At 45.1% G+C, this 57,671-nt stretch carries 50 protein-coding genes and 1 other RNA gene (1 of these 51 running past the window's edge); 34 read left to right on the top strand and 17 right to left on the bottom strand.

All coding sequences use genetic code 11. The features are described from left to right. The 13 genes from secA to ACFI6J_RS08875 all read left to right on the top strand — a co-directional run. Nucleotides 1–68: the final stretch of a preprotein translocase subunit SecA gene (gene secA / locus ACFI6J_RS08935; protein ID WP_462556154.1), read on the top strand. It extends 2,641 nt beyond the left edge of the window; the window shows 68 of its 2,709 coding nt (coding positions 2,642–2,709); its start codon lies beyond the left edge, outside the window; the stop codon is at nucleotides 66–68. After that, nucleotides 68–448: an 8-oxo-dGTP diphosphatase MutT gene (gene mutT / locus ACFI6J_RS08930; protein WP_101565594.1), complete on the top strand. Its 381-nt coding sequence runs from the start codon at nucleotides 68–70 to the stop codon at nucleotides 446–448. Before secA ends, mutT begins: the two co-directional genes overlap by 1 nt. A gap of 374 nt (nucleotides 449–822) precedes the next feature. Then, entirely contained in the window at nucleotides 823–2,730 is a 1,908-nt protein-coding gene (locus tag ACFI6J_RS08925) for a methyl-accepting chemotaxis protein (RefSeq protein ID WP_039227964.1), read from the top strand. A 36-nt stretch (nucleotides 2,731–2,766) separates the two neighbouring features. Further along, nucleotides 2,767–4,314, top strand: a complete 1,548-nt coding sequence (locus ACFI6J_RS08920; protein WP_462556149.1) for a chemotaxis protein CheW — start codon at nucleotides 2,767–2,769, stop codon at nucleotides 4,312–4,314. Between the two features lie 19 nt (nucleotides 4,315–4,333). Next, a complete protein-coding gene (cheB, locus tag ACFI6J_RS08915) occupies nucleotides 4,334–5,371 on the top strand; it encodes a chemotaxis protein CheB (protein WP_075176903.1) in 1,038 nt (345 codons plus the stop codon). A 14-nt stretch (nucleotides 5,372–5,385) separates the two neighbouring features. Continuing rightward, nucleotides 5,386–6,027, top strand: a complete 642-nt coding sequence (locus ACFI6J_RS08910; RefSeq protein WP_014950416.1) for a HEAT repeat domain-containing protein — start codon at nucleotides 5,386–5,388, stop codon at nucleotides 6,025–6,027. Beyond that, complete coding sequence (locus tag ACFI6J_RS08905; protein WP_462556145.1) at nucleotides 6,020–6,874, top strand: CheR family methyltransferase; 855 nt, start codon at nucleotides 6,020–6,022, stop codon at nucleotides 6,872–6,874. Before ACFI6J_RS08910 ends, ACFI6J_RS08905 begins: the two co-directional genes overlap by 8 nt. A 1-nt stretch (nucleotide 6,875) precedes the next feature. Beyond that, entirely contained in the window at nucleotides 6,876–7,250 is a 375-nt protein-coding gene (locus tag ACFI6J_RS08900) for a response regulator (RefSeq protein WP_110288242.1), read from the top strand. Beyond that, nucleotides 7,247–9,877, top strand: a complete 2,631-nt coding sequence (locus tag ACFI6J_RS08895) for a chemotaxis protein CheA (RefSeq protein WP_462556141.1) — start codon at nucleotides 7,247–7,249, stop codon at nucleotides 9,875–9,877. Before ACFI6J_RS08900 ends, ACFI6J_RS08895 begins: the two co-directional genes overlap by 4 nt. Further along, nucleotides 9,868–10,125 (top strand): hypothetical protein, encoded by a 258-nt coding sequence (locus tag ACFI6J_RS08890; RefSeq protein WP_101565584.1) that lies wholly within the window; start codon nucleotides 9,868–9,870, stop codon nucleotides 10,123–10,125. The genes ACFI6J_RS08895 and ACFI6J_RS08890 overlap by 10 nt, the downstream gene beginning before the upstream one ends. After that, nucleotides 10,122–10,856, top strand: a complete 735-nt coding sequence (locus ACFI6J_RS08885) for a ParA family protein (protein WP_462556137.1) — start codon at nucleotides 10,122–10,124, stop codon at nucleotides 10,854–10,856. The genes ACFI6J_RS08890 and ACFI6J_RS08885 overlap by 4 nt, the downstream gene beginning before the upstream one ends. Before the next feature lie 16 nt (nucleotides 10,857–10,872). Next, a complete protein-coding gene (locus ACFI6J_RS08880) occupies nucleotides 10,873–11,241 on the top strand; it encodes a response regulator (RefSeq protein ID WP_014950410.1) in 369 nt (122 codons plus the stop codon). Between the two features lie 9 nt (nucleotides 11,242–11,250). After that, complete coding sequence (locus ACFI6J_RS08875) at nucleotides 11,251–12,540, top strand: methyl-accepting chemotaxis protein (RefSeq protein WP_239300627.1); 1,290 nt, start codon at nucleotides 11,251–11,253, stop codon at nucleotides 12,538–12,540. Nucleotides 12,541–12,627: 87 nt separating this feature from the next. Here ACFI6J_RS08875 and ACFI6J_RS08870 read toward each other — a convergent pair whose 3' ends face one another. From ACFI6J_RS08870 to ACFI6J_RS08830, 9 genes are all read right to left on the bottom strand, one after another. Next, entirely contained in the window at nucleotides 12,628–13,500 is an 873-nt protein-coding gene (locus ACFI6J_RS08870) for an aspartoacylase (protein ID WP_283627300.1), read from the bottom strand. A 219-nt stretch (nucleotides 13,501–13,719) separates the two neighbouring features. Beyond that, nucleotides 13,720–13,947 (bottom strand): DNA gyrase inhibitor YacG, encoded by a 228-nt coding sequence (gene yacG, locus ACFI6J_RS08865; protein WP_014980027.1) that lies wholly within the window; start codon nucleotides 13,945–13,947, stop codon nucleotides 13,720–13,722. Nucleotides 13,948–14,080: 133 nt separating this feature from the next. Then, nucleotides 14,081–14,833: a cell division protein ZapD gene (gene zapD / locus ACFI6J_RS08860; RefSeq protein ID WP_039227984.1), complete on the bottom strand. Its 753-nt coding sequence runs from the start codon at nucleotides 14,831–14,833 to the stop codon at nucleotides 14,081–14,083. 243 nt (nucleotides 14,834–15,076) lie between these two features. After that, nucleotides 15,077–15,688, bottom strand: coding sequence for a dephospho-CoA kinase (coaE, locus tag ACFI6J_RS08855; protein ID WP_101565574.1), 612 nt, complete (start codon nucleotides 15,686–15,688; stop codon nucleotides 15,077–15,079). Nucleotides 15,689–15,706: 18 nt separating this feature from the next. Further along, nucleotides 15,707–16,600 carry a prepilin peptidase gene (locus tag ACFI6J_RS08850; protein WP_462556126.1) on the bottom strand — a complete coding sequence of 298 codons (894 nt, stop codon included), beginning with the start codon at nucleotides 16,598–16,600 and terminating at the stop codon, nucleotides 15,707–15,709. Nucleotides 16,601–16,652: 52 nt separating this feature from the next. Further along, nucleotides 16,653–17,861, bottom strand: coding sequence for a type II secretion system F family protein (locus ACFI6J_RS08845; protein ID WP_101565572.1), 1,209 nt, complete (start codon nucleotides 17,859–17,861; stop codon nucleotides 16,653–16,655). A gap of 68 nt (nucleotides 17,862–17,929) precedes the next feature. After that, nucleotides 17,930–18,361 (bottom strand): pilin, encoded by a 432-nt coding sequence (locus tag ACFI6J_RS08840; RefSeq protein ID WP_377948032.1) that lies wholly within the window; start codon nucleotides 18,359–18,361, stop codon nucleotides 17,930–17,932. A 569-nt stretch (nucleotides 18,362–18,930) separates the two neighbouring features. Continuing rightward, complete coding sequence (gene nadC, locus ACFI6J_RS08835) at nucleotides 18,931–19,785, bottom strand: carboxylating nicotinate-nucleotide diphosphorylase (protein ID WP_131138172.1); 855 nt, start codon at nucleotides 19,783–19,785, stop codon at nucleotides 18,931–18,933. A gap of 32 nt (nucleotides 19,786–19,817) precedes the next feature. Beyond that, nucleotides 19,818–20,336, bottom strand: coding sequence for a retropepsin-like aspartic protease family protein (locus ACFI6J_RS08830; RefSeq protein ID WP_014950400.1), 519 nt, complete (start codon nucleotides 20,334–20,336; stop codon nucleotides 19,818–19,820). A 183-nt stretch (nucleotides 20,337–20,519) separates the two neighbouring features. Between ACFI6J_RS08830 and ampD the strand changes: the two genes are divergently transcribed. The 6 genes from ampD (at nucleotide 20,520) to lpdA (ending at nucleotide 29,603) form a co-directional block, all read left to right on the top strand. After that, nucleotides 20,520–21,059: a 1,6-anhydro-N-acetylmuramyl-L-alanine amidase AmpD gene (gene ampD, locus ACFI6J_RS08825; protein ID WP_069944747.1), complete on the top strand. Its 540-nt coding sequence runs from the start codon at nucleotides 20,520–20,522 to the stop codon at nucleotides 21,057–21,059. Between the two features lie 42 nt (nucleotides 21,060–21,101). Then, nucleotides 21,102–22,004, top strand: a complete 903-nt coding sequence (gene ampE, locus ACFI6J_RS08820; RefSeq protein WP_462556120.1) for a beta-lactamase regulator AmpE — start codon at nucleotides 21,102–21,104, stop codon at nucleotides 22,002–22,004. A gap of 365 nt (nucleotides 22,005–22,369) precedes the next feature. Continuing rightward, nucleotides 22,370–23,116 carry a pyruvate dehydrogenase complex transcriptional repressor PdhR gene (pdhR, locus tag ACFI6J_RS08815; protein WP_014950397.1) on the top strand — a complete coding sequence of 249 codons (747 nt, stop codon included), beginning with the start codon at nucleotides 22,370–22,372 and terminating at the stop codon, nucleotides 23,114–23,116. Between the two features lie 211 nt (nucleotides 23,117–23,327). Next, nucleotides 23,328–26,003, top strand: coding sequence for a pyruvate dehydrogenase (acetyl-transferring), homodimeric type (gene aceE, locus ACFI6J_RS08810; protein WP_377948030.1), 2,676 nt, complete (start codon nucleotides 23,328–23,330; stop codon nucleotides 26,001–26,003). 21 nt (nucleotides 26,004–26,024) lie between these two features. Next, nucleotides 26,025–28,049: a pyruvate dehydrogenase complex dihydrolipoyllysine-residue acetyltransferase gene (gene aceF / locus ACFI6J_RS08805; RefSeq protein WP_462556115.1), complete on the top strand. Its 2,025-nt coding sequence runs from the start codon at nucleotides 26,025–26,027 to the stop codon at nucleotides 28,047–28,049. A gap of 132 nt (nucleotides 28,050–28,181) precedes the next feature. Beyond that, on the top strand, nucleotides 28,182–29,603 hold the full coding sequence (lpdA, locus tag ACFI6J_RS08800) for a dihydrolipoyl dehydrogenase (RefSeq protein WP_014950394.1): 1,422 nt from the start codon (nucleotides 28,182–28,184) through the stop codon (nucleotides 29,601–29,603). Between the two features lie 156 nt (nucleotides 29,604–29,759). Here the strand turns inward: lpdA and ACFI6J_RS08795 are convergent, their stop codons facing one another. Beyond that, nucleotides 29,760–30,842 (bottom strand): LysR family transcriptional regulator, encoded by a 1,083-nt coding sequence (locus ACFI6J_RS08795; protein WP_338852054.1) that lies wholly within the window; start codon nucleotides 30,840–30,842, stop codon nucleotides 29,760–29,762. Nucleotides 30,843–31,246: 404 nt separating this feature from the next. On the opposite strand from ACFI6J_RS08795, the gene ACFI6J_RS08790 reads away from it, so the two are divergent. The 7 genes from ACFI6J_RS08790 (at nucleotide 31,247) to ACFI6J_RS08760 (ending at nucleotide 39,856) form a co-directional block, all read left to right on the top strand. Next, nucleotides 31,247–32,524, top strand: a complete 1,278-nt coding sequence (locus tag ACFI6J_RS08790) for an efflux RND transporter periplasmic adaptor subunit (RefSeq protein ID WP_462556110.1) — start codon at nucleotides 31,247–31,249, stop codon at nucleotides 32,522–32,524. Continuing rightward, a complete protein-coding gene (locus tag ACFI6J_RS08785) occupies nucleotides 32,524–35,646 on the top strand; it encodes an efflux RND transporter permease subunit (RefSeq protein ID WP_014977213.1) in 3,123 nt (1,040 codons plus the stop codon). Before ACFI6J_RS08790 ends, ACFI6J_RS08785 begins: the two co-directional genes overlap by 1 nt. Before the next feature lie 163 nt (nucleotides 35,647–35,809). Next, nucleotides 35,810–36,520, top strand: a complete 711-nt coding sequence (locus tag ACFI6J_RS08780) for an SIMPL domain-containing protein (RefSeq protein WP_110288252.1) — start codon at nucleotides 35,810–35,812, stop codon at nucleotides 36,518–36,520. A 271-nt stretch (nucleotides 36,521–36,791) separates the two neighbouring features. Then, complete coding sequence (locus ACFI6J_RS08775) at nucleotides 36,792–37,082, top strand: DUF1289 domain-containing protein (protein ID WP_039228189.1); 291 nt, start codon at nucleotides 36,792–36,794, stop codon at nucleotides 37,080–37,082. Nucleotides 37,083–37,122: 40 nt separating this feature from the next. Next, complete coding sequence (locus ACFI6J_RS08770; RefSeq protein ID WP_462556105.1) at nucleotides 37,123–37,947, top strand: HDOD domain-containing protein; 825 nt, start codon at nucleotides 37,123–37,125, stop codon at nucleotides 37,945–37,947. A gap of 133 nt (nucleotides 37,948–38,080) precedes the next feature. Then, nucleotides 38,081–38,884: a DUF481 domain-containing protein gene (locus tag ACFI6J_RS08765; RefSeq protein ID WP_014950388.1), complete on the top strand. Its 804-nt coding sequence runs from the start codon at nucleotides 38,081–38,083 to the stop codon at nucleotides 38,882–38,884. Between the two features lie 213 nt (nucleotides 38,885–39,097). Continuing rightward, nucleotides 39,098–39,856, top strand: a complete 759-nt coding sequence (locus tag ACFI6J_RS08760) for a DUF481 domain-containing protein (RefSeq protein WP_014950387.1) — start codon at nucleotides 39,098–39,100, stop codon at nucleotides 39,854–39,856. Nucleotides 39,857–39,983: 127 nt separating this feature from the next. Here the strand turns inward: ACFI6J_RS08760 and serA are convergent, their stop codons facing one another. From serA to ssrS, 7 genes are all read right to left on the bottom strand, one after another. Further along, the gene (gene serA, locus ACFI6J_RS08755; protein ID WP_014980012.1) at nucleotides 39,984–41,213 is read right to left on the bottom strand and encodes a phosphoglycerate dehydrogenase; all 1,230 of its coding nucleotides are present in this window, start codon (nucleotides 41,211–41,213) and stop codon (nucleotides 39,984–39,986) included. A 348-nt stretch (nucleotides 41,214–41,561) separates the two neighbouring features. Beyond that, complete coding sequence (gene rpiA, locus ACFI6J_RS08750; RefSeq protein ID WP_014950385.1) at nucleotides 41,562–42,218, bottom strand: ribose-5-phosphate isomerase RpiA; 657 nt, start codon at nucleotides 42,216–42,218, stop codon at nucleotides 41,562–41,564. A 90-nt stretch (nucleotides 42,219–42,308) separates the two neighbouring features. Beyond that, on the bottom strand, nucleotides 42,309–42,989 hold the full coding sequence (locus ACFI6J_RS08745; protein ID WP_462556211.1) for a 5-formyltetrahydrofolate cyclo-ligase: 681 nt from the start codon (nucleotides 42,987–42,989) through the stop codon (nucleotides 42,309–42,311). Nucleotides 42,990–43,244: 255 nt separating this feature from the next. Next, nucleotides 43,245–44,873: a hybrid sensor histidine kinase/response regulator gene (locus ACFI6J_RS08740; RefSeq protein ID WP_462556098.1), complete on the bottom strand. Its 1,629-nt coding sequence runs from the start codon at nucleotides 44,871–44,873 to the stop codon at nucleotides 43,245–43,247. Nucleotides 44,874–44,939: 66 nt separating this feature from the next. Next, nucleotides 44,940–45,881: a nucleoside hydrolase gene (locus ACFI6J_RS08735; protein WP_014977204.1), complete on the bottom strand. Its 942-nt coding sequence runs from the start codon at nucleotides 45,879–45,881 to the stop codon at nucleotides 44,940–44,942. 22 nt (nucleotides 45,882–45,903) lie between these two features. Further along, complete coding sequence (locus ACFI6J_RS08730) at nucleotides 45,904–46,800, bottom strand: ribokinase (protein WP_462556094.1); 897 nt, start codon at nucleotides 46,798–46,800, stop codon at nucleotides 45,904–45,906. 21 nt (nucleotides 46,801–46,821) lie between these two features. After that, nucleotides 46,822–47,004, bottom strand: a non-coding RNA gene (ssrS, locus tag ACFI6J_RS08725) — 6S RNA. A gap of 594 nt (nucleotides 47,005–47,598) precedes the next feature. Here ssrS and ACFI6J_RS08720 point away from each other — a divergent pair. The 8 genes from ACFI6J_RS08720 to ACFI6J_RS08685 all read left to right on the top strand — a co-directional run bounded on the left by ACFI6J_RS08720 (nucleotide 47,599) and on the right by ACFI6J_RS08685 (nucleotide 57,638). Beyond that, on the top strand, nucleotides 47,599–48,165 hold the full coding sequence (locus ACFI6J_RS08720; protein ID WP_039228193.1) for a UPF0149 family protein: 567 nt from the start codon (nucleotides 47,599–47,601) through the stop codon (nucleotides 48,163–48,165). A gap of 76 nt (nucleotides 48,166–48,241) precedes the next feature. After that, nucleotides 48,242–49,561 (top strand): Xaa-Pro aminopeptidase, encoded by a 1,320-nt coding sequence (pepP, locus tag ACFI6J_RS08715; protein WP_462556090.1) that lies wholly within the window; start codon nucleotides 48,242–48,244, stop codon nucleotides 49,559–49,561. Between the two features lie 206 nt (nucleotides 49,562–49,767). Then, nucleotides 49,768–51,114: an FAD-dependent monooxygenase gene (locus ACFI6J_RS08710; RefSeq protein WP_462556087.1), complete on the top strand. Its 1,347-nt coding sequence runs from the start codon at nucleotides 49,768–49,770 to the stop codon at nucleotides 51,112–51,114. Continuing rightward, nucleotides 51,101–52,273 (top strand): FAD-dependent monooxygenase, encoded by a 1,173-nt coding sequence (locus ACFI6J_RS08705; protein ID WP_462556084.1) that lies wholly within the window; start codon nucleotides 51,101–51,103, stop codon nucleotides 52,271–52,273. The genes ACFI6J_RS08710 and ACFI6J_RS08705 overlap by 14 nt, the downstream gene beginning before the upstream one ends. Before the next feature lie 480 nt (nucleotides 52,274–52,753). Beyond that, on the top strand, nucleotides 52,754–54,298 hold the full coding sequence (locus ACFI6J_RS08700; protein ID WP_462556208.1) for a M28 family metallopeptidase: 1,545 nt from the start codon (nucleotides 52,754–52,756) through the stop codon (nucleotides 54,296–54,298). A 47-nt stretch (nucleotides 54,299–54,345) separates the two neighbouring features. Beyond that, on the top strand, nucleotides 54,346–55,221 hold the full coding sequence (locus ACFI6J_RS08695) for an EamA family transporter (protein WP_462556081.1): 876 nt from the start codon (nucleotides 54,346–54,348) through the stop codon (nucleotides 55,219–55,221). Nucleotides 55,222–55,331: 110 nt separating this feature from the next. Further along, nucleotides 55,332–56,633: a M24 family metallopeptidase gene (locus ACFI6J_RS08690; RefSeq protein ID WP_462556078.1), complete on the top strand. Its 1,302-nt coding sequence runs from the start codon at nucleotides 55,332–55,334 to the stop codon at nucleotides 56,631–56,633. A 72-nt stretch (nucleotides 56,634–56,705) separates the two neighbouring features. Further along, nucleotides 56,706–57,638, top strand: a complete 933-nt coding sequence (locus ACFI6J_RS08685; RefSeq protein WP_462556075.1) for a DHH family phosphoesterase — start codon at nucleotides 56,706–56,708, stop codon at nucleotides 57,636–57,638. The last annotated feature ends 33 nt before the right edge of the window (nucleotides 57,639–57,671 follow it).

The raw sequence follows: 57,671 nt of genomic DNA, 5'->3' as shown, positions 1-57,671 counted from the left end.
GCCGTAATGACCCATGTCCTTGTGGCTCTGGTAAAAAGTATAAGCAGTGTCACGGCAAGCTTAAGTAATGAAAGTAGTACATGTTGCTGTGGGCGTTATCGCCCGCGGCGATGAAATATTCATTACTCTTCGCCCTGACAATGTTCATCAGGGCGGAAAATGGGAATTTCCCGGCGGCAAAGTAGAAGACGGTGAGACCGTTCTACAGGCGCTGAAGCGAGAGCTTGCTGAAGAAGTTGGGATTATTGTGAACCGCAGCGAGCCTGTGATTGTGATCACCCATGATTACGGCGACAAGCAAGTTAAACTAGATGTTCATCGCGTGTGTGATTTTACCGGCGAGCCGCACGGCAAAGAAGGCCAACAGTCGCGGTGGGTCAAGGTAACGTCACTAAACGCCTCTGACTTTCCTGAAGCAAACGTTCCCATAATTAACGCTTTACAATAGTTCTGCGTTATCCACCGTACAAAGTGAAGCGGCGTTCAGCCGCTTTTTTCTTATACCTAAGTATAAGTTGCTAATTCCTCGGTAATTTTTTTAAAAATTAATCTCAATCCCCAAAAGCGCATTAGACTATTGTACTTTGACAAAGTCGCTAGCATCATCTTTCTAGAACACACGTATATAAGTTTTTGATTTTATATTGATATGTAAAAAAGTGTCATTTACGACATTTGCGCCATTTTGCCGTTGAATTATGTTTCTACGGAAACAACGTACCCCTCTCCATACAAACGTATTTCGTTTAATACATTAATGCGCCCGGTTCTCAACGATATTTGAATAGTGTTTTTACAGCCATTCACAAATCGAGGTTACTTATGGCGCTCAAAAAATCTACCGAACAAACAGTCGCACCAGCAGTGCGAGTTGATGCAAAGATGCGTAAAGAAGCGGAAGAGGAGCGCCGCAAAGCAAGAACACTCGCGAGGCAGCAGCAAGCTGCAGAGCGCGTTGCTTCCGCCACGACTGAATTAGCAAGTGGTATAAATCAGGCCTCAAGCGCAACCGATCAGTTATCCACTGCAGTTAACGAAATTGCAGCAGGCGCCGAGGAATCGAGCAGTGCAAGCCAAGAAAGCTTAGCGGCTATCACACAGATTTCAGGTGGTCTTGTTGCACAGCTTGAATTGGCAGGCTCGACAATGGACAAAACCAACGAGCTTCAAACCTATCTTGAACGCGTTGTCGGTGATTTAAGCACCATGATGACCAGCGTTAAAACCGCATCTGAGCATCAATCACGCTCTGTAGTAATGATGAGCGAGTTAGAGCAACAAGCATCAAACATCGGCGAAGCTGTCAAACAAGTGACCCGCATTGCCGATCAGACGAACTTGCTAGCGCTTAACGCTGCTATTGAAGCGGGACGGGCTGGTAAGCACGGAAAGGGATTTGCTGTAGTCGCCGATACAGTTCGCGCGCTCGCAGAAGTGTCAGACAAAAGTGCTGCAGATATAGCTAAGCAGATAGAGCGTATTCAACAGCAATCTAACAGTGTCTCTGATGCCGTTAAATCATCATCGCAAGCGGCGCTTGAGGAAGTGACCAAAGGCCAAGCGGTTACCGAGCAACTTATCACCATAAAATCAGACATGCAGAGCATTGCTGACGGTGCGGGTGAACTACAGGCACAAGTCAAATCGATGGATGCAGCGGCTAAAGAAATTCAAACTGGTTCAGAAGCAATATCGTGTGCTGCCGACGAGCAGTCAACCGCTGCCCAGGAAGTGTCATCTAATGTCTCTGAGCAGAGTGTTGCTTTGTCTCAAGCTGAACAGGCTGCACAGTCACTAGAAATAATTACCGAAGAGCTTAAAAACAGCACAGACATTAACAAGAGCGCAGAAGAGGTGGCATCGTCAGCTGAAGAGCTGTCAGCAACCCTCGAAGAAATCAATCGCTCATCAAGTGAAATAATGACGGCGTTGACTCAAGTGAATAACGGTTCGCAGCAGGCAGCAAGCTCTGTCGACCAAGCCGTCGGAAATATCGACCTGTTAAGAGAAGGTGTTGATAAAGCCTCTGCGCAGTGTGATGTAGCGTTAGAGAAAGGCAATGCTATTACTGGATTACTTAAAGAAAACCGTGCGCTGATTGAGGGAATGGTTAGCGGCATAAATCTGGCCCTTGAAACTAGCAAAGAAAATGTGAGTGCTATCAGTGAGATGGAAGTTATGACGCGCCAAATAGACAAGGTTATCGACACTATTACCACCGTATCAGTGAAAACCAGCATGTTGGCAGTAAACGGCGCAGTAGAAGCGGCGCGAGCAGGTGAGTATGGCAAAGGTTTTGCGGTCGTGTCTGCAGATATTCAAAGCCTAGCAGATGAAGCTGCTGAAAATGTAGAGCAGATAAAAGACCTCATCAAAGCCATTCAAGACCAGACAATGAGCGTAAAAACAGACTTAACTAATGTTGCTGAAAGTGCATCTAGAGAGGTCATGAAAGCGAAGCAAACTACGCAAGATGTCGAGCAAATTGCGACCGATATCGACGAAGTTGTGCAATATAACCAGGCAATGAAAGAGCGGGGTGAAGAAATTGCCGCGGGTGTTACACAGGCCCAGCGGGGACTAGAGCAAATTGCGACGGCAAATGAGCAAGCGAGCAGTAACTGTCAGCAGGCACTTAACGCAGCAGACCAGCAAAGTAAAGGCATGGAAGTGTTGGCCAAGTCCATTGAAGAAATTGCTTCAGTGGCTGACGAAATGCAAAACGGCTAATCGATAGCGCTTGTGTCTAATAGAGGAGCTTGCCTCATGAGTAACGAAAATACGAATAACGAGACCGCAAACGAAACTGAGCCAATGTCAGGTGGTGAACAACAGTTCGTGTCCTTCATGGTCAACGAGGAGCGTTTTACTTTTCCTATGCTTGCGGTGGGCGAAATCATTCGCGTACCGACTATGGTGTCTGTCCCCCTTGGTCCCGCACAAATGATTGGCTTAGCAAACTTACGTGGGAACGTATTGCCCGTGTATGACTTAAGCACAATCTTACTTGGAGCGAAGTCACAAGAGAGTGACGTTACCCGCGTAGTTGTAGTGGAGTCTGAGCTTGGTAGCGTAGGATTTCTGGTAGACAGAGTACTGCGCGTCTACAGTGTTAGCAGCGATGCTGTTATCGATAAAACCTCAATGACGGATTCTATCGCCTACGACTATATGCAGGGCATCATTAAACAAAGCGACCAGCCTGTAGAGCAAATCCTTGATGTTTCTGCGCTTGCAAAAGCACAGGCAGTCGTCAAGCAAGATGGCAATACTATGCAGCTGTCGGGAATGCAGCATATTGATAACGATGCGCCTGAAGATTCTCAAGAGGACGAGAATTTACAGCAGTTAGTGTGCTTTTCACTAGAGGAACAAGAGTTCGCATTTCACCTTCAAGACGTAGAAGAAATTGTGCGTGTTCCCGCAGAGATATCGCAACTTCCGGACAGTGCACCTTCTGTTTTGGGGCTGGTCAATCTGCGCGGCCGTATCATTCCCATTGTCGACTTGTCGAACTCCATTGGCATGATGCGCACTGAAATTAACGAAGCATCGCGCATTGTAGTAACGCAAAACAGTGAGTTTGGTAGCGTTGGCTTTGTGGTAGCCAAAGTCAGTAATGTGGTGTCTATTTCTGAAGCTGAACTGGAATCTGTTCCTTCGGTATGTAATGACGGCGCGGAATCGGGGCTGCTTGAAGCGGTCTACCGCAGCGATGGCGGCAAACGCCTGGTGTCTATTATCAACCTTTCTAACATCTACAGCCGTGTGCTGATGAGCGCTTTAACCAGTCTTGATGCCGATATTCAGCAGGAGTCTCAAATGAATGATGGCAACGATTTAGCAATTGATGAAGATGACTGCGAGCAATACGTTATCTTTTGGATTAATGGGCAAGAATACGGCGTAAGCATTGACGATACCCAAGAGATTACGCGAGTACCAGAGAAGCTTGAAAGTGTGCCGAGTACGCCAGATTACCTGAAAGGCATTGTTAACCTTCGCGGTACGGTGTTGCCGGTTATCGACTTGCGCAGCCGCTTAGGTATGCCGTGCAGCGAAACGTCAGAACGTCAGCGCATCGTTGTTCTTACTAAAGATAAACAGCGTACCGGGTTCATCGTTGATGGTGTTGCCGAAGTGAAGACCGTCGTTAGACAGACTATTGAAGAAGCGCCTTCTCTTTCTGAGATGCAATCTGAGTTCTTAAACCGCCTGATTAAGCTGAATGATGAAAAACGCATTATTCAAATTATCGAGCCTAAAGTCTTGCTCGATGACAATGCGGTATCTAAAGCTCAAGAGCAATGCTAGCTAATATTCGAGGTTATTTATGACAGTAAAAGTACTTATCGTCGACGATTCCGCGTTAATGCGAAAGCTGTTCACGCAACTCTTCGAGAAAGAGGGCTTTATTGTTCAAGTAGCACGTAACGGCGAAGAAGCGCTAACTAAAGCTGTAGAGTTCGAGCCAGACTGTATAACACTGGACATTAATATGCCGGTAATGGATGGCATGACGTGTCTGGCGATGCTCAAGAAACTTTATCCTTGTCCTATTATCATGGTGTCTTCGCTTACGCAAAAGGGAGCCACCATTACCCTAGAGGCACTCGCGCTTGGCGCAAGTGACTTTGTGTTAAAAACAGGGGGCACTGTTTCGCGGGATATTTCAGATTTAGAGGCGCCTTTAATAAACAAAATTCACGCCCTAGCCAAAACTGGCAAACCACAGCGTCCTACAATTAAACCGCCCCCAGTCGTGACACAAAAAGTTGTTCGCCACAAAACGAGCGTACCCTTTGAAGTCGTTCTGGTAGGCGTTTCCACTGGTGGTCCCAAAAAGCTTGAACACCTGGTAGCTAACTTAAGCCCCGCATTTCCGATTCCTATCGTTATTTCACAGCACATGCCAGCCTCTTTCACCAGTGCGCTGGCTAAGCGCTTGGACGGAATCAGTCCGCTCAACGTGGTTGAGGTGAATGCGAAGATGCCCATAAAGGCTGGCAATGTTTATCTTGCAAAGGGGGATGCTGATCTTGCCTTCTCAAAAACCGGCGGTGAAGTCTCAGCGCGCCCTGTGCCATCAAGCCCAAGTTTTCTGTGGCATCCAAGTGTGGATCGTATGGTAGACAGCGCACTTAACTGCTACAAGCCACTTTCAATGCTGTGCGTACAGCTGACCGGAATGGGGTGTGATGGTGTTGCCGCTATGAGCAAAGCGTTTAAAGAAGGTGCGACAACGATCGCAGAGAGTGAGGCGACCTCAGTTGTCTTCGGTATGCCAAAAGAGCTTATTGAAGCGGGTTGCGCCAGCTTCGTACTAGATAGTCCCAAAGTCGCATCTAAATTGAACGCGCTTTGTCGTTAAGAGGAGAAGTAATTATGGGTCTCAAGAAGAAAGTAGAACCTATTGCCGATGTTTCCGATGACTTTGAGGAAAAGCGCGAACACCCTCGAACGAAAGAGCAACTCATTAGCGACCTAAACTCGAGCGACAGTGATGTGCGCCGGTGGGCAGTAAGAGATTTGAGTGGCCAAAAAGATGCGCACGACGCCTTTATATATCGATTGCCACAAGAAGATGACCCAACAGTGATCGAGGCTTTATTTAGTGCGCTCGAGCATGATATGACTCAAAGTCATGCCTCGCAGGTTATTACCATGCTTAAAAGCGAACACGTGCAATTGCGAAATGGGGCTATTGAGCTTATGCAGCAAAACCCTGATATTTTTGCTGCGAATGTCAATTTACTCATGCACGACGAGGACCCTGACACCCGTATTTTCTGCGTAGACATTATAGGTGCGGTTGCTCACATAGATGCAGTGAACTGGCTGCACCAATTCGCTCTAAATGACGACAATGAAAACGTTGTGGGTACTGCACTGGACAAACTGGCTGAAATTGCTGATGTGTCTACTTTGGATATTTTGCAAACTGTTGAAAGCCGATTTCCGAATCATAACTACATTCAGTTTGTTATTTCACTAATTCGTAATCAAGTGAGAAACGCCGATGAATAGTGTAGCACTAGAAAAAATAGGTGCTGCCGATTTCGAACGGTTTCGCTCTATGTTTTACCGAAAAACCGGGATCCACTTCGAAGACTCGAAGCGCTATTTTGTAGACAAACGTCTCCATGAACGCATGAAGGCTACAGGTCATACGAGCTTTAAAGGTTACTTCACTTACATGCGATTCCAAGCGTCAGGTGAAGAATTTCAAAACCTCGTGAATTCAATGACTGTCAACGAAACGTATTTCTTTCGCGAAGAATATCAATTTGAAGCGATGACAAGAGAAATAATGGATGAGTTAGACGGTTATCGTCCTGCCGGAGAAGATTTACGCATTTGGTCAGTACCCTCGAGTACGGGCGAAGAGCCTTACTCAATAGCGATATATCTTATCGAGTATTGGAAAGGGTTGGCGCACCGAGATGTAGAGCTCATCTCTTCTGATATTGACAGCAACGTGCTGGCATCAGCAAAAAAGGGGCTTTATTCCAAGCGCTCTGTTCAGAACATTCCGCTCCCGCTGGTGAAGAAGTATTTCAAAGAAATCAATGGGCAATTCCAGCTTAGTGATGACATACGTGAGTCCGTATCCTTTACGCTCTCGAATATTTTATCCGCAAATAATATGAAGCAGTTTAGGCATTTTGACCTCATTTTTTGCCGAAACTTGCTCATTTATTTTGATGATGAATCGCGTAAGAAGGCGGCGCAGGTACTCTTTGATGCGATGAAACCAGGTGGATACATTTTTTTAGGGCACAGCGAATCTATGAGCCGTATTTCGTCTATGTTTAAAGTACGCAAATTCGGTGATGTGATTGCTTACCAGAAGCCACTTACAGGAGGGGCATAACATGAAAACAGTAATGATTGTTGATGATGCCTCTACGGTAAGAATGTTCCACAAAATGCTGGTGACTTCGCCAGACAGAATTATCGAAGAGGCGGAGAATGGTGTAGAAGCGCTTGAGAAAGCTATAGGTACAAATGTGGACTTGTTCCTTGTTGATGTGAACATGCCAAAGATGGACGGTTATAGGCTATGTAAGGAAATACGGCTCAATGAGGCACTACGTGCGGTCCCCATTATCATGATAAGTACCGAGTCGGCTAATCAAGATGCCGAGCGAGCCTATCAATGTGGGGCAAACTATTACATGACGAAGCCTGTGGATGCAGACACGTTGAAGTCAGTAGTAAGTGCAGTGATTGGGGGGGGAAGCCAATGAGTGAATTACTTGATGTGTTTATTGGCGAGTCCCGCGAGAATTTAGAGTCGGCGAGCCAAGAGCTTTTAGAAATTCAATCGTCGGGCCCAGCTTCTGAGCGTGTGGACAAAATTTTTCGCGACCTGCACACCATTAAAGGTTCTTCTGATTTATTTGATATTAAACCTTTGACTCGCTTGGCTCACGCAGCAGAAGATTTGCTTGATAGTGTAAGGTCTAACGAGGTCACCTACAGCGATGATATAGGCGATTTGTTGCTTGAAGCCTTAGACCAAATTTCAATATGGTTCGACGAGCTCGAAGTAGGTTCCCAGAACGTTGAGCAATGGAAACCAATATCGACACAGCTTAGTGCTCAATTAAAACACTTTATCGACCCGACAGCATCGAGTGAAGTCGATGAAAGCAGCGCCACCGTTAACAACGAAAGCCCAATAGCTGACCCGCAAACGCTAAGCGAAGAGCACATAGCACTGATCGCCAATTTTGGTAGAAACGCTGACTTAGACCTACTTTGTAAAGCGACTGGCCCAGACTGCTATTTTATTCAGTACACGCCCGACGAAGGCTGCTTCTTTCGCGGAGAAGACCCAATAAATGTCACCGTAGCCTTACCAGGAATAAAGGCGTTTAATATTGAAATGCCCGAATTAGGCGAAGATGCAGATATCTATAACTGTTTCACTTCAATCAAAGCGCTTGGCGTTGCCGGCGAAGATGAAATTAAACAGCATATGGCGTATTACGAGGGGCAGTACTCTTGCGTTAGTTTTACCACTCAAGCCTTAAAAGCTGCATGCACCGGTAAAATTCAAAAGTGCCTCGAGACTATCGACGACGAAACCTTGAACAGTGCCCTGAATGACACAGACATAGACCAAGTGCATGCTAGCGCTGGACTACTGCTTGCCTCACTGAACTTTGACGACAGCGAAGATGGCAGCGCTAATAGAGCTGTGCTGAGCCTGCTATCTTCAATCGACGATTTGAGTTTTCTTGATAACGAAATCCGAGAGGATGGATGTTCAGGTAAAGACACTAATATGAATACGTCTCCTGAAGTCGGTAATAGTTCGACAAACGAAGCAAGAGACTCGAGAAGAGAAGCGTCTAAGCCAAAAACCTTAGCGTTGCATGAACGAGCAATGCTGACACAACAGCTCACATTACTAAATTCGGATAACTATAAATCTGAGTTCATGTTTCCTTCTATCGCAGGGCTGGTGGGTAATATTCTGGGCGCTGAGTTTGAAAATGAGGACGCGCTGGCGGTTGCCATTAGTAATGCGTTAGATGAGGAAACAATTCAAGCGCAAGCAAATGACGAGCAAGCACAACAAACGTCGAATGACGCGACAGCTGAGGCTACACAGCCAGCTAATACACAGCAAGCTAACGCACAAGAAACGACAGAAGACACAGCTGCTCCTGTAAAAGCTGAACGCCAAGCGGTGAAAATGCTCAAGGTCGATCAGTCAAAAATAGATTACTTAATGGACATTGTTGGCGAGCTAACCGTTGCCAAAAATTCTCTGCCTTATCTTGCAAAGCAGGCAGAAGAAGAGGGAGGCAGTAGAAAGCTCAGTAAGCAAATCAAAGCCCATTTTTCCATTGTTAACCGATTAACAGAATCGCTCCAAAGTGCAGTGCTTCAGATTCGTATGGTACCTGTTTCCCACGTATTTCAACGCTACCCTCGCTTAGTGCGGGATTTAGCCAGAAAGCTCGATAAAAAAATCGAGTTGTGTATGCAGGGGGAAGATACCGAGTTTGACAAAAATTTAATTGAGTCCTTATCTGAACCGCTTATTCACTTGCTAAGAAATAGCATAGATCACGGCATAGAGTCTCCTGCAGAGCGGCTTGCAGCAGGAAAACCTGAAGTAGGTCGCATCGACCTCATCGCAACGCCGCTTGATGATAGCGTAATCATAGAGATTCGCGATGATGGTAAAGGCATTGACCCTCAAAAAATAAAGCTTTTGGCATTTCAAAAAGGGGTTATCAGCGAAACGCAGCTTGAAAACTTGGATGATAATGAAGCGCTACAGTTAATCTTTGCCGCTGGTTTTTCAACGTCTGAGCAAGTGTCAGATTTATCTGGGCGCGGCGTTGGAATGGATGCGGTAATAACAATGGTTAGCCAGGCTGGCGGCACGATCGAAATGCAAAGCGAAGTGGGAGTAGGAAGTACTTTCAAACTCTTGCTGCCCCAAACCATGTCAGTGAACCGAGTAATGATGTTCGAAGTGAACGACCAAATGTTTGGCGTTGGAATGGATGCCGTCGTTGAGACTGTCAAAGTGCCCACTGCCGATATCCAGCGTATTCGCAACGAACACGTACTGGTTATCCGCGAAAAGCTCATACCTCTTTGTGACTTGCGTGAAGCATTAGGTTTCGAAGCAGCCGAAGAAAGGGAAGAGCATTCAATTCTTGTGGTATCAACGCCTCAGGGAGAGTTTGGACTAATCATTGATAAGTTTCACGAAGGGATTGACGTTATTCAAAAACCGCTCGAAGGCGTGTTGGCCGGATACGCTCACTTCTCGGGAACGGCGCTGCTTGGCGACGGGCGTGTGTTATTGATTATCAACGTTCAAGAGGTATTAGCAAAATGCCTATAGCTTACAAAAAGAAAGTCGCGGTCATGACCGGGCACTGTGAAATAGAAGAAGCTGAAACGCTCTTTGCTTGGTTGAATGAAGAGACTGCCCGACAAGTTAATTTAAAAGCCTTAGGTAGCGCACATACTGCTGTGTATCAGGTATTGCTAGCTAAGAAGCCAAAAGTGAGCGTGTGGCCTGAAGCCGATGCACTATATTGGCTGACTGAAATGATGCAAAACAAGCAGAGTAAAGTGTGGTTCGAATGAGAGTGATCACGGTAGCTAATCGCAAAGGCGGTACGGCGAAAACCACCACGGTGGTAAATCTTGCTTATGGCTTCGCACAAGCGAATAAACGGGTCATTGTGTTGGATCTTGATAATCAAGGCCATGTTATGCATGGCTTAAAAGCACTAGGATGCGTTCAACAAAGCGATATAACTGAACTGCCTCTCAACACCTTCTTTACCTCTATTGTGAAGTGCGCTGACAACATATATGCCACCGATGTTGATACTTGTAATGCGAATACAAATGAAGAAATCACGCTAGATGTATTGCGTAACTGGTGCGACTCGGAAGCGGTAACGAAATATTTCGATATTGTTCTTATTGATACACCGCCGACATTGAGCCCGCAGCTTATGGCTGCGCTATCGGCAGCGACCGACATTATTATTCCAGCAACGCCCCTTCCACTTGCAAGTGACGGTGTTCAGAAACTGCTCAATGCGTGCAGAAATGCAATGGCAGAGCGAAAGTTTAGAGCAACTAAACTCACTATTTTACCTGTCATGGTAGAACAAAATTTAAAGCTGCACAGACAGGAGTTAAGTAACTGGTACGGGCGCTATGGACGAAGCAAAGTGCTAAGCCCCATTAGAAAGAGCATCAAACTCGCCGAGGCATTTGCAGAGAATAAGCCTGTATTTGCCTATGCTCCTAACAGTCGTGGCGCACATGACTATACTGAATTATGTAAACAATTAATTGGCTAACACGAGAGGTAATGCAATGAGCGCAATACACTTAGTAGATGACTCGGCCACCATGTTAATGAGCATGGAAATGTTATTAAAACGAGCGGGCTATACGGTCACAAAATCAGAGAGTGCGGAAGCGGCTATGACAGCCCTTGAATCAATCAGTCCTAAACTAATTATCACAGACTTAAACATGCCAGGTATGAACGGCATAGAGCTTATTAAAACGTTGAAACAGCAGTCTAAGTTCAGGTTCACCCCTATGTTGATGTTAACCACTGAATCTCAACAGAGTCGTCGCGAAGAAGCGAAAGCGGCGGGCGCGACAGGTTGGCTTGTTAAGCCTGTTGAGCCAGAGCAGTTATTAGGTGTAGTAAAGCAGTTGGTGCCAACTGCATAAGGTTAGATTATGAAAGTACTTGAAAAAACAAAGCAGTATTATGAGTTGGTACTCGCTGAGAAGTTTAAAGTGCTTAAGGATAAGACGAATAAAGTTCAGGACTCACTTTTACTCTGGAGCGGTTTGGTTGGTGTGTCTATATTGAGCATGGCAATTTCGTTGAATATATCGCCACAGCTATTAAATGGGCAAGCAGGTACCGTTGCCACAATACTGGGTTTCTTGAGTTTTATTACATGGTATTCGCATAGGCAAACAAGCGTATTCAAAGCCAGTCTTAATAAACAGGAGAGTTACTTACAAGAAACCTCTGATCAACTCAACGAAACACATGCTCAAGTCAGTGAATATGTAGCCATCCTCAAAGGCCAAATGGACGGCATAAGCGCCATCACAGAAGATGCATCGATGGAATTGATGAAGGCGCTGTACGAAATTGAAAGTAGCATTCAAGACAGTATAGATAACGTTGAGTTAGGGCAAAAGAACGCGCTTAGCTGCAAAGAAAAAAGCGCCGATGAGTTTGAGCTGGCTGCAAAGCGCTTATCGAGTATTAAAGCCATGATAAGCACCCAGCGGGAACAGCAAATCGCAGATACAGAAGCGATTCAAGGGGTAATGCGTGAAGTTGAGAACCTTAAAGAGCTCACGGAACTGGTTAAAAATATTGCTTCACAAACCAACTTGTTAGCGCTAAATGCGGCTATCGAAGCAGCTAGAGCCGGAGAATACGGAAGGGGATTTGCGGTAGTAGCAGAACAGGTACGTATATTGTCTTCCCAGTCTTCAGAAGCGGCTGAAAAAATAGAATCCGGTATAAAGTCCGCTCTTGATGCCGCGCATCATCAGGGAGAGAAAATGCTTAATTCAACGCGTGCTAACGATACGTGTGAACTATTAACGGGGTTTTCTGAATCGTTAGAAAACATTACGAGCCACTATCGGGTATTAGAAGAACTCAATCCCAAAATGCTGGCATGCTTTTCACAAAGCGCGACAGAAGTGGCGTCTAAAGTGAGTGGTGCAATAGCCAAGATTCAATTCCAAGATATTATTCGCCAGCGCACCGAACACGTGAAGTTAGAGCAAGATGCCATTGTTAGCCTGTTCGGACAATTCTCGTCTTACATCAATAATCGCGAACATTTTGACGAGTCTTTTAATTTAAGCACGAAAGAAATGTTTGAAAAATACGTTATGGAAGATCAGCGTAAAATCCACTTTGACATCAATGAATCTTCACCAGAAGAGAAAAATGAGTTTGAAGAGGCGCGAGAGCCAAAAATAGAACTCTTTTAGCTGAGGGCCCATCAGGGCCCAATAGCCTTTCTGACTGTGCTTTTGTTATTCTTTTGCTGGTAATTCAAATAACAAGATAACTTACGCTTAAAGCATTATTCGTTCAGCGGTGGCAAATGCCACATCCAGTTTGAAATAAGCGGCTTCATTAATAAAGTGCGGGTAGGTTTCAGTTTCGTTTTCCCACACGATATCTTTGCCGTCAAACGTCCGAAATACAGGTGCCCCAGGTATGAGAGGTTTGAAATCGTTATCTTGCAGTGAATGATGGATCATGGCAGTACGTTTTCCATTAGCATCTAACGGAAAAGACACATTATCGCCTAAACGAAAAGCTTCACAGGCAGGCAAAGCGTCAGTACTGATTTGCCCTTTATTATACGCGGCACAAAAATCCAATATTGCTTCAGCCATGGTTTGTGTTAGAAGGTAAACATCTTCTCTTAATACGCTCTGTGGCTGCCCACCCACTTCTATCATTACGCCTTTCTTACCAGTGGTGCACAAGTAACCATGTTCAAGGTAGGGCTTTTCGTCTTCTACCAAAATGTTGGCTTCTGGCATTTGTTGCTTTACGTATCGCGCTAGCTGAATATGAAATTCATCCGCTTCCAAAATGATAAGCGTAGCACCCATTTCGCTGGTGGTGTTGTGAATATCAATCACAAAATCTGTGTTCGAATCACCCTTAGGCCCTAACTGTTGGTTAAGAGCCTTAGCAAGCTCAGCTTCTTTCGCAGAATTGTTATTCGATAAACGTTCAAAGGTAAACTGACGGTTTAAGTCTTCGTCTACGAAACGAACGTTTGCCGCAATGGCCGCTTCATTGGCGATGCTTAACGAAACATTTAGCTCATTAAATCGCGAAGGTAGCCCAAACTGTTGCCAGTTTCGAATAAGCTGAATACCACTGGTTTCATTTCCATGAGTACCACCAACAAGCGCGATAGAATTAAACATTCATGTTCCTTTTTGTATAGGTTGAGGATGAGGAAGGCTGCGCAGCGAGCTATTGAGTAATATTGTGATGAATTAATACGTTCGCTGTCTGCGCATCTACCCACGACTTGGAAATCAAGTAAACCGATACTACACCACTGCGCTTTGTACGAGAATACGTCTTAGTGGAATTTACCTAAATACTGGTGTTTGCCAAATTGTGGGGAAAGACAGCGCGTATTAGTGCTTAAAGAAGTCATCTGTTTGCTGTGCTAGCATCGCCTCTATCTCTTCAACATCGATATGCTTGGGCGTTGCGTCTTCTGCAGGCTTGCCGGCTATTTTTCTGTCTTCAGCGGCCCATTCACCTAAATCGATAAGTTGGCATTTTTTACTGCAAAAAGGGCGATATTCGCTTGTTGGTGCCCAAACAACCTGCTTGGCACAAATAGGACATTTCACTTCCATTATTTACTCCAGTGAAATACGTCTAAACGGCGAAGTTTGCGATTTGCTTATACTACCGCAGACGGGAAACAATAAATTAAAGACTCTGGCCTGCTGATCTTTGCGGTACATCACACGTCAGCAGGTCTTAAGTTTAACAGGCAGCTAAACGAAACTGAATACTGCTTTCCACTGCGCCAGATTGGCCCTCTTGAGGAGAAAATAGCATGAAGCGGAGTGCGTAACGGTATTTGTTGCCGCTAAGCGTAGGGTAATACCCTTCATCAACGCTACATTTAACGCGAATTAACTCGTTTTTATCTTCTGCAGCGCCTTGATAAAAACCGTTGTCAGCAACCACATTGACAAATTGACCTCGTTCGCGAATGAACGACAGGCTAACAGCAATAGCATCATCGAGTAAGGCTAACGTTTCAAGCCATTGCGCTATTTCAGCGAGGCGTTGTTCAAGGGGTTGTTGTAACCAAAAATGAAGATTGGGCAAATCGAAGCTACACGCGCCACCTGGAATGGCAAAGCGCTGCCTGATTGCGCTTAGCAGTTTATCTTCTTTCAAAGCACTACCAAAACGGCGGTCTGTTTTTAGCTTTTGTTTTAGGGTAAGCACGGTTTTTAGCGCTTGTTCTAAGGCGGTGCTGTCAATTTTCGGGTGCTTAGACCAATAAACCAAGTTCTTTTCATGGGCTTCGAGGTCTTTGGTAAGATCGGAGCGAAGATCCAGTCTTTCAATGAGATCAAGTAATTCGAAAAGCTGTTCAAAGAACACCAGCTGCAGATGAGTATGTTCTGATTTAGCCGTAATTTTAAGTTGTCCAAGCAGCTGCTCAACACGTAAATAGTTACGTACTTTTTCCTTTAGTGGAAATTCGAAAACAGCGTGACCCATGGAACCCCTTAAAACACATAGACTTAGAGAAATGTCGCTAAAAATTTAGCTGAACAGTGAAAGGCAACAAGCCTAAAGCATCAAAGCGTTTAAGCCAAGTATACTTGTCCGCCAAATCTTTACTTTGACGTTAATTGGTCAAAAAAGTTTCAAAAATCAATCCGTAAGGCTGTAACGCCCTGCTTTTAGGTGGTGAATTTAGTTATTAGGGATGTGTTTTTGCGTTAACTTCGTCTATCAACTTCACGCTTTAGATAGCAAAAGTAAGTGTTCATGCAAGGCCGAAACTTGCGAAGAGAGGGCGTTTAGGCTGGTGCTATTGTCTAGTACATGGTCTGCAGCGCTCAGCCGTTCTTTACGGCTAGCTTGTGACGCCATAATACTTTTTATCGTTGCTTCAGAGCTACCATCTCGCTTTAAGGCGCGTTCAAGCTGAAGCGCTTCAGGACAGTCAACCACTACTACGTAGTTACACATTTCAGTAAGCTTGTTTTCAACCAATAGTGGAACAGATAAGATGCAATAGGGGGAAGTCGATTCTATGATTAGCTGTTGCATGCGAGAACGAATAAGCGGGTGGAGAAGGCCGTTCAGCCAGGTTTTTTCATCTGGGTTAGCAAAAACCTTCTCTCGAAGTGCGGCGCGATCAAGGCTACCGTCTTCAAGCAAAATATGCTCGCCAAAATGCTCAGCTATTTGAAGTAACCCTTGTGAGCCCACGGCAACCACATCCCTTGCGACCTCATCGGCATCCACGATGTCTATGCCTAACGACGCAAAAATATCAGTGGCAGCAGATTTACCGCTACCTATCCCGCCAGTAAGGCCTACTACAAAGGGAGTCTGCTTATTCATAATGCCGGCACCTTCTAACTAAAGTACGTAATCAAGATAGGTGGTAATAATGGCATCTTTAAAAAGCAGTGTCAGCCAACCCGCCACAGCAAGGTAGGGGCCAAAAGGAATTGCCAGCGACTTACCTTTGTTTTGAATCACCATTATGAGTATGCCTGCAATTGCGCCAACAAACGAAGAGAGCAAAATAATAATGGGCAGACCTTGCCAGCCCGTATAAGCGCCAAGTGCGGCGAGCAGCTTGAAATCGCCATAGCCCATACCTTCTTTGCCAGTGGCAAGTTTAAATAGCCAATAAACAGACCACAAACTTAAATAACCCGCCGCTGCGCCAATAATAGCGTCGGTGGTGTCTACAAAAATGTGTTGCGTGCTCAACAGTAACCCCAACCACAGTAGAGGCAGTGTCAACTGGTCAGGTAATAGCATCTTATCTAAGTCAATAAACAGCAGAGCAACGAGTATGTAAGTAAACAATACGGCCCATAGTGCTTGCGATGTGACACCAAATTGATAGGCCGCAAAAGTACAGGCTAAAGCAGTAAACAATTCAACCAGCGGGTATCGAACTGATATTCCAACTTTGCATTTAGCGCATTTACCTTTAAGGAACAGGTAGCTAATAACAGGAACATTTTCCCATGCGCGAATCTTGTGGCCGCAGCTAGGGCATGTGCTGTCTGGTTTTACAAGGTTAAATACTTCTTCTTTCGCTGATGAGTTTTTATCATTAGGTGTCGGCTCACCCTCGCTAAAATAGCTTTGGTACTCTTGCTGCCAGCTGCGTTCCATCATAATAGGCAAGCGGTAAATCACCACGTTCAAGAAACTGCCAACCATTAAACTTACAAAAAAGACTAGGGAATAGAATACAGCAGGGTAAAGCTGACTAAGCGTAATTATCGCGTCCATGGTATGTGGTTCTTATAATTGTTGATTTTCGTTCTCTTAATGCTGAGCCACGTTATACCACGTTACCCATTTCGAATATAGGGAGGTACATAGCCACAATCAAGCCGCCGATTACCACGCCAAGTACGGCCATGATCATAGGTTCTAATAGGCTGGTTAAACCGTCTACCATATCATCGACTTCAGCTTCATATATGGTGGCAATTTTACTAAGCATTTCGTCAACCGCGCCCGACTCCTCACCAATGGCAATCATCTGCGTCACCATGTCAGGGAATACTTGTGTAGCGCGCATTGCAACGTGCATAGGCATACCGCCTGCCACTTCTTTACGCATGTATAAAATGGCATCGCGGTATACCGCGTTGCCCGAAGCTCCGGCGGCGGATTCTAGTGCGCCAATAAGCGGCACACCTGCTGCAAAAGTTGTGGCTAGGGTTCGGGTAAAGCGCGCAATACTGGCTTTTTTTAGAATTTCTCCAACCACCGGTGTTTTTAAAATATTGCGGTCAATATTGTCGCGCAGTTTTTGACTTTTTTTGTAAGCTCTAGCAAAAAGGTATCCACCAATTCCAATACCGATCGCTATGAAAACACCATAGTCTTGAACAAATCGTGAAATTGCGAGTACGAACTGTGTAAAGGCGGGAAGCTCTGCGCCAAAACTGCTAAAAATCTCTTCAAATTGTGGTACAACAAATATAAGTAAGATAGTCGTAACTATGAATGCAACAACGACGACGGCGACTGGGTAAAACATCGCTTTTTTAATTTTTGACTTAAGTGCTTCAGCCTTTTCTTTATAGGTAGCAATACGATCGTAAATGGTCTCGAGTGCGCCTGACTGTTCGCCGGTATAAACTAAATCACAATACAGATCATCGAAATATTCGGGATGCTTTCTCAGCGCACTGGATAAAGGGTTTCCAGACTTTACTTCATCCGTGACTTCCCCAAGAAGCTTTCTCATCTTTGCCTTATCATGGCCTTGAGAGATCATATCTAAAGACTGAATTAAAGTTACACCTGCTGCTAGCATCGTTGCTATTTGCCTTGATATTACAGAAATATCAGCAGCTGTAATTTTTTTGTCACCTCCAAAAAGAGGTGTTGAAAGTTTTTTTACTTTATTAGCGGAAATTCCTTGGCGACGAAGGATATTTTTAGCTTCCGAAAGAGAAGATGCAGAAACTTCTCCTTTACGGCTTTGTCCATGGCGATCCTTTCCTTGCCATGTAAATGTAGATGCTGCTTTCGCCATTGAGTTTTCTCTCTTTAAACAACAAAGCCCAGTATATAACTGGGCTTTCGGAATCTAATTTTTCGAGATTAACAAAGAGTGGCTGGTGTGCACACTGCTGTCCACGTTACTCGACCACCGTTAAGGGCTGGAGTCAAAACGTATGTTCCAGGCGCCGGTACATCCATATCGCCATGTGCAGTTGCAGTGATTACGCCGTTAGCACCAGTTGTAACGCCTACAATATCAGGGTCAGCATTTGCCGCAGATGCTGCAACTGTAGCTGGAATGCCGTTCGTATTCTGTACACAGTTAGCAAGATCGTTAGTGGTTTGAGCACAAACTTCGACTGCTGATTTTACAGCTGCTGTTGCATTGGTAACTTCAGTAAAACGCGCTTTTTGCGTGTAGTTTTGGTAAGCAGGAAGTGCGATTGCTGCAAGGATACCGATGATTGCAACAACAATCATTAGTTCGATTAGGGTGAAACCTTTTTGGTTTTTAGTATTCATGTTCATCATGGTTTTTCTCCGGGACGTGTATAACACGTAAAGTTTAAATCTAATTCAAATTGACGTTTATACCCGAGTCGTCCATTTAACGCCCCTGGTACTTGATACTCAGTATAGAATTTTATTTGTTACTGACAAGTATAGGCAAATATACCTATGTCTAGCTTTTTCAGTATGACACGGTTCGCCGCGCCTTGGCAGGCTTTATCACTTGAACTTTCGTATAAAAGTTAATGACTTAAGTGCGTATGCCTATCTATACACAAAAAGCATTATCGAGAAATGACTGAACAGAATGACGAGTAATCGTATTGTAAATTATACATCTACTCGGTGATTTAAAATCACTGTGTAACCTCAACCATTAAGGTCTCAGCATTTAAAGCCACAGTATAGGGAAGTGATAATTGCGGTAACGTAAATTTCACTGAAACACTGTATCTTTATAATAAAACACGTGCAACAAAGAAGCCGCGTTATAAAGGTGGAAGTACAAGGGGATAAGCAACACATTCGCTTACCTAATGTTAAATCCACCTTTATAGCTTTTAATTTGGCTCTTTATCTTTCTTGCTCTGCTATGACAAATTAATGCGCAGCGACAAATCAATGGCCTGAACGTGCTTGGTTAAAGCTCCAGATGAAATGTAATCTACGCCTAGCTTAGCGAGAGACGCCAGTCGTTCATCAGTAATGTTTCCTGATACTTCCAGTTTACATTGACCTTTGTTGAGCGCCACTGCCTGTTGGATCTGTTCGTTAGAAAAATTATCCAGCATGACAATGTCGGCACCTGCACTAAGGGCTTGTTCAAGCTCGGTTAAGTTCTCTACTTCTACTTCAACGGGCTTGCCCGGCATCATTGTTTTCGCTCGGCTTACGGCTTTTTCGATGTTTCCGCAAGAAAATATGTGGTTTTCCTTAATTAAGAATGCATCGAACAAACCCACACGATGGTTTTGACCACCACCACAACGCACCGCGTATTTCTGTGCGTGCCGCAAACCTGGCAACGTTTTGCGGGTATCGAGAATTTTAGTGTTGGAGCCATCTAAATACTTAGCGTAAAAGGCAGTAACAGTGGCGGTTGCCGACAGGGTTTGTAGGAAGTTAAGCGCCGTACGTTCTGCCGTCAATATCGCGCGAGCAGAGCCTTCCAAACTAACCAGTACGGTGTTGGCATCAACTTTGTCACCATCTTTTACATGCCACGTTAGCGACACCGACTCGTCGATTAGTGCAAATGCTTGATTTGCCCATGCGATTCCACAAACCACGCAAGGCTCTCGCGTAATAATAGTGGCTTTTGCATTGACGCTTTCATCTATCAGGTTCGCCGTAATGTCGTTTGCAGCAATTAATTCGCCGCCAAGATCTTCAATAAGCGCGTTCGATACTTGCTCTCGAATCGCTTGCATGTCTGGTGATGTCATCTTCATCGCTATGATCTATGCTATCTGTGTATTTAAAGGGTACGCAATATTAACCATTCTCCGCGCTGAGTAAACTCTAATTGGCGAAGAACACTCATTCCCAGCAATATATGGTCATCTTGCATACCGGGGTTTAAGTTTGCTTTTACATCGCGCACCACAATTTCACCAATGCGCAAAGTTTCAATGGTCGATTCGGCGACTCTTACCACGCCGTTAGCTGTGCTGGCTAACCCTTCTCGACCCGCTTTGAGTTGAAGCTTGTTAGCCAAATGAGCGGGAACGGCCACGTCAGTTGCACCTGTATCAACAAGAAATACGACTTCCTCACCATTAATATAACCTGTTGTCACATAGTGACCTTGGCGATTTTGCTTAAGTCGGACTTCGGTTTGTGAACCAATACGCTCTGATGTTGGTTCGCTATTTGGGTTAATTTGTTTTTCTAAAAGATCTGAGAAAACAAAAACCAGTAGACCAAAACCGCAAATCCAAGCAAGCGCAACCATCCATTTACCCGTCGACGCTGTCGGGTCTTGTTGTTCATTCATGCTTCTACCTTTCTTATAATAGTGGTGCACCGCTTTTCGTATTGCTAAATACTCGGCGTAATCTCTTAAGCAAAGGACTAACGTGCTGATTAGCTTATTAGAATGCAATGTATAGCCCTATACACTTATATCCATATACAATGTAGGCTATAACGCAGAAAATCAATTATCGAAGCAAATACTATGGTGCTTTACAACGAAGCAAAGTACACAGCAAGTCCGCATTATGATGCCCGTCCTGACAGCGCAGACGTTAGCCTGTTAGTGATACACAATATTTCACTACCTCCTTCACAGTTTGGTACGCCGGGCATTCGCCAATTGTTTACCGGAACCCTCAATCCTGATGAACATCCTTTCTATAGAGAAATTGCTGGGTTACGGGTCTCTGCTCATTGTGTAATTTATCGAACGGGTGAAATAGAGCAATTTGTGCCCTTTGAACAGCGGGCATGGCACGCGGGCCTGTCTTCATTTCAAGGCCGCAGCCGCTGTAACGACTATGCTATAGGTATTGAACTTGAAGGTACTGATACGTTGCCTTACACCGATGCACAGTACCAAGCCCTTGGCGAACTCACGGATTTTATTACGAGATACTATCCTCGGATCACTTTAGGGCGTATCGTAGGCCATAATGATATAGCACCAGGGCGAAAAACTGACCCTGGTGCAGCTTTCGATTGGGCAAGATATAGAATGCGCGTTGCTGGGTTTAAATAATTTAACTAATCCGCACTGCAGAAAAAAGGAAACTCAATACCTATGATGTTAATGAGCTTGCTATTAGTTCTCAGCCTCGAGCGGTTGATAACAAAAACACCTAATTGGCATATTGAAAAGTATGCCGCTCAATATCGTGCATTTCTTCAAGATAAAGGGTTGATTAAGTTTCAAGAAGGAAATGAAGATGAGGAGGGAAGTAAAAAGGCCTCATCCACAGCACTTTATTTCTATCTTTTACTTCCCGCAGTAGTGCTGGGAGCAATTGAATACTGGGTACTTGGTGCATTTCTTACGTTTATAGAGCAAAGCATAATTTTGTTCATCTGTATTGGCTGCCCTGCATTGCGAGCCGTCTACAAGAGTTTTTTGAATGCTGCTGATCGAGGTGACCTTCAGGCGTGCAGTATGTACACCGACCAACTAGGGCATTGTGCAAGTCAAACAGACAGTGACGGAAGTGCGGGTACAGAAGGCAAAACTTTTGGCCAACACCTTACCTGGCTTAACTATCAACACTATGCCGCTGTGATGCTGTGGTTTATTGCTTTTGGTGCACCTGGCGCGCTGTTTTATAGCTTGAGTCGAAGCACAACCGAGGCATTGTGTGATGCAAATCACCCTTTAAAAGCCGCTGCGGGAAGATTGATGTTTGCGCTCGATTATATTCCTGTTCGCGTTACCGCTTTTGGCATGTTGATGATGGGACATTTCTCACGAGCGTTGCCTGAGTGGATTAAGTATGCACTTCAGTTCGATGTACCTGCATACGATGTGCTTACACAAATTTCTTCGAAAGCTGAGATTCTAACGCCTGATGAACAGCAGTTGCAGGCTGAAAATGCAGCAATAGAACCGAAGGTGCTCGTAAAGTTAGCAAAACGTAATGTTATTTTTCTTCTTGTAATAACATCAGCGCTCACGCTTGTAGGCAGTCTTGCATAGTCATTATTTTTAACATTTACTAGCCTACTTGGCTTAGAAGGGCGTTTGGTCTATTTATTAATTGTATGTAGATCAGGCGCTTTGCCCCTATTACTGCATTCTCTCTTCCTCATCAGACCAGTTTACGGTTACTGATTTTTCTTAACAAATTCAACAATAAAGCTTAACACCCAGCAAAAGGTAAATGCTTTGCTATGCTTGTGAGTATTTACCTCGAAATCGATCTGCCTTAAACTAGATAGGTAAAATGGTATTACCAATTGTGTTTGTGATTAAATATTCCACGATTATTTTTTACATTCACCGCTCTTATAACGTCGCTATTGTTATAGAGCACGGTTTAAATAGAAGGATACGTAGAGCGCATGCGGCAGCAGCGAAAAAAACTCTCTGATGTGATTACCGAGCAACTCGAGTCAATGATACTCGACGGTACGTTATTGGCTGGTCAGAAATTACCGCCAGAGAGAGAGCTTGCGCTTGAATTTGATGTATCGCGACCTTCGCTTAGGGAAGCCATTGGTAATCTACAGGCACGTGGGTTGGTAGAACGTAAGCAAGGCGGCGGTACGTTTGTTAATCGCAACCTTAATTCTGCCATGACAGACCCCCTAATGGACTTAGTTAGCCAGCGTCCTGAAACTCAATTTGATTTGCTTGAATTTCGTCATGCGCTTGAAGGGATGGCGGCGTACTACGCGGCACTTCGTGGTCAACCTGAAGATTACAACGCATTGAAGCAAGCATTGAACGACGTACCTACGCCTAAAGCGCACGAAAGCAAGCGTGCCCAAGCTGAGGCGCTAGGACAGTTTTATATCATTATGGCAAGAGCATCACACAATATGGTGTTGTTGCACGTAATGAGCACCATGCAAAGCATGCTGGTGGACAATATTGAACGAAACTTTGACATGCTGGCAGCGCACCCTGAAGCGGTGGAAGACATTGCTAAGCAGCGTCGTGAAATTGTAGAAGCCATTGCTTCTCGCGACCCTGAAGCTGCGCGTCAGGCATGTAATACGCATTTGGCGTTTATTGAAAAAACGCTATTAACCATTAATCAACGCGATACCCGCGTACAGCGCGCATTGCGACGATTAGAGATTTAGTTACTAGTCTGACCTTTTATAAGATAAGGGCTAGATAGCTATTCATTCGCAGAGGCCGGTCAGGTTTTTCCTGTGCCACTGCAAAAGCAGGTGAGCCAGATTGGGTCACTGTGAGTACAACGTAATTTAGTTTTCCTTCTTTTAGCGCCTTTAAGAGTAGAGGCAATGCTAAGGGAGGATTTTCTATATAAGCAAAAAATAGGATGGCACCATGTCTGATATGATGCACCAAGATGTAGATCCTCAAGAAACTAAAGAGTGGATTGATGCGCTTGAGTCGGTTTTAGAAGAGGAAGGCGTAGAACGCGCCCATTATTTACTCGAAAAACTTATTGATAAAGCACGTCGCAGCGGAGCGCATCTACCGTATGACGCAACTACTGCCTACATCAATACTATCCCAGCAGCGCAAGAGCCAAAAATGCCTGGCGACTTGACCATCGAAGCGCGCATCCGTGCGGCGATTCGTTGGAACGCATTGATGATTGTATTGCGTGCATCTAAAAAAGACCTAGAGCTTGGTGGCCACATTGGTAGCTTCGCATCATCGGCTATGCTTTACGATGTTGGCTTTAACCACTTCTTCAAAGCGCCTAACGAAAATCAAGGCGGCGACTTTATTTTCGCTCAGGGCCATATTTCTCCTGGTATTTATGCGCGCTCATATATGGAAGGCAACTTAACTGAAGAACAGTTAAACAACTTCCGTCAAGAGTGTGCTGGCGATGGTCTATCGTCTTACCCACACCCTCACTTGATGAAAGACTACTGGCAGTTCCCAACCGTATCTATGGGTCTTGGTCCACTTCAAGCTATCTACACAGCGCGCTTCCTTAAGTACCTAACTAACCGTGGTATCAAAGACTGTTCAGGTCAGCGCGTTTACTGCTACATGGGTGACGGTGAGTGTGATGAGCCAGAGAGCTTGGGTGCAATTGGTCTTGCTTCTCGTGAAGGCCTAGACAACCTAACGTTTGTTATCAACTGTAACCTTCAGCGTCTAGACGGACCTGTACGTGGTAACGGCAAAATTATCCAAGAACTTGAAGGTACGTTCCGCGGCGCTGGCTGGGAAGTAGTGAAAGTTATTTGGGGTAGCTACTGGGATGAGCTATTAGCTCGTGATAAATCTGGCAAGCTAATTCAGCTTATGGGTGAAACGGTAGATGGTGAATACCAGAACTGTAAAGCCAAAGGCGGCAAGTACACCCGTGAAAACTTCTTCAACAAGTATCCTGAAACAGCGGCACTTGTAGCGAACATGTCTGACGACGACATCTGGCGCTTGAACCGTGGTGGTCACGATCCGGTTAAGGTATTCGCGGCTTACCAAAAAGCCATTGATACGAAAGGTCGTCCAACGGTAATCCTTGCTAAAACGGTTAAAGGTTTTGGTCTAGGTGCATCAGGCGAAGCACAAAACGTAGCGCACAACGTTAAGAAAATGGACGTTGATTCAATCAAAGCGTTCCGCGATCGTTTCAATATTCCTGTAGCAGACGAGAAAATTGCTGACCTGCCATACTTCAAGTTCGACGAAGACAGCGAAGAAATGAAGTACCTTCGTGAGCGTCGTGAAGCACTAGGCGGTTACTTGCCTTCTCGCCGTGAACAGGCTGAAGAACAGCTTGAAATTCCTGAGCTAAGTGCATTCGACGCTATCTTAAAAGGGTCAGGTGACCGTCAAGTATCGTCAACCATGACGTTTGTACGTGTACTTAACGCGCTATTGAAAGATAAGAAAATTGGTAAGCGTATTGTGCCAATTATTCCTGATGAAGCCCGTACATTCGGTATGGAAGGTTTGTTCCGTCAGGTAGGTATTTACGCCAATGAAGGCCAGAAATACGTACCTCAAGATGCCGACCAAGTAGCTTACTATCGCGAAGATAAGAAAGGTCAGGTATTACAAGAAGGTATTAACGAGTTAGGTGCAATGGCATCGTGGGTAGCGTCAGGTACGTCTTACTCAACGTGTAACGCTACCACTATTCCGTTCTACATCTACTACTCGATGTTTGGTTTCCAACGTGTTGGTGATTTGGCATGGGCAGCAGGCGATAGCCAAGCACGTGGTTTCCTTTTAGGCGCAACTGCGGGTAGAACCACACTTAACGGTGAAGGTCTACAGCACCAAGACGGCCACTCACATGTTCAAGCGAACCTAATTCCTAACTGTATTACTTACGACCCAACGTATGGTTACGAAGTAGCAGTTATCGTTCAAGACGGTCTACGTCGCATGTACGGTAATAACGAGAATATCTTCTATTACCTAACATTGATGAACGAGAACTATCAGCACCCAGAAATGCCAGAAGGTGATGATGTTGCTGAACAGATCATTAAAGGTATCTACAAGCTTGAGCGTGTTGAAAACGACAAGTCTAAGCTTAACGTACAGCTAATGGGCTCAGGTACTATCTTGAACGAAGTGCGTAAAGCGGCACAAATTCTTTGTGACGACTACAACGTATCATCTGACGTTTACTCAGTGACCTCGTTCAACGAGCTAGCGCGTGAAGGCCAAGACGTAGCACGCTGGAACATGCTAAACCCAGAAGCTGAGCAAAAAGTACCTTACATTGGTCAGGTAATTACGAAAGACGCAGGTCCTGCGATTTCTGCCACTGACTATGTGAAGAACTACTCAGACCAAGTACGCGCGTTCATTGAAACTGAATACCGCTGCTTAGGTACAGACGGTTTCGGTCGAAGCGATAGCCGCGAAAACTTGCGTACTCACTTTGAAGTTAATGCGTCATACATTGTGGTGGCATCACTTTACGAATTGGCTCAGCGCGGTGACGTTGAGAAGAAAGTGGTAGCAGAAGCCATTAAGCGTTTTGAAATTAACGCTGAAAAACTTAACCCACTTTACGCGTAAGCCAGATAAGGTATTTTACATATGTCAGATATTCAAAAGATTATCGTACCCGATGTAGGCGGTGACGAAGTTGAAGTTATCGAGCTATGTGTTGCCGTAGGCGACAACATTGAGGCTGATGAAGGCGTTGTTACTGTTGAAAGTGACAAGGCGTCAATGGACATCCCAGCACCGTTTGAAGGTGAGATTGTTAGCCTGTCTGTATCAGTAGGCGATAAAATCAAAGAAGGCGATGTGATTGGTGAAATGAAAGTTGCCAATGGTGACAGTGCCGATGAAGGCGCGTCTGAAGAAAACGCTTCAGATGAATCTTCTAAAGAAGATGCACCTAAGCAAGAAGAAGCACCAAAAAGCGAAAGCAAGTCAGAAGCAGCGCCAGCTGCGTCTGGCAGCAGCGAAGTGATTGAAGTTGCAGTACCGGATATCGGTTCTGACGACGAAGTAGACGTAATTGACGTATTGGTTTCAGTGGGCGACACCATTGAAAAAGAAGATGGGCTAATTACCCTTGAAACCGATAAAGCAACCATGGACGTTCCTTCAACACACGCAGGTACGGTGAAAGAAGTATTCATCAGTACTGGCGATAAAGTGAAAGAAGGTACGGTAGTGATCAAGCTGGAAGTAGCGGGCTCAGGCTCGTCTTCAAGTGAATCGGCGTCTAGCGATGCTTCTTCTGAAGCATCTGCACCGGCTGCGCCAGAAAGTGCAAAGCAAGAATCAGCGCCAGCGGCGTCTGCAGGTAGCGAGACTATCGAAGTTGCTGTACCAGATATTGGTGAAGACGGTGAAGTTGACGTTATCGACGTACTTGTATCAGCTGGCGATACCGTTGAAAAAGAAGACGGCCTAATTACGCTAGAAACTGATAAAGCGACCATGGATGTGCCGTCAACACATGCAGGTACGATTAAAGAAGTCTTTATCAAAGCGGGTGACAAAGTTAAGCAAGGCACCTTGGTTGTTAAGCTTGAGACCAGCGGTGGCTCGTCTTCAAGTGCAGCTGAAAAGCCTGCTGAAGCGCCTAAGCAAGAAGAGACTCAACAAGCGTCACAGCAGGAAGCCTCGCAAGGTCGCTCTCCTGTGCCTCCAGCGCCAGAAGCCAAGAATACAGGTAAAGCACATGCTTCTCCTTCGGTTCGCCGTATTGCTCGTGAGTTTGGTGTAGACCTGACTCAAGTTAACGGCTCTGGCCCTAAAAACCGTATCTTGAAAGAAGACGTTCAAGCCTATGTGAAAGCTGAGCTTGCGAAACCTCGCACAGCAGCAGCTTCAGGTAGTGCGCCTGTGGGCGACAACGTACTTCAAATCGTTCCGGTTAAGCCTGTTGATCACAGCAAGTTTGGCGAGATTGAAGAACAAAAGCTTTCTCGAATTCAAAAGATCTCTGGACCGTTCTTACACCGTAACTGGGCGACTATCCCGCACGTTACGCAGTTCGACGAAGCAGATATCACTGAAGTTGAAGAATTCCGTAAAGAGCAAAACGCTTACCACGCGAAAATTAAGTCTGGTCTTAAGATCACACCACTAGTATTCGTTATGAAAGCGGTAGCGAAAGCGCTTGAGAAATACGAAGTATTCAACTCATCACTGTCTGACGACGGCGAGAGCTTAATCATTAAGAAGTTTATCAACATTGGTATTGCGGTTGAAACACCGGGAGGCCTTGTTGTACCTGTTATTCGTGACGTGAATAAGAAAGGTATTGAGCAGCTGTCTCAAGAGCTTATTGAAACATCTAAGAAAGCCCGTGAAGGCAAGCTTAAAGCGGCTGACATGCAGGGTGGAACGTTCACCATCTCTAGTTTAGGTGGTATTGGTGGCACGGCGTTTACGCCTATTGTAAATGCACCAGAAGTCGCCATATTAGGTGTGTCTAAGTCTGAGATGAAGCCTAAGTGGAATGGTAAAGAGTTTGAGCCGCGCTTAATGGTGCCGCTAAGCCTGTCATACGACCACCGAGTCATCGATGGTGCGGTAGGTGCAAGATTCTCTACTGAGGTTGCTGCAAACCTAACTGACTTACGCAGAATCATACTTTAAATAAAAGGTCGAAAAAGTTTACAATATCAGTAACATTTTCGACGATTTTATAAGCCCATTTGGTGGCATTTAGGTTATGCTATTACACAAAAGTAATAGCATGACCCTACAAGAACAGGATTGAGGTTCACAATGAGCGAAATTAAAACGCAATTGGTGGTACTGGGCGGCGGCCCTGGCGGTTATTCAGCAGCATTCCGTGCGGCTGACTTAGGTATTGAAACAGTTATCGTAGACTCTCGCGACACGCTTGGTGGTGTTTGTCTTAACGTTGGCTGTATCCCTTCAAAAGCCCTTCTTCACGTTGCTAAAGTGATGAAAGAAGCGAAGCACCTTGCTAGCCACGGTGTATCGTTTGGCGAGCCTACCATCGATTTAGATAAAATCCGCGAATACAAAGACGGCGTTGTTAAGCAATTGACAAATGGCCTTAGCGGTATGTCTAAAATGCGTAAAACCAAGCATGTACAAGGCTTCGGTAAATTTACAGGCGCAAACACCCTAGAAGTAAAAAATGGTGACGACGTTACTACTATTACTTTCGAGAAAGCAATTATCGCTGCGGGTTCTGAGCCAGTAAGCCTACCGTTCATCCCAGAAGATGATCGTGTAATCGACTCAACTGGCGCACTGGAAATGAAAGACATTCCAGAGAAAATGCTAGTACTAGGCGGTGGTATCATCGGTCTAGAAATGGGTACTGTGTACGAAGCACTTGGCTCGAACATTGATGTAGTTGAATTCTTAGATCAGCTAATTCCAGCCGCTGACAAAGACATCATGAAAGTGTTCATGAAAGACTACAAAGACAAGTTTAACATCATGCTTGAAACCAAAGTGACTGCGGTTGAAGCAAAAGACGATGGCTTGTACGTAACATTTGAAGGTAAGAACGCACCTGCTGAGCCAGTGCGCTACGACAAAGTACTTGTTGCTGTTGGTCGTAAGCCAAACGGTAAGCTAGTTGGCGCAGATGCAGCTGGCGTAAACGTTGACGAGCGTGGCTTCATCAACGTTGATAAGCAAATGCGTACTAACGTTGACCACATCTTCGCAATCGGTGACCTTGTAGGTCAGCCAATGCTTGCGCACAAAGCGGTTCACGAAGGTCACGTTGCTGCAGAAGTTATTGCTGGACAGAAGCATTACTTCGACCCACGTGCTATTCCTTCAGTAGCGTACACTGAGCCAGAAGTTGCTTGGGTTGGTCTAACTGAAAAAGAAGCGAAAGAGCAGGGCGTAAGCTATGAAACAGCAACGTTTCCATGGGCTGCTTCAGGCCGTGCAATTGCATCTGATGCAACTAACGGTATGACTAAGATGATTTTCGAAAAAGAAACGGGCCGCGTAATCGGTGGTGCTATGGTAGGTACCAACGCGGGCGAAATGCTTGGCGAAATCGGCCTAGCTATTGAGATGGGTGCTGACGCTGAAGACGTAGCATTGACTATCCACGCTCACCCAACGCTTAACGAATCAATTGGTCTTGCGTCTGAAATCTTCGAAGGAAGTATTACTGACCTGCCAAACCCGAAAGCGAAGAAAAAGAAGTAAATTAGCTTCTTTGTTCGAACTACGAAAAAACCGCTCATTGAGCGGTTTTTTTATTAGGGCTTTGAATGTTTTAGAACCACTTTACCTGCGATAACGCAACGCGATGACGAACATGCTAAGTCTCGCCGAGTGTGTAGTTATCTAAGCAGGCTAGTATTAAGCTGTTTCTTTTCCAACCGCTACAGTGTCGAGTCTTTCGTCCATTTCATCATTGCTGGGCGTTTTCAAATGCGCTGGCGTAAATTCTTCACAGTCCATATTGCGCTGGTCCATAAAGCGTTTAACCGTTTCGGCGCAATAGGCTTTTCTACAGCATTGAGAGAGCAGCATTTCATGACGTTGTACACGCTCGCGAATAAATCTAACTACGAGACCTCTAAGCCACTGTAAGCCCGCGTCTTGATCCTGACGTTTGTGCCACATCACAGACAGCGGAGAGCTGACAATTTCTATTGGCGTTTCAAATACTGCCAATTCCCCGGAGAAAATTTCTTTTTCCATTACCAAAGACGGTGCTACACAAATAAGGTTGCTCTCTTTTAATAACGGTGTAGCGTTATAAAACTGGTTTACAGACATTGCGACGCGGCGTTTAAGGCCTAAATTCGCCAGTACCTGATCTGTAGGGCCAGTCACATCGCCTGTAACAGAAACCAGAAGATGATCAGCCGCGACAAAGTCTTCTAAGGTCAATTGAGATTTTGCTAATGGATGATCGGGGCGCATTACCACAACCCAGCTTGGGTCGAGAACATGTTCGGCACGAATAACAGAGCCAGGCTCCTGATATTTAGAGAAAGTGAGCTCTGCTTCAGCATCTTTGAGTATTTTATCGGTTTCCATGTCGTAATTAGGAATGGCATGGATGTTAATACCAGGCGCCTCATTCTCAATAACTTTGCGTAGCGGCCCCCACACCATAGAAACGATGCTGTCAGTTGCAGCTATACGAAAAGTACGCTTAGCCGTTGCAGGGTTAAAGTCAGTTGGGTTAACGGCGACTTCGAGCTCGCCTAAAGGGCCCTGAATCTGACTCCATAAATTTTTAGCAAATGAGGTAGGTTGAATACCGCGGCCGTCTTTAACGAACAGTTCATCTTTCCAAGCTGTGCGCATACGAGAAAGTGCGTTAGATACCGCAGGTTGCGTCATCGACAGCCTGTCAGCTGCGCGGGTAATTGCACCCTCGGTCATGATGGCATCAAAAATCATCAATAAATTTAAATCATGTGGACGCATGGTTGTCTCCGGTGTCTATTGCGGACAATCTACTTTCATCTATTGAACAATGAAAAAAGCTGCCGTTTACTTCGTTTTTGGCTATGTAATTTAACTGACATAGTTTAGTTATAGGTTATAGCTAAAAGCATTTATTTTCCAAATGAATGCGACGAGCGACACTGGTACACTGTATCGCTGTAACCGTTGATTTCCCTAAGCTCTCGCTTTTTATACGGTTATTCTCATTTTCTCTGCGAAACCACTCTTCTAAATCTTTAAAAGCGGTTGTCTCTGTCAGCCCGATCTTCAATATATAACATCATGTGATGTGTTGCATATAAAAAGATAATTATTTTTATTGTTGGTGGCGATGCATAATGCACAGCATCAAACTTTAGTTTAATTTTTAAGAGAATCTTGCAATGAAAACTTTTACCCGTTTATTGGCAATAGTAAGCCTAACTGCGCTTGTCGCTGCATGCGGTGGTGACGAGCAGGATCCAAGTCAATCAATGAGCGCTGGCGCTAATGCTGGTGTTCCTGTTGATGTGGCAACGGTAGTGTCTCAGCGTTTAACCGAGTGGGATAATTTTACAGGTCGTTTAGAGTCTCCGCAAATTGTTGCGCTTCGCCCTCGCGTGTCGGGCTATATTGACTTTGTTGCATTTGACGAAGGCGAATATGTCGAACAAGGGCAAACCTTATTCTTAATTGATAACCGCACGTTTAAAGCAGAAGTTGATCGATTGACTGCACAGCTTGAAGAAGCCAAAAGTCGCGTTCAGTTGGCTGAGCAAAACTATAGCCGTGCTTTTAAACTTCGTAAAACCCAGGCGGTTTCTGAAGAAGTTCTTGATGCCCGTTTAGCTGAGAAAAACCAAGCGCTTGCAAGCTTAAACCAAACGCAAGCCGCACTTGAAGTAGCGCGCCTAAACCGTGGCTTTGCTCGTGTTGAAGCACCTATTTCTGGACGTATTTCTCGAGCAAACATCACTGAAGGTAACTTTGTTACTGCAGGACAAACAGAGTTGACTCGCATCGTATCGACCGACCGTTTATATGCGTATTTCGATATTGATGAGCAGACGTACCTAAACTATCTAACCGATAAATCAGCGGCTTCAACAGCAGTGAGCGAGCAGCCGGTAGCGATGCGCCTTGCTAACGAGTCTGATTATAACCACTGGGGTCAAATTGATTTCATCGACAACCAGGTTAACGGTAGCACTGGCACACTTCGCGTTCGTGCCGTATTTAATAACGAAGAAGGTCGTTTAATTCCGGGATTGTTTGCACACTTAAAATTGGCAGGTGACACCGATGAACAGGGCATTCTTATTAAAGAAAAAGCTATCGGCACAGATCTTAATAATAAGTTTGTACTGGTTGTAAACGACGAAAGTAAAGTGGAATACCGTGCGGTTAAGCTAGGCGACAAAGTGGGTAGCATGCGCATCATCACAAGCGGCTTGAATGTAAACGACACCATTGTGGTTGATGGCTTACAGCGCGTTCGCCCTGGTTCCCAAGTTGCCGCTAACGAAGTGCCTATGGGTGATGAAGATGCTTTGGCAAACTTATCTAGCTGGCAGTCACGTGTTGATAATGCAACACAAGTAACCCAAAACATGGCGCAGTATGAGGATGTTTTATCTGGTGGTTCATTTGCCACAGGTACAGCAACAGCAGGTCTTAAGTAATGAACATTTCGCAGTTTTTCATTAGCCGCCCGATTTTTGCGGGCGTGCTTTCCCTACTTATCTTTATAGGTGGTGCAATTGCTGTCTGGCAACTGCCTATCACTGAATACCCAGAAGTAGTGCCGCCTACCGTGGTGGTAACTGCGAATTATCCCGGTGCAAACCCAGAAGTTATCGCCGAAACAGTTGCAACGCCGCTAGAGCAAGAAATTAACGGTGTTGAAAACATGCTGTATATGTCATCACAGGCAACCAGTGATGGCCGTATGACGCTAACAATTACGTTTGCCATTGGTACGGATCCAGATGAAGCCACAACGCTGGTACAAAACCGTGTAAATCGCGCGACACCGCGTTTACCTCAAGAAGTGCAGCGCTTAGGTGTGGTAACTGAAAAATCGTCACCAGATTTAACCATGGTAGTGCACCTGACGTCGCCTGATAATCGTTATGACATGCTTTATCTTTCAAACTATGCTGATCAGTTTGTTAAAGACGAGCTAGCGCGAATCAATGGCGTTGGGCAAGTGCGTCTGTTCGGTGCTGGTGAATTCAGCATGCGAGTATGGTTAGACCCTAACAAACTGGCTGCGCTCCAGTTAAACCCTGGCGATGTGGCAGCAGCTATTGCCGACCAAAACCAGCAAGCGGCGGCAGGTAGCCTAGGTGCACAGCCTACGGGTACCAGCGAATTTCAGCTGCTTATCAATGTGCGCGGCCGTTTAAAAGATGAAGCCGAATTTGAAAATATTATTGTTAAGTCGGGTGAGAATGGTGAAATAACCCGTCTTAAAGACGTTGCGCGTATCGAACTAGGTTCAGAGTTTTATGCACTGCGTTCACTTATTAACAATAACCCTGCGGCAGCGGTGCCGGTTTTCCAAGCACCAGGCTCTAATGCAATCCAAATTTCAGATGACGTTCGCGCTCGTATGGCGGAACTGTCTAAGGCGTTCCCTGAAGGCCTTGAATACGAAATTGCCTACGACCCTACCGTATTTGTTCGTGGTTCGATTGAAGCGGTAATTAGTACACTTCTTGAAGCCGTATTGTTAGTCGTACTTGTTGTTGTACTGTTCTTACAAACATGGCGTGCGTCTATTATCCCACTCGTTGCAGTACCTATTTCACTTGTGGGAACGTTCGCCTTTATGCAGCTAATGGGCTTCTCGCTGAATGCACTGTCGCTGTTTGGTCTTGTGTTGGCAATCGGTATTGTAGTAGACGACGCTATCGTTGTTGTCGAAAACGTAGAGCGTAATATTTCTGAAGGCAAAGCGCCGTTTGAAGCCACCGTACAGGCAATGAAAGAAGTAACCGGTCCTATTATTGCCACAACCTTGGTACTTGCTGCGGTATTCGTACCTACTGCTTTCATGAGCGGTCTTACCGGGCAGTTCTATAAGCAGTTTGCCCTAACAATTACTATCTCTACGGTAATTTCTGCAATTAACTCGTTAACGCTTAGCCCTGCATTATCTGCATTACTGTTGAAACCTCACGGTAAAGCGAATGACTGGTTAACCCGTTTAATGGATAAAGTGTTTGGCCGCTTTGTATTTTCACCGTTTAACCGTTTCTTTGACCGCAACTCAAAGCGCTACACTGGTGCTGTGGGTGGGCTTATCCGTAAGAGCAGTATCATCATGGTGCTTTACGCGGGTCTGCTAGGACTCACGTACTTCCAGTTTGCCAATACACCAACAGGCTACGTTCCGCCGCAAGATAAGCAGTATTTGGTCGCCTTTGCTCAACTGCCTAATGCAGCAAGCTTAGACAGAACTGAAGAAGTGATCCGTGAAATGTCTCGTATTGCTATGGAACACCCTGGTGTTGAAGATGCAATTGCATTCCCTGGCTTGAATATTAACGGGTTTACCAATAGTCCAAGCTCAGGCGTGTTGTTTGCAACGCTGACTGACTTTGATAAAAGAACGACGCCTGATCTATCTGGTGGCGCCATTGCTGCCCAGCTTAACCAGAACTTTGGATCTATAAAAGGTGCCTTTGTGGCAATATTCCCGCCGCCACCAGTAATGGGGTTAGGCACGATTGGTGGTTTCCGTTTACAGGTTGAAGACAGAGGAAACCTAGGCTTTGAAGAACTTGAGCGCGTCACGCAAGAAGTGATTGGCAAAGCGTGGGCACACCCAGCGCTTACCGATGCATTCACTAGCTTCACTGTTGCTGTACCTCAGCTCGATGTGGATGTAGACCGTGAAAAAGCGGTAAGCCAAGGTGTAAACATCGATACCTTGTTTACCACCATGCAGGGCTACTTAGGTTCGTTATACGTGAACGACTTCAACTTGTTCGGTAGAACTTACCAAGTAAATGTACAAGCTGATGCCCAATACCGTCAGGATATTGAGAACATTACGCAGTTTAAAGTGCGTAATGCACAAGGTGAGATGATCCCGCTTGGCTCATTCTTGAACATTGAGCACAGTGCAGGCCCTGACCGTGTTATGCACTATAACGGATACGTCACCGCTGAAATAAACGGTGCAGCAGCGCCAGGCTATTCTTCTGACCAAGCGAAGGCGGCTATTGAAGAAATTCTGGCTGAAACGTTACCACTTGGCATGACTTACGAGTGGACTGAGATCACCTATCAGCAAATATTAGCGGGTAATGCATCAGCGTTTGTATTCCCATTAGTTGTGCTTTTGGTGTTCTTAGTACTGGCTGCACAATACGAAAGCCTGCGTTTGCCACTGGCAATCATATTGATTGTTCCCATGACCTTGCTGAGCGCGCTTATTGGTGTGCAAGTTTATGGCGGCGACAACAATATTTTTACCCAAATAGGTTTGATTGTACTGGTTGGCCTTGCAACGAAGAACGCCATTCTTATTGTCGAGTTTGCAAAAGAGCTACAAGACAAGGGGATGGACGCGCTTTCAGCCATTAAAGAAGCAAGTCGATTACGTCTTCGTCCAATACTAATGACATCCATTGCTTTCATCATGGGTGTGCTGCCAATGGCGGTATCAACCGGTGCCGGCTCTGAAATGCGTCAGGCCATGGGTGTGGCAGTATTCTCAGGCATGATTGGTGTTACCGTATTTGGACTTATCTTAACTCCGGTATTTTATTACCTGATACAGCGTAAAGGTTAACTCTCCCGTCTACCCAAGCGTTGCCCTCTTAAGGGGCTCTTTAGGCCACTCATTTGAGTGGCCTTTTTTTTGCCACCATTGGTCAGCTTTTATCTCGTTTTGTGAAACCGAAAAGCTTATATTCGCTTGTATCCTGTTGAAAACAGAAAGAATGGAGATTCGAATGAAAATAGGTGCGGCGATAGTAATGGCGATGGGCATGGTGGTTGCTGTGTCTTTGCTTGGTGTTCAGGTGTCTTCTGCCATGAACGATATGCAAACGTGGGATAGAGTAGTAACCGTAAAAGGATTGTCAGAGCGAGAATACATTGCTGATCAGGTTATTTGGCCTATTCAATTTGTCGACGCGGGCAATGACTTACCTCAACTGTATGAACATATTGAAAAGAATAGCCTTCAGGTGGCTAGCTTTTTAGAAGAGAAGGGCATTTCAGCAGAAAGCATTACTATTGGAAAGCCTGAAATAAATGACAAATTGGCGCAACAATACGGAAGTAGTGAAAAAGCGCCATTTCGCTACAGTGCCATTCAAACCGTTACTGTCTTTTCAAATGATGTTGAAAAGGTGCGAGCGCTTATGCAGCAAATTGGGGAGTTAATTAAAACTGGTATTGTATTATCAGACCAAAGCTACCGCGCTCAGCCCGACTATGTATTTACCCGCTTAAACGAAGTAAAGCCGGAAATGATTGAAGAAGCTACGCTCAATGCGAGAGAGGTTGCGGAAAAATTTGCCAAAGATTCAAAAAGTACGTTGGGCAAAATTAAGCGCGCTAACCAAGGGCAGTTCAGTATTTCTAGTCGCGACAGTCATCATCCACATATAAAGAAAGTGCGCGTGGTTTCTACTGTCGAATACACACTTATCGACTAGCGCATCAGGCTTTCGAACATGGTATAGCAGTCAACAGGCCGTATTTCGTGCTATGCTTTGTCATATCGAAAAGGCTTGCGAGTCGAATTGCTTAGTTTTAAAGCAGCGTGGCTTAGATGATTGGAATGCCTTACTGCTAATGTCTAGTGGCTAGATGTTGGAGTATGCGTTTTAATTTATATTGATAAAGCTAAAGCGTGGCCACTGTTGCTTGCTTGAAAATGCAGCCCAAGTGGTATTCGTTTCACCTTTTGAAGGTTATGCCACTGACATGACGGAACAAAAATCACAATCCCAACAGCTGGAGTTTTTTGAAATTCCAAGCCCATGCATTGGTGTGTGTGAGTCAGGTCCAAGGGGTTTCTGTAAAGGGTGCTATCGAAGTCGCGACGAGCGCCTGTACTGGCTTAAGGTTGATGATGCAACTAAACGTAAAATAATCAGCGCCTGTGCTCGGCGCAAAAAAGCGGTGCTGACGCGCGCTCGCAAGCAACAGCAAAAAGAGCTGGGGGAATCAATTGGGCAGTTCACGCTGTTTGATGATCCGCCAAGTTCAGAATAAGCGGCCTTGAGTTTGTAAAAAGTAGACTGAGAGTTTCTAGATGTCGTTAGATAAGTATGTTTCGTATGCCGCGAAATCATTTACGTTACCGGATATTTGCGTGCGCCTGCGTTCAACATTAGACGATCCCCGTTCCAGCGCCGAGGATATTGGCGAGCTTATAAGTGCTGATCCCTCTCTTACCGCGAAGGTACTAAGGCTGGCGAATAGCTCGCTGTTTCGGTTTCCTTCTCAAGTAGAATCTGTTGCCAAAGCAATCAGTGTGATTGGAGGCGAGGCCCTGTATAACTTGGTAATTGCAGAAACAGCCAGCACCGCATTTAAACGCTTTGATACTAAGTTAATAAATTTAGACAAACATTGGTATGCATCAGTGTATTGCGGCATGGTGGCCAAAAGTCTTGCGATGAGACTTAACGTGCGCGGAGCAGAACGCTTCTTTGTAATGGGTATATTGCAAAACTTAAGTGAACTGGTCGTGGCCAAGAAAGAAACTAAACGCTACCAGTCATACCTGAATACTGAGACGAACGGGTTACCGCACGTTAATCAGTTGGAGCATTTCGGTTTTACGTTTGCTCAATGCAGCGGTATCATACTAGAAAATTGGCACTTACCTATTGGGTTGTACTATCCGGTAACGTTCATGAATGATGAAGCTAAACATAAATCCGATGTAGATATCTGCGTCCTGTGTTTAGCAAATCGAATTACGGTAAGTCAGTTGAATAAAGAAAGTTACGCTGACATTGAACTTTTTACCCCTGAGATAGCCAATACAGTAAGTCTCAACATGGAAGTGATAAGTAATTCAATTGAATACGCCGAACAAGAAACGGCAAAAATTGTGTCGCTTATTCACTGAGCTTTCGGTGCAACAACTCCGTTACTTTACTGATAATTAGCAAAATGTAGTAAAGCTCATCCAGAGGATTGGTATAACAAGCGTCGTACTAAGACGTAATCTAAAAACTATAAAGCTCAACGTAAATCAGATTATGTTCAAAAAAATCTTCCGGCCAAGCATTGTTGTTGGCATTGTTTGTTGCTGCGTGTGTGTGCACGCAAGCGCGAGGGATCTTATACAAACCCTCTATCACGCAGACTTCACGCCCGACACCGATGACGAAATTCCTCGTTTTACGCTAGACGGTGAACTAGGTGTACTTGTAAACACCGGAAACACCTCAGCTGCTAGTGTGAAAGCCGCGGTCAATGCGGACCACGAAACAGAAAATTGGAGCAGTATCTACTTCGCAGAGTTGCTCTATAAAGAAAGCGGTACGCCAACAACAGAGCGGGACATCAGCGCCCAGCGCTTTTTCACTAGCGCGCAGTTCGACTATAAACTAATGACGCCTGGTCGCCGTCTGTTTATGTACGGTGATTACGAAGACGATCAATTTACCGGTTACGATCACCGTGCTTCGCTGGCAGCGGGCTGGTCTCAGCGCCTCTGGCGCAGTGAAGACAGTGAGTTTCGCTATAGCATTGGTCCTGGCTACAGTTTTATTGAAGCTGAAGAAGATAATGAAAGCGTAGTCAACGATGGCATCATTGTAAGAGCGTCCGCCGAATACAAATACCACTGGAGCTCAGGCGCCAAGTTAAGGCAGTTTGTTAGCACTGAGGCGGGTGAAGAAAATATGAAATCGCGGTCAGAAACTTCGCTTTCAGCCAACGTATTCGGTTCACTGGCGATGAAGTTATCCTTCATACTAAACCATGAAACAGACACCGCCGAAGATGTTGCAGCCTTAAGCACAGAGACCTCCGTGGCGCTGGTCTATCAGTTTTTTTAGTCAATTAGTGTAAATTAACGGGTTATCTTTGGCTTTTTACCGTGTTCGCATTGACTGAGAGCTTTGAAAATGTACACTGCGCACCATTGTTTGCAGTGCTTGCCGCCTCGCGGCACTGTCTAGCAGATCTCTTTAAAAACTCGTGTTGTACCGCCTTGCAGTTCAAAAGGTATCGAGTACAACGAATGGACCGATAATCAATAGGATTGTTCAATGAAAAAGCAAGTGCTTGCATCTTTAGTTGCAATTTCTCTTTCTCCAGCCGCTTTCGCTCAAGACGATGAAGTTAAGCCTTTTACAATGGAAGGCGAACTAGGTTTTATTTCGACTTCAGGTAACACTGAAACCACGTCAATCAGTGCGGGTATACAGGCTCACCAAGAGCTTGAAAAATGGAGTAACGACTACGTTTTAAAAGGTCTGTACAAACAGGAAACTGTTCAACAAGAAAATGATGCAGGCGAGCAAGAAGATATCGAGTTTACTTCTGCACAGAAGTTCTTTGGTTCAGCCCAGGGTAACTACAAACTAGAAAATCCTGATAACCGTTTATTCGGCTTCGCTTCATATGAAGACGACCGCTTTAGTAACTTTAATTACCAATCAACTATTGCGGCGGGTTGGAACCAAAAAGTACTTGAGAACAAGCGCCACACCCTTGAATATTCAATCGGTCCTGGTTACTCATTCATCGAAACTCAGGATGGCGAAGATCTTGACAGCGTAATCGTTCGTGCGTCATCAGCTTATTCTTGGAAAATTTCAGATACCGCTAAATTTACGCAAACAGTGAGTACCGAAGTGGGTTCTGACAACACGAAATCTCGTGCTGAGTCTGCACTTACAGCTACAATCAGCGGTAACCTTTCAATGCGTCTTTCTTTCAAACTTGATCACAACACCAATGTTGACGACGACGTTGAAAAACTAGACACAGAAACTGCAGTTAGCTTAGTTTACAACTTCTTCTAAGCCTACCTTATATGCTCAGCGCACCGAAGTAGGGCTGGGCACTTCAACGCATTGAAGTAAAATCACAGGCATAAAAAAACGCTGCACATTGTGCAGCGTTTTTTATTTAGTCTTAAAACAACTCTTCTTAGTGAAGAATACGTGTCTTAATTGTGCCATCAATTTGCTGAAGCTCTGCAAGTGCCTCATAACCACGGTCTTCTTTAACATCAACTACTACATAACCAATTTCTGCGTTAGTTTGTAGGTACTGGGCTTCGATGTTGATGCCCTTTTCTGCAAACGCTTGGTTAATCTGAGTAAGAATACCTGGCTGGTTTTTGTGTACGTGAAGTAGGCGTGAACGACCAGTATGTTCTGGCAGTGACACTTCAGGGAAGTTAACGGCTGACAGCGTTGAACCGTTGTCACTGTACTTCGCGAGTTTACCCGCCACTTCAATACCAATATTTTCTTGCGCTTCTTGCGTGCTGCCGCCCACATGCGGGGTCAGAATGACATTATCGAACGCGCGAAGCGGCGACTCGAATTCTTCAGTATTAGATTTAGGCTCAACCGGGAATACATCAATAGCAGCGCCGTTTAGTTGGCCGCTTTCCAATGCCTTCGCAAGCGCATCGATATCTACCACAGTACCGCGAGACGCGTTAATCAAAATGCTGCCTTTCTTCATTTGAGACAGTTCTTTTTCACCAATCATATCTTGAGTTTGTGGTGTTTCAGGAACGTGAAGTGAAACAACGTCAGAGGTATTAAGCAGCTTTTCAAGCGATTTTACTTGGGCAGAATTACCTAGCACAAGCTTGTCTTCGATATCGAAAAATTGAACGCGCATACCTAGGTGTTCAGCAAGAATACTCAGCTGTGTGCCTATATGACCATAACCAATGATACCAAGTGTCTTACCACGGGCTTCATATGAGCCGACTGCTGTTTTTTCCCACTCTCCGCGGTGAGCCTTGGCATTTTTACTCGGCACCTGGCGAAGTAAAAGGATAATTTGGCCAAGTACAAGTTCTGCAACCGAACGTGTGTTGGAAAATGGCGCGTTAAACACGGGAATGCCGCGGCGTTGGGTGGCTTCAAGATCAACTTGGTTGGTGCCAATACAGAAACAACCGATAGCCACAAGCTTTTGTGCTGCTTCAACTACCTTCTCTGTAATTTGAGTACGCGAGCGAATACCAACAAAGTGGGCGTCTTTAATTTTCTCAATTAACTCGTCTTCAGGAAGAGAGGTCTTGAGAAATTCAATATTGCTATACCCATTGCTTTTTAGTGTCTCCAAAGCACTTTGGTGAACACCTTCCAACAACAAAATTCGGATCTTATCCTTCTCTAATGAAACTTTGCTCATGAACTCGCTATCTCTCACTGATGTAATTTTGGTTTGCTTGCACCGCCAATCCAAGACTCTCATAAACCTGCCAGTATGAAACACAAAGCTGTGTATAACCTGCGCTGCAACGACATCGCTTTACAGCTCTGAAAGCCTTGCTTGGGCGTTATTGCTACCAAGCTTTTATAATCACGTTGATTGCTTTCGTTATTAAGGAATTGGCCTTAACTAACGTAAAAGTTGAGACGCTTAGTGAACTTCTTTTAAGGACATCTAGACGTCTAAACGGAAACTAACAGAAAACGCGTTAAGTTGAAAGTAGTATTTTGTATAGCTTTTCACCGCACTATACGTCTTACTCAGTTATCACTTAAAGGTTTCAACACCACTATCTGTAGCACTTAGCACTATGTCCGCGCCTCGTAGTGCGAAAATGCCGTTCGTGACCACGCCAGGAATATTATTTATTTTTTGTTCTAGCTCACGAGGATTCAGAATCTCAAGGTTGTGAACATCTAAAATAACGTTGCCGTTATCGGTGACAACACCTTGTCTATATTCAGGATCGCCACCAAGCTTTACTAGCTCTCGTGCTACGAAAGAGCGAGCCATGGGAATAACTTCAACGGGAAGGGGAAACGAGCCCAATACAGGAACGCGCTTACTTTCATCAACAATACACACAAACGTGGTCGCCGCACCGGCTACAATTTTCTCGCGAGTGAGTGCTGCGCCTCCGCCTTTAATCATATGCTTGTGTTCGGTCACTTCATCGGCACCGTCGATATAAACCGATAGATTGCTGACTTCGTTTAACTCGAATACCTCAATGCCTAAGGCTTTTAAACGCTCGGTAGAGGCTTCTGAACTTGATACTGCACCTTCAATTTTGTGTTTAATTTTACCGAGTTCTTCAATAAAGAAATTTACGGTAGAACCTGTACCCACACCGACAATGCTGTCTGCTTCAACATATTCGATGGCTGCTTTGGCTACGGCTTGTTTTTTTGCGTTCTGATCCATGGTCATTCTCCGACTTATTGTGTTCGCAAGTGTAACTTATAAGCGAACGTGAACCCACAAGTTCGTATGTTCAATTTGTTATAATGACTATCACGGTTTAGTGAATTGCAGTGTGCGCGAGGGCGTCACGATGGCATCAAGGGGGACATCCCATGGTGCAACGGGCAGAGCATCTACTTCTTGAATGTCGTGGGCAATACCCACTAACTTGGGCGCTTTACTACCCGAAAATGAATGTGAATCTGGCGCGCGTTGGGTAAAACTCAAAGTTCGGTCGTAGTAGCCGCCCCCCATACCCAGGCGATTGCCGTTTACATCAAACCCTACAAGCGGCATAAGAATAACGTCACATTGCCTAACAGGAACGACGTTTTTACACGACAATACTGGCTCTTCAATGTTGTACTTATTCTTCACCAATTGAGAGTGCTGGGTATAAGACAAAAATAACAAATGTCCTTTACATACGGGGTGTAATACAGGTAGAGCGAATTTTTTATCATGTGAAGACTGCCAAATAGACTCGATAAAATAGGTTAAATTGACCTCGCCATCGTTAACCAAATATCCGGCTATGGTCGTGCTGTTATCAAGAAAGGGCAGTGTACGTAGTCGTGAAGCAATGCGCTTAGCGGCGTCCGTATGTTGCTGGTTAGTTAACCCTCGGCGTGCCTCGCGAAGCTTTTTTCTAAGCTGAGCGCGGGCCTGTATGTCTTCATTAGAAACGCTTGTTTGTATGGATTGCGACGGCGCAATCTGCGTTGGTTTCATTGCTAAAGCTGGTGCTGAAACCGTTTCCGTTGAATTAACCTTGTTAGACGTCAACGATCTAGAAGTGCCGCTTCCTGAAGATGAGGGGGACATGGTAGAGGAGTTCTCCTGTCTTACAATTGAGTTAGCTTATACTACCACGGCTGTTAAAAAAGGTTTGTTGGGCTAGGTAAAGATGACTCAGGTAAAATCACTTTGGTAAAACTACTTAGACAAAACTCTTTAGATAAAGCTACTTAAATACAACAAATAGAATCATTGGTCTGGATGCCCTAAATAGTGATTGAGCACACGCACCAATTCATTACTATCTATGGGTTTAGTGAGTACGTCATCAAGACCTTGTTCTCGCAAATATTCAGGCTGGGTAATGACATCGGCCGTCAATGCAACAATGGGCAAGTTTGGCTTAAACCCCTTTATTTTTACTGTTGCTTCATCGCCTTGAATACCTGGTAAATTAAGATCCATAAGAACTAAGTCGACGGGATTAGACTTGGCGTATTCAACGCCTTCCTCGCCAGTGCTTACCACGGAAAGCGACACGCCCAGTTTTTCAAACAAAGTTTGAATAACCACTTGGTTTATATAGTGGTCTTCAACTACCAATACATTTACTGAGTTATCTATGTTTACTTGGGCAACAAAGCTACGCGGTTGTGCCTCAACGAACTGGTTTGCGCTTAGGGCGTCGGCAGGTAAGGTCACACTTATTCGGGTACCGTGATTCAACTTACTACTAACTTTAATAGACCCGTCCATGAGCTCGACAAGGCGCTTCGATATATTCAAGCCTAAGCCGGTTCCACTTATCTGACGGGCGTTTTCCATTCGCTCGAAAGGTGTAAAAAGCCGCTTTTGATCGTCATCGCTCATACCAATGCCTTGATCAATGACATTAAATATTACCTTGCCGCTTTTGTATTTTACCTGCGCTTTTACTGACTTACCGTGATTAGTGAACTTAATCGCATTCGATAGCAAGTTAAGCGCAACTTGACCAAATTTGGTGTCATCGAAAAACAACGAGTCGGGCACAGCGTCATCAATGCTGGTGCTAAATAAGATACCGCTGTCTTCAGCGCGGATCTTAGTAAGCGAAAATAAGTGGGTGAAAAAGTCTTTGGTATTCACCGCGCGTGGCATCACACGCATTTTCCCCGCTTCTATCTGCTTTATATCTAAAACAGAATTTACTATTTCTAAAAGCCTTTCACCGCTTTGGCTTACATGAGAAAGCGGGGTGGTAAATGACGAGGGTAAATTTAACTTTTGGGCTTCGCCTTCAAGCAACTGACTAAACGTATTAATGGCATTAAGCGGTGTTCTAATTTCGTGGCTTACGTAAGAAAGAAAGTCAGACTTGAATTGACTGGTGCGCTCAAGCTCTCGGTTTTTCCGCTTTAACTCTAAATGTGCTACTACCGATTTACTTAAGGTTTGGAGCGAGGCTTTTTGTGTTTCGGTTAGCTTGCGTGGTTTGCTATCAATGGCGCACAGCGTGCCAATTGCATGGCCAGACGGGGTAATCAGTGGTGCGCCGGCGTAAAACCGAATATCAGGCGCGCCAGTCACCAGCGGGTTATCGTGAAACCGGGGGTCTAACGTAGCGTTAGGTATTTCAAACACATCGCTTTGCAAAATAGCATGTGAGCAAAACGCGATGTCTCGTGATGTTTCTTCTGCGTCTAGACCTACTCTTGATTTAAACCATTGGCGGTTTGGATCAATGAGGCTGATAAGCGCAATAGGGGTTTCACAAATTTGAGAGGCAAGGGCTGTAAGGTCATCAAAGAGTTGTTCAGCTTCAGTATCAAGTACGTCGTAGCTGAGCAGTTCGGCAAGACGTTCATCTTCATTTTGAGGGAGGGGCGCCGCTTTCATAACCGTTGAGTTTAAACCTAGCTGTAAATAAAAAAGGGATTGTGTATTAACAATCCCTTAAACATATCATAGAGCGTAGGTGTCTATGAATAGTTGTTCCAGCTTTTTGTGGTCAACTTTGGTCGCTACCTTTATGGTATTTGCTTCATTCCATAGTGGACTCGGTGTTGTACCTTTAGGCGCAACTACAGTTTGCCCTCTATCTAGTGTCCCTGTTCCAACGCGAACGTGACCTTCAGTCAGTTCAAATAGCTCAGGGTGGCGAAGGTGGGCAATCGGGAATGCATCGTGGAAGAAACACACGCGATCTTCACGGTTTTGCGAGTAGAAATCCATGTAGAACTGAGCGCTTTCTTTCACAAAACCACCAAGGGTATTGTTTTTCTCTTCAAGCTTTTCAACAAAGGCTGGCGAAAACGGCGTGAAGTTTGTCACGTCCAAACCAAACATGGTGAGTTCCCAGTCTGCTGCGAAAACGATTTCTGCAGCATGTGCATCGTTCCAAATGTTCGCTTCAGCTACCGGCGTAACGTTACCTGGTACAAACGCTGCACCACCCATAATGCTAACGCCTTTTACCAACTTAGGAAGTTCTGGCTCAAGACGAAGTGCAAGGGCCAAGTTACCTAGTGGGCCAATAGCAACAATGGTGACTTCGCCAGGGTACTTACGCGCCATATCAACAATAAACTGCGCAGAACTGCGGGGGTCAAGCTCGGTTTTAGGCGCTTCAGGTTTAATATGACCGAAGCCGTGCTCGCCGTGTACGAAGTGTGCGTACGTTGACTCTGGGCCAACCCATGGCATACCAACACCTTTAGTTACAGGGATATCTTTACCTGCAATTTCACAAAGTGTTAGTGCGTTTTGCGCAGCCATTGTTACCGGAACGTTACCGTAAACGGTCGTTAAGCCAAGTACTTCAATGTCTGGAGATTGAAAGGCGAAAAAGATCGCCATTGCATCATCAATCCCCGGATCCGTATCTAATATGATCTTATGTGCCATCAATTTATCTCAGTGCGTCTTGCTAGTTGGCGTGTTTCGCTAAGAAACGATCCACTTCTTTTTGTGTTGGAATACTCTGCGCTGCGCCCTCGCGTGTTACCGCAATGGCTGAAGCTGCACACCCGCGACGCAATGCTTGTTTAGCATCGGTGTGGTTGCTGTATGCAGACAGGAAATAACCGATAAAGGTGTCACCGGCTGCGGTGGTATCAACCGCGTCTACAGAGAATGCTTTTACTTCTACAACATCGTTTTTGCGCAGCATCATTACACCCGCTTTACCCAGTGTAATAATAACTTCGCTGTGTGACCACTGCTCTTTGAACACTGTCACAATATCTTCAAGTTCTTCTTTACCGGTGATCGCAGCAGCTTCGGTTTCATTTACAATAAGTAAATCTACACAGTCTAACGGAAGCTGTTCAACCGACTCGCTCATAGGCGCTGGGTTAAAGGCTACTTTAAGCTGCTTTTCTTTCGCTTGGCGAAGTACTTCTTCAATGCTGCTTGTTTCATTTTGGGTTAGTACCCAATCTGAAGGACGCGTATCGTCTAACGCTTGCATTACGGTTTTTGCGGTAATGGTTTGGTTAGCACCACCAAATAATACAATGGCGTTTTCACCGCTAGGCGTGACTTGGATAATCGCGTGACCTGAAGGAACTTCTGAGCACTTTACGCCACGACAATCAACACCCTTCTTAATAAGAGCTTGTTTAAATGAGGCGTCGTTTTCGTGAATGCTACCGACGTGTCTTACGTCTGCACCTGCTTGCGCTAAAGCAATAGACTGGTTTGCACCCTTACCACCTAATAAGGTTTGATAATGGGTAGAGGCCAACGTCTCACCAGGTTGTACAAAGTGATCTACCTGATAAACGTGGTCAATATTTATAGAGCCAAAATTTATTATTGCCATTTCTTCTTCCGTCGAAAGAGGGCGCTTCCCAGAATGCCGCTGTCCATGTTTCGCCCGTGAACCGAAAAGTTCAGGGCGGAAGTATCACAATTGCCGTAGGCTTCTCGATACGCGTCGAGCTTGCACAATAGCAGCTGTTTCAACTTCCTTGGTTTAAAGCATCGGCCAGGGACATGAATGAACTAGCAAACATCCCAGGAAACATTGTTGTTGTATTAACGCAACAGGGTATAACAAACGCGAGATCCAGTGAAGAGGATCATCTAAAGCGCTTTATAAACATTTTGCGTGGTGATTATAAAAGCGGTAAAAAAATATTACTTTTCTTGACCAATTGGTCAGCAATTATACACGCATATAAGAGAAGCTCAATAATAACCAATCAGCTATTCAGGCATTAAAGGCTAATGAATGTTGTCACGCTGTTGCTAAAGGAATTCCGTATCCAACACCAGCGATCTTAGATGAAATCTGACGATGTTGCTAGCCGTCCGGCAACGAATTTAGCGAAATAGCCGCAAATTAAACATCGTTTGAACAGTGAGTAAACAACGTTTATGTACAGCTGTGTAAAGTGTGTACGACACAGTGTTGTTAGGCCTTGGATGTACTTTTGCTGTTTGTTCAAAGTTAGAGCAGTGGCAGGGCAAAAAGAGGCGTTACACATTGATTTTTGCTAGTATTAACTCCATCAAGAGATGACATTGACGTAAGTCGCCGCCAAAATAGACGGTAGTTAATCGCTATATAAAAGTAGCGCCTGTATCTCAAACTATTCAAAACAAAAGAGAACAATTCGTGGAAAAACAGCTCGATTACGATAGCGTAAGTAATAAATTGTCTCAGCAAGGCGTAATTGTTGATGCTGCAGAAGTGCATGGCATCCTGTGCGGTATGCTTTGCGGAGGCATGTCGCTTACCGACCAAAAATGGCTAGAAGCGTTAAGTGAAACCATTAATCAGGGGGATGCGTTTAGCGACCCTACCCAGCACCTTTTAAATAGCCTTTTCAATCAAACCTGTCAGCAGCTTCTTGAGCCTGAATTCGCGCTCAATTTGTTACTTCCTGATGATCAAGCGCCTATCAACGATCGCGGGGCTGCACTAATAAACTGGGTGCAAGGTTTCATGCTTGGGTTTGGTCTACACCAGCAAGACCTTATGCAATGTTCTGACGACGTAAAAGAGGCACTTGAAGACTTTTCAGATATTTCACGTATGGAAGAGCCAATGGACGCGGACGAAGAGTCTGAAAAGGCGCTGTTAGAGGTTGAAGAATACGTGAAAATTTCAGCAATTTTATGCTTCAGCGAACTGGGCCAATCACTTCTAGATGATCAACAAGACACGCCATCCGTACACTAGTAATTAACTGAAGATATTAAAAGTGGCCGTAAGTCGCCATTCGTTTTAACGAGATTTTTTTAGGGTTTTCTCTTTTATGATTAGTGCGCAAGAGTTTATCGCTAGGCAAGACCGACTGCTTGCACAGTGCGAGCCGAATAGTGTGTGTATTGTGCCTGCAGCAGGTATGGTAACCCGAAGTCGCGATACCGAATATACGTTCAGGCAAGATAGCGACTTTTGGTATCTGACAGGATTTGAAGAGCCTAATGCTTGGTTGATATTGTCTAACCACCCTCGTTACGGTGAAAGTTATCGTGCAATGGTGGTACAAGAGAAAGATAAGAGTGCAGAAATTTGGCACGGCAAACGCTTAGGAGCCGAAGCTGCACTTGCCCGATTTAGTCTAGATGAAGCGTTTGAGTTGCAAGAACTTGAAGAAGCGCTGTTAGCGTCAATTCAAGGTCAAAACAATGTGTACTTTTCGTTGGGTCACAAGAAAGACAATGACCTGTTATTTTCTGAAGCGCTAAACACCTTGCGCGATGCGCCTAAAGAATCACTGGCGCCAAGGGCGATTCACGACTTACAGCCTATTTTACACGAAATGCGTTTATTCAAGTCAGCATGTGAAGTGGCCATGATGAAAGCGGCGGGTGAGATAAGCGCACGTGCGCACAAGCGAGCTATGCAGTTCGCCGCGCCTGGTTGTTACGAGTACCAGCTAGAAGCTGAAATTCACCATGAATTTGCGATGGCGGGAGCCCGTTCACCTGCTTATTGCACTATTGTTGGAAGCGGCGACAATGCGTGTATTTTGCATTACACGCAAAATAACGCGCAGGTAAATGACGGTGACTTGATCTTGATCGATGCAGGTGCTGAATATCAAGGTTATGCTGCGGATATCACGCGAACGTTTCCTGCAAATGGAAAGTTCACACATGCTCAGCGCGAAATTTACACCGTTGTATTAAAAGCGCAAAAAGGCGTGTTAGACATGTTAGCGCCCGGCGTTACCTTGTCACAAGCTATGTTACATAGCGTAGAAATTATTACTCAAGGTTTAGTTGACCTTGGCGTTCTTGAAGGTAGTGTGGCAGAAAACCTTGAAAATGAAACGTGGCGTCAGTTTTACATGCATGGTTTAGGGCACTATTTAGGTCTAGATGTGCATGATGTAGGCAACTACAAAATTGACGGTGAAGACCGTCCGTTAAAGCCTGGCATGGTGATCACTGTTGAGCCCGGCATTTACATTAGCCAAGACAGCAACGTGCAGGAAAAATACAAAGGCATTGGTGTAAGAATTGAAGATGATGTGGTGATTACTGCGACGGGTGTCGATATTCTTACCGCAGACGTGCCAAAAGACATTGATGAGATTGAAGCACTTATGGCTGAAAGCAGAGACTAGTTGTCAAAATTTGCTAGGTTTACCAAGGTTTGAAAAACTGCGATAAGTGTGAAATACGGAATTTTGGTTTAAGTTAGCGGTTTAAGTTACCGGTTTAAACTACCAGTTTAAATTACGCTAAAAACTAGCCTTTAATATAAAGAAAAAAATCTCAGAATTAACGCTTTTAAGAATTAGAGCCTCTGGACGACAGGAATATAAAAACAGTGGAATCGGCAGCAGCGGTTGATGTAGTAATTATTGGTGGTGGTATTGTCGGTACTGTATTAGCCAAAGCACTCGCAGAGAAAGTATTTCCTGCAAACAGCTCTGGCTTATCTGTCACCCTAATTGATGCGGCTGACCCAGAGCAAACCAGTAAAAGTTTAGTCGACTTCAACCCTTTTACCGACACCCGAGTGATTGCCTTGGCAAGACGTACTGTTGAAGAACTGTCTCACATGGGGCTAAACCTTGACGATGTAGCTAAGCAGCATAACGGTGAGTTACCTCCTCAAATTAAGTACATTGAGGTTAGCGACAAAGGGCACTTGGGGCTATTAGACCTTCAAAGCAGTGACTACCACATTGACGCGTTTGGCCAGGTTGTGAGCTTAAGCGCACTAACGCGATTGGCGGCAGGTGCAACCTCAAGCTACCAATATATCGCACCTGCCAAGGTAACGAACGTAAAGCAGCAGTGCAATTTTGTAGAGGTGCAGCTAGATAGTGGGCAATCGCTTACCACAAAGCTGCTGGTACTGGCAGATGGCGGTCGTTCAGGATTAGCTGACAAGGTTGGCATTTCAAAAACAGTCAATGATTATCATCAAACGGCCATTGTTTTTAACGTGCACACTCAGCTCCCCCATGAAAACAAAGCGTACGAGCGTTTCACCCAGAGTGGCCCGTTAGCGTTCCTGCCTTTCGACAGTGAAATCGATGATATCAAGGCTAGTGGAAACGGCTTTTCAGTTGTATGGACTGTAGATACTGACGCCGCAAAGTCGTTAATGGCATTAAATCAACGCGCATTTATCAAGGCCCTACAGGAAGCATTTGGCTATCGACAGGGCAAAGTACTGAGAGTCAGTGACTTGGCAAGTTACCCGTTAGCGCTTACGAAGGCGCAGCAAGTTGCTAGTCATCGCACTGTGGTGGTAGGCAATGCGGCACAGGCGCTACATCCTATTGCAGGGCAAGGCTTCAATCTAGGCTTACGCGACTTAAGTGCTTTAGTGTCTGTGCTGCAAGCGTCAGTGGAAAAGCACGGCGAGCAGGATTCATACGAAGAGAAAAACAATACAATCGCATCCGCTAATTTCGATGCAGGTGCTTTTAGTATTACTCAGCATTACGCCAATTCGCGTAAGAATGACAGGGATAACACGATAGCCCTGACCGATACGCTAGTTCGCACCTTTTCAAACCAGTATTTTCCAACGGTAATTGGGCGCAATGTGTCGTTATTGGCATTAAGCATGATGCCCCAGGCGAAAAAAGCGTTTGTTAAACACACGACGGGCTATGGTGAAACACCACTAAGAAAAAGAGATAACAATGCAGCATGTTGATATAGCGATAGTGGGCGGCGGAATTGTAGGGCTAACCCTTGCAGCGGCGCTTAAACACAGTGAATTGAGCATAGCAATAGTCGATAAAGCGGTGTGTTATCAGACTCTGGATGAGAAGCCTACGGCGAGAGTGAGTGCCATAAACCAGGCCAATATTAAAGCGCTGCAACAGTTTGATGTGTGGTCGCATTTGCAGCAAGATCGCGCCAACCCTTACACCGATATGCATGTATGGGACAAAGACAGTTTTGGCGACATTCACTTTTCATGCGATGAAATGGGCAGTGATGCGCTTGGCGTGATTGTAGAGAATCAGGCTTTAGTCAATGCACTGTCTAAATCTGTGGAAGCGCAGCCTAATGTGGAGTTGATCACCGCGGGTATTGATAGAGTATTAGCTGGACCAAATCAAACCATGCTGATGCTTGATAATGATGACGTGCTAAGCTGCAGGTTGTTAGTAGGCGCCGATGGCGCAAACTCGTTTGTGAGAAAGCAGGCTGGCTTGCCTATTACTTTTAAAGACTACGAGCATACGGCGATTGTCGCTAATATCAAAACGGTAGAGCCGCATAATAATGTAGCGAGACAAGCGTTCACACCCACAGGACCGCTCGCACTACTGCCTATGTCTGAGCCAAATGTATGTTCTATTGTATGGTCGCAAACACCAGAGCAAGCAAACTCATTAATAGCATTGGATGAAGTTGCGTTCTGCAATGCGTTAACTGCGGCTAGTAATAGCGTTCTAGGCACTATTTCGCTTGAAACCAAGCGCGCCGCTTTCCCGTTGACCATGCGTTATGCACGCCAGTGGGCGAAAGACGGTGTGGTGCTGGTAGGCGATGCAGCGCATACCATTCACCCGCTTGCAGGGCAGGGCGCTAACTTGGGAATGCAAGATGCGCTCGCACTGGCTGAAACCCTAAATAACTTAAAGGCGTCGGGTAAAGACATAGGTTTGTACAAGCACTTACGCAGCTACGAACGAAGCCGTAAAACAGAAGCCACGAAAATGATTGCCGCAATGGACGGCTTTAAATTCTTATTCGACGGCGACGACCCCCTCAAAAAGTTGCTCAGAGGAATTGGTCTTTCAGCCACAGACAAACTCAGCACCATTAAAACCGCCTTCGTCAGCCACGCCATGGGCCTATAAATCCAAAAAAATGGGGTCAGAGTACATTTAAATTGGGGTCAGAGTACTTTTTTCGCCCCCCTGAATAGTGGGGTCAGAGTACATTATTGGCTTTCCTTATTACAAAACCGAATAAATGTACTCTTACCCCATTATTGAAGCTTGGAAGTGTACTTTTTCACACATCATAGAAAACAGGCGGCAAAGCTTTCTAATTATCTATCTCGCTCCAAAAGCAAAGAAATGTACTCTGACCCCATTCTTGTAGTTTAGTCGTTTCGGCGTTGAGATAGTCAGCGGTACAGGATACTCTTCGGTATCCTTTTTTATTTGTGCCAATGGCTTATGTTTACTTATCTTTGCAAACCTTATCGCGCCTTTTCCTTCGTCTGCGCTGCTTCTGTACTTACTTCTACTTTAATGACTGGTTCGGCGAATGCCGAAGTACCTGCTTCTAATTTAGCCTCGGTTGAATCGTCGGCGACAACAAAAAGCAAAAAGATGACGCTGAGTAATGCCTCCATCGATTTGGATGTTTATCGTCAGCACGTTAAAACACTGGCAAGCGATGAGTTTGAAGGGCGAGGGCCTTTATCGAAAGGGGAAGAGAAAACAGTCGATTACTTGGTAACCCAATACAAAAAGCTAGGGTTGAAGCCAGCCTTTGGCGATAGCTACACCCAAGCTGTGCCTTTAGCTAAAATAACGCCTAAGAACATTTCATCGTTAAAAATAGGCGGGCTTGATTTTAGCGCAGGCAGCGAGTTTACAGCCCGTACTCAGCGCATTGTTAATGACTACTCACTTGCTAATAGTGATGTAATTTTTGTGGGTTATGGCATTAATGCCCCAGAGTACAATTGGAATGATTACGCAGGCCTAGATGTAAAAGGAAAAACCGTTGTAATGCTGGTAAACGACCCAGGTTTCGCTTCTAAAGATCCAGAGCTTTTTCAGGGCAACGCAATGACCTATTACGGTCGCTGGACATATAAGTACGAAGAAGCAGCCAGGCAGGGGGCAGAAGCGGTTTTCATTATTCATGAAACCATGCCAGCGGGTTACGGGTGGGGCGTAGTCGAAAACTCTAACTCCAATACCAAATTCAGTTTAGTCGACGACAACAACAATGCTTCACAAGTCGGTGTAATGGGTTGGCTTCATTTAAATGCCGCAAGACAGCTATTTGAAAAGGTGGGTATGGAGTATGGCGAGCTTAAAGACAAAGCTTCAAAGCCAGGATTTATTCCCATCGCGCTAAACACAAAAGCATCATTGGGCTTCACCAATACTATTGAGCGTGCCGAGTCGCAAAATGTTGCAGGCATTTTAGAAGGTACAGATAAGCCAGAAGAATGGGTAATGCTTCACGCTCACTGGGACCACCTAGGCAAAGTTGAGAAAAACGGCCAAACCACTATTTACAATGGTGCGGTAGACAACGCGTCAGGCGTAGCAGGTGTGCTTACGTTAGCAGATGCGCTTTCAAAACGCGAAGAGGGCTTTGCGCGTACACTAATGTTTAGTGCTTTTACCGCAGAGGAAACAGGGCTACTCGGTGCCGATTATTTTGCAAATAACCCGCCGCTACCAACATCGAACATGGTGGCTTTTTTAAACATCGACGGCATGAATGTAAACGATGATGTTGATTACATTTTGCAGTACGGCGAAGGTTATTTATCTATTGAAGACGATTTAGCAACAGCTGCCGCATTACAAGGGCGAACGGTTAAAATGGATCCGCGACCTCAAAATGGACTGTTCTTCCGCTCAGATCACTTCGCGCTTGCTAAGCAGGGCGTGCCCTCAATTTTGTTCATGAGCTTAGGCGATACCGACCCTAGCTTCATCGCCAAACGCTATCATAAAGCAGATGATGACTACCTTCCAAGCTGGACATTAGCTGGTGTGCAACAAGACCTCTCACTTATCGGCTCTATGCTGAACTATTACGCCCAAGGCGATGTGTGGCCATACTGGAAACGTGACTCTGATTTTAAAGACAAGCGCACACAGGCAATGGAAGTGAAAAAGGCAAAGTAATTCACGCTTAACTGTAGGTAGCGATATAACAAGGTAAAGCGACGCTAATGAGTTGGATTTTATTTACGTTGGGCGCGGTTGTTATGCAAACCGTGCGCAATGCGCTGCAGAGCAAATTGAGCGGTGCAGTTAACACCTCTGGGGTGACGCTCTCTCGCTTTATTTTGGCTCCGCCAATAGCTCTCGTCTATTTACTCATTTTCTACAGTAGTAGCGCCAGTCAAGTGCCTGAGTTCTCAGGCTCTTTTATTGCAGTGATACTGTGTGCTTCGCTACTTCAAATAGCGGCCACTTCTTTAATGGTGATTTTGTTCAAGCAGAAGAATTTTGCCATTGGCGCAGGTCTAGCGAAGAGTGAGGCCTTGGTGGCCGGCGTTGTAGGCATGCTCTTTTTCGGAAGTTATTTAACGCCCCTTGGGTGGGCGGGCATAGTAATAGGCGCAATAGCAGTATTTGTGTTAAGCAGTGGCAATCGGCTCCATGGCATTAGTGTGAAAACCATGGTTATAGGTCTTGCTTGCGGTACCTGTTTTGCGCTGACATCACTGTTGGTGCGCGAGGCAAGTCATATGCTAAATGTTCAGCATACGGTGGCTGCTGCTTGGGTGTTGTTATGGGTGCTATGTGTACAAACGATAAGTTTAAGTGGTTATATTGCGCTAACTAAACCCTTCGTGTTCAGACAGCTAACCAACGCTAAAAAGCAGGTGCTAGCGATTAGCACGGTAAGCTGTTTGGGCTCAATTTGTTGGTTCACCGCTATGGCATTGCAACATGTGGCGCTAGTAAAAACGCTTGGTCAGTTAGAGGTGTTGCTTACCTTGGTACTTTCACATTACTGGCTAAAAAATGCAGTCACAAAACGCGAAATTGCTGGCTTACTTCTTATTGGGCTTGCCGCAATCTTTGTTATGTGGGCATAAAGTACTGACAATATTAAACACTGAAGCTTTTAGTACAAAATCAATTGAATGTTATTTTCATAAAACAAAAAAGTGCTAAACAACCTTAATTAAAACGACAGGAAGGGAACATGGATAAGCGACATTTCTTGAAATTAGCGGGCGCTAGCTTTGCGCTTGCTCCTGTGGCTTCTATGGCTGCAATTAATCAAACCAATGCAACAGACATTAACGGTTTAAGCGGGCTAAGTGATATCACCGCAAATGCGAAGCCGATTACCGTAGAAGAACGCAAAGCGCGTATTGAAAAAGCGCAGTCGCTTATGAAAGCCCAAGACATTGCGGCAATTCTGGTCGAGCCTGGCGCTGCGATGGATTATTTTTCAGGGATAAAATGGTGGCGTAGTGAGCGCTTGACCGCGCTGGTTATCCCTCAAAAAGGTGACATGGCGGTGGTAACGCCATTTTTCGAAAAGCCAAGTGTGCTTGAGTCGTTAGCTATAGGCGATGATGTAAGAGTGTGGCAAGAGCATGAAAGCCCGTTTGATGTCGTAGCCAATATTTTAAAATCGCGCGGTATAACAAGCGGCAATATCGGCTTTGAAAGCAGCGTACGCTACTTTGTAGTTACTGGAGTCAGCCGAGCGTTGCCAAACATTAATATCGTTCCCGCCGAGCCAATTACCCTTGGCTGTCGCATGTATAAAACTGCGAGTGAACTGGCACTTATGCATAAGGCCAATGAAGTTACTTTACGTGCTTACGAGTTTGTTTTTAGCAACCTAAAGCTTGGCATGAGTCAGCAGGATGTAAAAAGTTTGATGAACACCGCACAGCAGCGCTTAGGCGGCAACGGTACATGGTGTTTGGCGCTGTTTAACGATGCAAGTGCTTATCCTCATGGCACAAACGCAGCACAAACTATCAAAGAAGGCTCGGTGATCTTGCTAGACAGCGGTTGCAGCGTGCACGGTTACCAAAGCGACATAAGCCGTACTTTGGTATTTGGCAAAGCGTCTCAGAAAGTTCAGGACGTATGGCATACAGTAAGGGAAGGGCAGAACGTAGCATTTGCCGCAGCTAAAATTGGTGAGCCAGCAGGCAAAGTGGATGATGCAGTGCGCCAATTCTACGCCAGCAAAGGGTACAGCAAAGACTATGCATTGCCTGGGCTAAGTCACAGAACAGGTCACGGTATCGGCATGGAAGGACACGAGAGTGTTAACTTCGTGCGTGGTGAAAATACGCCACTTAGAAAAGGCATGTGCTTTTCTAATGAGCCAGGTATCTATATTCCGGGTGAATTTGGTGTGCGCTTAGAAGACTGTTTGTACATGACAGAAACAGGCCCCGCATACTTTACCGAACCGCCAGAAAGTTTGGCGAAACCGCTGGGTAAATTACTGAATTTAAAAAGCAAAATAAGAAGTTAATAAACCTGTCTCTCAAAATTTTTATTAGCTGTTACACTTAAAATTATTACCTAAGTGAATGATGGATAAACTATGCCTGAAAGAAAATTTAGATTGGTTACGCGAAGTGATTTCGATGGACTGGTATGTGCGGTTTTATTGAAAGATTTAGACTTAATTGACGATATTTTGTTTGTTCATCCAAAAGACATGCAAGACGGTAAAATTGATATTACCGAGAATGATATCACCACTAACCTGCCTTACGTTGCGGGTTGCCATATTGCCTTCGACCATCACTTAAGTGAAACAGTGCGTAACTCAGGCGATATTGATAATCACATCATTGACCCGAAAGCGCCGTCGGCAGCGCGCGTTGTTTACGACTATTACGGTGGTGCAGATAAATTTCCTAATATCTCAGTAGATATGATGGATGCAGTAGATAAAGGAGACTCTGCACAGTTTAGCGAAGAAGAAATCCTTGAGCCCACAGATTGGGTGCTCATGAATTTCATCATGGATGCGCGAACTGGGCTTGGTCGTTTCAGAGATTTCAAAATCTCTAACTATCAGCTAATGATGAAGCTAATAGATGCGTGCAAAGACCACAGCATTGAAGAAATACTGCAAATGGAAGACGTGGCCGAGCGCGTGAGTTTGTACCACGAGCACAATGAAATGGCGAAGGCGCAAATTGCCAAGTGTTCTACCGTATACGACAACCTAGTAGTGCTTGATTTAACCGACCAAGAAACTATTTACGCGACTAATCGCTTTGTGATTTACGCCATGTACCCCGACTGCAATATTTCTATTCACAAGATGTGGGGGCTTAAAAAGCAAAACGTAGTGTTTGCAATTGGGAAGTCAATTACCAACCGCACCTCTAACACTAACGTAGGTGAGTTATGTTTGAAGTACGGCGGTGGCGGTCACATGAACGCAGGCACATGTCAGGTTGAAACCAGCAAAGCCGAAACTGTACTCGGCGAGCTTATCGAAACCATCACGAGTGATGGCTAAAGTTAATTGAATAAGAACGGTGGGGCAGAAAAA

It is taken from the genome of Alteromonas sp. G4i13 (assembly GCF_054960505.1).
Note: the sequence above shows the minus strand (reverse complement) of the source record. Positions and strands in the feature narration are given on the sequence as shown.

Bases quoted from the DNA above. Each gene is read 5' to 3' on its own strand.
- mutT (WP_101565594.1), top strand. From the start codon at position 68: ATGAAAGTAGTACATGTTGCTGTGGGCGTTATCGCCCGCGGCGATGAA.
- ACFI6J_RS08925 (WP_039227964.1), top strand. From the start codon at position 823: ATGGCGCTCAAAAAATCTACCGAACAAACAGTCGCACCAGCAGTGCGA.
- ACFI6J_RS08920 (WP_462556149.1), top strand. From the start codon at position 2,767: ATGAGTAACGAAAATACGAATAACGAGACCGCAAACGAAACTGAGCCA.
- cheB (WP_075176903.1), top strand. From the start codon at position 4,334: ATGACAGTAAAAGTACTTATCGTCGACGATTCCGCGTTAATGCGAAAG.
- ACFI6J_RS08910 (WP_014950416.1), top strand. From the start codon at position 5,386: ATGGGTCTCAAGAAGAAAGTAGAACCTATTGCCGATGTTTCCGATGAC.
- ACFI6J_RS08905 (WP_462556145.1), top strand. From the start codon at position 6,020: ATGAATAGTGTAGCACTAGAAAAAATAGGTGCTGCCGATTTCGAACGG.
- ACFI6J_RS08900 (WP_110288242.1), top strand. From the start codon at position 6,876: ATGAAAACAGTAATGATTGTTGATGATGCCTCTACGGTAAGAATGTTC.
- ACFI6J_RS08895 (WP_462556141.1), top strand. From the start codon at position 7,247: ATGAGTGAATTACTTGATGTGTTTATTGGCGAGTCCCGCGAGAATTTA.
- ACFI6J_RS08890 (WP_101565584.1), top strand. From the start codon at position 9,868: ATGCCTATAGCTTACAAAAAGAAAGTCGCGGTCATGACCGGGCACTGT.
- ACFI6J_RS08885 (WP_462556137.1), top strand. From the start codon at position 10,122: ATGAGAGTGATCACGGTAGCTAATCGCAAAGGCGGTACGGCGAAAACC.
- ACFI6J_RS08880 (WP_014950410.1), top strand. From the start codon at position 10,873: ATGAGCGCAATACACTTAGTAGATGACTCGGCCACCATGTTAATGAGC.
- ACFI6J_RS08875 (WP_239300627.1), top strand. From the start codon at position 11,251: ATGAAAGTACTTGAAAAAACAAAGCAGTATTATGAGTTGGTACTCGCT.
- ACFI6J_RS08870 (WP_283627300.1), bottom strand. From the start codon at position 13,500: ATGTTTAATTCTATCGCGCTTGTTGGTGGTACTCATGGAAATGAAACC.
- yacG (WP_014980027.1), bottom strand. From the start codon at position 13,947: ATGGAAGTGAAATGTCCTATTTGTGCCAAGCAGGTTGTTTGGGCACCA.
- zapD (WP_039227984.1), bottom strand. From the start codon at position 14,833: ATGGGTCACGCTGTTTTCGAATTTCCACTAAAGGAAAAAGTACGTAAC.
- coaE (WP_101565574.1), bottom strand. From the start codon at position 15,688: ATGAATAAGCAGACTCCCTTTGTAGTAGGCCTTACTGGCGGGATAGGT.
- ACFI6J_RS08850 (WP_462556126.1), bottom strand. From the start codon at position 16,600: ATGGACGCGATAATTACGCTTAGTCAGCTTTACCCTGCTGTATTCTAT.
- ACFI6J_RS08845 (WP_101565572.1), bottom strand. From the start codon at position 17,861: ATGGCGAAAGCAGCATCTACATTTACATGGCAAGGAAAGGATCGCCAT.
- ACFI6J_RS08840 (WP_377948032.1), bottom strand. From the start codon at position 18,361: ATGATGAACATGAATACTAAAAACCAAAAAGGTTTCACCCTAATCGAA.
- nadC (WP_131138172.1), bottom strand. From the start codon at position 19,785: ATGACATCACCAGACATGCAAGCGATTCGAGAGCAAGTATCGAACGCG.
- ACFI6J_RS08830 (WP_014950400.1), bottom strand. From the start codon at position 20,336: ATGAATGAACAACAAGACCCGACAGCGTCGACGGGTAAATGGATGGTT.
- ampD (WP_069944747.1), top strand. From the start codon at position 20,520: ATGGTGCTTTACAACGAAGCAAAGTACACAGCAAGTCCGCATTATGAT.
- ampE (WP_462556120.1), top strand. From the start codon at position 21,102: ATGATGTTAATGAGCTTGCTATTAGTTCTCAGCCTCGAGCGGTTGATA.
- pdhR (WP_014950397.1), top strand. From the start codon at position 22,370: ATGCGGCAGCAGCGAAAAAAACTCTCTGATGTGATTACCGAGCAACTC.
- aceE (WP_377948030.1), top strand. From the start codon at position 23,328: ATGTCTGATATGATGCACCAAGATGTAGATCCTCAAGAAACTAAAGAG.
- aceF (WP_462556115.1), top strand. From the start codon at position 26,025: ATGTCAGATATTCAAAAGATTATCGTACCCGATGTAGGCGGTGACGAA.
- lpdA (WP_014950394.1), top strand. From the start codon at position 28,182: ATGAGCGAAATTAAAACGCAATTGGTGGTACTGGGCGGCGGCCCTGGC.
- ACFI6J_RS08795 (WP_338852054.1), bottom strand. From the start codon at position 30,842: ATGCGTCCACATGATTTAAATTTATTGATGATTTTTGATGCCATCATG.
- ACFI6J_RS08790 (WP_462556110.1), top strand. From the start codon at position 31,247: ATGAAAACTTTTACCCGTTTATTGGCAATAGTAAGCCTAACTGCGCTT.
- ACFI6J_RS08785 (WP_014977213.1), top strand. From the start codon at position 32,524: ATGAACATTTCGCAGTTTTTCATTAGCCGCCCGATTTTTGCGGGCGTG.
- ACFI6J_RS08780 (WP_110288252.1), top strand. From the start codon at position 35,810: ATGAAAATAGGTGCGGCGATAGTAATGGCGATGGGCATGGTGGTTGCT.
- ACFI6J_RS08775 (WP_039228189.1), top strand. From the start codon at position 36,792: ATGACGGAACAAAAATCACAATCCCAACAGCTGGAGTTTTTTGAAATT.
- ACFI6J_RS08770 (WP_462556105.1), top strand. From the start codon at position 37,123: ATGTCGTTAGATAAGTATGTTTCGTATGCCGCGAAATCATTTACGTTA.
- ACFI6J_RS08765 (WP_014950388.1), top strand. From the start codon at position 38,081: ATGTTCAAAAAAATCTTCCGGCCAAGCATTGTTGTTGGCATTGTTTGT.
- ACFI6J_RS08760 (WP_014950387.1), top strand. From the start codon at position 39,098: ATGAAAAAGCAAGTGCTTGCATCTTTAGTTGCAATTTCTCTTTCTCCA.
- serA (WP_014980012.1), bottom strand. From the start codon at position 41,213: ATGAGCAAAGTTTCATTAGAGAAGGATAAGATCCGAATTTTGTTGTTG.
- rpiA (WP_014950385.1), bottom strand. From the start codon at position 42,218: ATGGATCAGAACGCAAAAAAACAAGCCGTAGCCAAAGCAGCCATCGAA.
- ACFI6J_RS08745 (WP_462556211.1), bottom strand. From the start codon at position 42,989: ATGAAACCAACGCAGATTGCGCCGTCGCAATCCATACAAACAAGCGTT.
- ACFI6J_RS08740 (WP_462556098.1), bottom strand. From the start codon at position 44,873: ATGAAAGCGGCGCCCCTCCCTCAAAATGAAGATGAACGTCTTGCCGAA.
- ACFI6J_RS08735 (WP_014977204.1), bottom strand. From the start codon at position 45,881: ATGGCACATAAGATCATATTAGATACGGATCCGGGGATTGATGATGCA.
- ACFI6J_RS08730 (WP_462556094.1), bottom strand. From the start codon at position 46,800: ATGGCAATAATAAATTTTGGCTCTATAAATATTGACCACGTTTATCAG.
- pepP (WP_462556090.1), top strand. From the start codon at position 48,242: ATGATTAGTGCGCAAGAGTTTATCGCTAGGCAAGACCGACTGCTTGCA.
- ACFI6J_RS08705 (WP_462556084.1), top strand. From the start codon at position 51,101: ATGCAGCATGTTGATATAGCGATAGTGGGCGGCGGAATTGTAGGGCTA.
- ACFI6J_RS08700 (WP_462556208.1), top strand. From the start codon at position 52,754: ATGACGCTGAGTAATGCCTCCATCGATTTGGATGTTTATCGTCAGCAC.
- ACFI6J_RS08695 (WP_462556081.1), top strand. From the start codon at position 54,346: ATGAGTTGGATTTTATTTACGTTGGGCGCGGTTGTTATGCAAACCGTG.
- ACFI6J_RS08690 (WP_462556078.1), top strand. From the start codon at position 55,332: ATGGATAAGCGACATTTCTTGAAATTAGCGGGCGCTAGCTTTGCGCTT.
- ACFI6J_RS08685 (WP_462556075.1), top strand. From the start codon at position 56,706: ATGCCTGAAAGAAAATTTAGATTGGTTACGCGAAGTGATTTCGATGGA.